This is a genomic window from Amycolatopsis alba DSM 44262 (genome assembly GCF_000384215.1).
GTDB classification, from domain to species: Bacteria; Actinomycetota; Actinomycetes; order Mycobacteriales; family Pseudonocardiaceae; genus Amycolatopsis; species Amycolatopsis alba.
Genome location: NZ_KB913032.1, coordinates 1,364,669 through 1,420,237, shown reverse-complemented (window position 1 = coordinate 1,420,237; position 55,569 = coordinate 1,364,669). Strand labels below are relative to the sequence as shown.

At 68.8% G+C, this 55,569-nt stretch carries 56 protein-coding genes and 1 tRNA gene (3 of these 57 cut by a window edge); 24 read left to right on the top strand and 33 right to left on the bottom strand.

From position 1 onward, the window contains the following. Positions 1 to 28, top strand: the 3' end of a protein-coding gene (locus AMYAL_RS0106510; protein ID WP_020630502.1) for a DUF8017 domain-containing protein. It extends 890 nt beyond the left edge of the window; the window shows 28 of its 918 coding nt (coding positions 891–918); its start codon lies beyond the left edge, outside the window; it ends in the stop codon at positions 26 to 28. Here AMYAL_RS0106510 and AMYAL_RS0106505 read toward each other — a convergent pair. The 7 genes from AMYAL_RS0106505 to AMYAL_RS0106475 form a co-directional block, all read right to left on the bottom strand. Continuing rightward, positions 1 to 2,142: the 5' portion of a bifunctional lysylphosphatidylglycerol flippase/synthetase MprF gene (locus AMYAL_RS0106505; protein WP_093976687.1), read on the bottom strand. 36 nt of this gene lie to the left of the window's left edge; only the first 2,142 of its 2,178 coding nucleotides appear in the window; its start codon is at positions 2,140 to 2,142; its stop codon lies off the left edge, out of view. The genes AMYAL_RS0106510 and AMYAL_RS0106505 overlap by 64 nt on opposite strands. Positions 2,143 to 2,212: 70 nt before the next feature. Then, positions 2,213 to 3,073: a DUF8017 domain-containing protein gene (locus tag AMYAL_RS0106500; RefSeq protein WP_020630500.1), complete on the bottom strand. Its 861-nt coding sequence runs from the start codon at positions 3,071 to 3,073 to the stop codon at positions 2,213 to 2,215. Beyond that, positions 3,070 to 3,990, bottom strand: coding sequence for a DUF8017 domain-containing protein (locus tag AMYAL_RS0106495; protein WP_020630499.1), 921 nt, complete (start codon positions 3,988 to 3,990; stop codon positions 3,070 to 3,072). Before AMYAL_RS0106495 ends, AMYAL_RS0106500 begins: the two co-directional genes overlap by 4 nt. 9 nt (positions 3,991 to 3,999) lie before the next feature. Then, positions 4,000 to 4,686 carry an HAD hydrolase-like protein gene (locus tag AMYAL_RS0106490; RefSeq protein ID WP_020630498.1) on the bottom strand — a complete coding sequence of 229 codons (687 nt, stop codon included), beginning with the start codon at positions 4,684 to 4,686 and terminating at the stop codon, positions 4,000 to 4,002. A gap of 160 nt (positions 4,687 to 4,846) precedes the next feature. After that, entirely contained in the window at positions 4,847 to 5,257 is a 411-nt protein-coding gene (locus AMYAL_RS0106485; protein WP_020630497.1) for a secondary thiamine-phosphate synthase enzyme YjbQ, read from the bottom strand. Between the two features lie 5 nt (positions 5,258 to 5,262). Then, the gene (locus AMYAL_RS0106480) at positions 5,263 to 6,072 is read right to left on the bottom strand and encodes a DUF3626 domain-containing protein (protein WP_020630496.1); all 810 of its coding nucleotides are present in this window, start codon (positions 6,070 to 6,072) and stop codon (positions 5,263 to 5,265) included. A 10-nt stretch (positions 6,073 to 6,082) separates the two neighbouring features. Further along, positions 6,083 to 6,646 (bottom strand): helix-turn-helix domain-containing protein, encoded by a 564-nt coding sequence (locus tag AMYAL_RS0106475; protein WP_020630495.1) that lies wholly within the window; start codon positions 6,644 to 6,646, stop codon positions 6,083 to 6,085. 31 nt (positions 6,647 to 6,677) lie between these two features. Here AMYAL_RS0106475 and AMYAL_RS0106470 point away from each other — a divergent pair, with 31 nt between their 5' ends. After that, positions 6,678 to 7,208: a GNAT family N-acetyltransferase gene (locus AMYAL_RS0106470; protein ID WP_020630494.1), complete on the top strand. Its 531-nt coding sequence runs from the start codon at positions 6,678 to 6,680 to the stop codon at positions 7,206 to 7,208. A 196-nt stretch (positions 7,209 to 7,404) separates the two neighbouring features. Here the strand turns inward: AMYAL_RS0106470 and AMYAL_RS0106460 are convergent, their stop codons facing one another. The 5 genes from AMYAL_RS0106460 to AMYAL_RS0106440 are packed head-to-tail and all read right to left on the bottom strand — an operon-like array spanning position 7,405 to position 11,802. After that, positions 7,405 to 8,049: a response regulator transcription factor gene (locus tag AMYAL_RS0106460; protein WP_020630492.1), complete on the bottom strand. Its 645-nt coding sequence runs from the start codon at positions 8,047 to 8,049 to the stop codon at positions 7,405 to 7,407. Positions 8,050 to 8,064: 15 nt separating this feature from the next. Then, on the bottom strand, positions 8,065 to 9,321 hold the full coding sequence (locus AMYAL_RS0106455) for a sensor histidine kinase (protein WP_020630491.1): 1,257 nt from the start codon (positions 9,319 to 9,321) through the stop codon (positions 8,065 to 8,067). Positions 9,322 to 9,368: 47 nt separating this feature from the next. Further along, the gene (locus AMYAL_RS0106450) at positions 9,369 to 9,572 is read right to left on the bottom strand and encodes a hypothetical protein (RefSeq protein ID WP_020630490.1); all 204 of its coding nucleotides are present in this window, start codon (positions 9,570 to 9,572) and stop codon (positions 9,369 to 9,371) included. A 10-nt stretch (positions 9,573 to 9,582) separates the two neighbouring features. Next, positions 9,583 to 10,698, bottom strand: a complete 1,116-nt coding sequence (locus AMYAL_RS0106445; RefSeq protein WP_020630489.1) for a fatty acid desaturase family protein — start codon at positions 10,696 to 10,698, stop codon at positions 9,583 to 9,585. 12 nt (positions 10,699 to 10,710) lie between these two features. Continuing rightward, on the bottom strand, positions 10,711 to 11,802 hold the full coding sequence (locus tag AMYAL_RS0106440; protein WP_020630488.1) for a ferredoxin reductase: 1,092 nt from the start codon (positions 11,800 to 11,802) through the stop codon (positions 10,711 to 10,713). 90 nt (positions 11,803 to 11,892) lie between these two features. Between AMYAL_RS0106440 and AMYAL_RS0106435 the strand changes: the two genes are divergently transcribed. The 5 genes from AMYAL_RS0106435 to AMYAL_RS0106415 all read left to right on the top strand — a co-directional run bounded on the left by AMYAL_RS0106435 (position 11,893) and on the right by AMYAL_RS0106415 (position 16,458). Beyond that, entirely contained in the window at positions 11,893 to 12,549 is a 657-nt protein-coding gene (locus AMYAL_RS0106435) for a TetR family transcriptional regulator (protein WP_020630487.1), read from the top strand. A gap of 369 nt (positions 12,550 to 12,918) precedes the next feature. Next, positions 12,919 to 14,037 carry a Re/Si-specific NAD(P)(+) transhydrogenase subunit alpha gene (locus AMYAL_RS0106430; protein ID WP_020630486.1) on the top strand — a complete coding sequence of 373 codons (1,119 nt, stop codon included), beginning with the start codon at positions 12,919 to 12,921 and terminating at the stop codon, positions 14,035 to 14,037. Then, a complete protein-coding gene (locus AMYAL_RS0106425) occupies positions 14,037 to 14,336 on the top strand; it encodes an NAD(P) transhydrogenase subunit alpha part 2 (RefSeq protein WP_007032801.1) in 300 nt (99 codons plus the stop codon). The genes AMYAL_RS0106430 and AMYAL_RS0106425 overlap by 1 nt, the downstream gene beginning before the upstream one ends. Next, positions 14,333 to 15,718, top strand: a complete 1,386-nt coding sequence (locus AMYAL_RS0106420; RefSeq protein WP_020630485.1) for an NAD(P)(+) transhydrogenase (Re/Si-specific) subunit beta — start codon at positions 14,333 to 14,335, stop codon at positions 15,716 to 15,718. The genes AMYAL_RS0106425 and AMYAL_RS0106420 overlap by 4 nt, the downstream gene beginning before the upstream one ends. After that, positions 15,715 to 16,458 carry a lipoate--protein ligase family protein gene (locus AMYAL_RS0106415; RefSeq protein WP_020630484.1) on the top strand — a complete coding sequence of 248 codons (744 nt, stop codon included), beginning with the start codon at positions 15,715 to 15,717 and terminating at the stop codon, positions 16,456 to 16,458. The genes AMYAL_RS0106420 and AMYAL_RS0106415 overlap by 4 nt, the downstream gene beginning before the upstream one ends. A gap of 55 nt (positions 16,459 to 16,513) precedes the next feature. Here the strand turns inward: AMYAL_RS0106415 and AMYAL_RS0106410 are convergent, their stop codons facing one another. After that, positions 16,514 to 17,218, bottom strand: coding sequence for an Lsr2 dimerization domain-containing protein (locus AMYAL_RS0106410; RefSeq protein WP_084702096.1), 705 nt, complete (start codon positions 17,216 to 17,218; stop codon positions 16,514 to 16,516). Between the two features lie 157 nt (positions 17,219 to 17,375). Between AMYAL_RS0106410 and AMYAL_RS0106405 the strand changes: the two genes are divergently transcribed. Next, positions 17,376 to 18,749: a dihydrolipoyl dehydrogenase family protein gene (locus AMYAL_RS0106405; protein WP_020630482.1), complete on the top strand. Its 1,374-nt coding sequence runs from the start codon at positions 17,376 to 17,378 to the stop codon at positions 18,747 to 18,749. Here the strand turns inward: AMYAL_RS0106405 and AMYAL_RS0106400 are convergent. Further along, the gene (locus tag AMYAL_RS0106400; RefSeq protein ID WP_026466796.1) at positions 18,746 to 20,236 is read right to left on the bottom strand and encodes a hypothetical protein; all 1,491 of its coding nucleotides are present in this window, start codon (positions 20,234 to 20,236) and stop codon (positions 18,746 to 18,748) included. The genes AMYAL_RS0106405 and AMYAL_RS0106400 overlap by 4 nt on opposite strands. Positions 20,237 to 20,430: 194 nt before the next feature. On the opposite strand from AMYAL_RS0106400, the gene AMYAL_RS0106395 reads away from it, so the two are divergent. The 4 genes from AMYAL_RS0106395 (at position 20,431) to AMYAL_RS0106380 (ending at position 25,895) form a co-directional block, all read left to right on the top strand. Then, entirely contained in the window at positions 20,431 to 21,903 is a 1,473-nt protein-coding gene (locus AMYAL_RS0106395; protein WP_020630480.1) for a S8 family serine peptidase, read from the top strand. Positions 21,904 to 22,328: 425 nt separating this feature from the next. Continuing rightward, positions 22,329 to 22,832, top strand: a complete 504-nt coding sequence (locus AMYAL_RS0106390; RefSeq protein WP_005154552.1) for a DUF3145 domain-containing protein — start codon at positions 22,329 to 22,331, stop codon at positions 22,830 to 22,832. Between the two features lie 42 nt (positions 22,833 to 22,874). Then, complete coding sequence (locus AMYAL_RS0106385) at positions 22,875 to 23,468, top strand: hypothetical protein (RefSeq protein ID WP_020630479.1); 594 nt, start codon at positions 22,875 to 22,877, stop codon at positions 23,466 to 23,468. A 66-nt stretch (positions 23,469 to 23,534) separates the two neighbouring features. Beyond that, complete coding sequence (locus AMYAL_RS0106380) at positions 23,535 to 25,895, top strand: cation-translocating P-type ATPase (RefSeq protein WP_026466795.1); 2,361 nt, start codon at positions 23,535 to 23,537, stop codon at positions 25,893 to 25,895. 204 nt (positions 25,896 to 26,099) lie between these two features. Here the strand turns inward: AMYAL_RS0106380 and AMYAL_RS0106375 are convergent, their stop codons facing one another. The 5 genes from AMYAL_RS0106375 to AMYAL_RS0106355 form a co-directional block, all read right to left on the bottom strand. Then, positions 26,100 to 27,350 (bottom strand): beta-ketoacyl-[acyl-carrier-protein] synthase family protein, encoded by a 1,251-nt coding sequence (locus AMYAL_RS0106375; protein ID WP_020630477.1) that lies wholly within the window; start codon positions 27,348 to 27,350, stop codon positions 26,100 to 26,102. Between the two features lie 40 nt (positions 27,351 to 27,390). Next, complete coding sequence (locus tag AMYAL_RS0106370; protein WP_004559006.1) at positions 27,391 to 27,636, bottom strand: acyl carrier protein; 246 nt, start codon at positions 27,634 to 27,636, stop codon at positions 27,391 to 27,393. 68 nt (positions 27,637 to 27,704) lie between these two features. Further along, on the bottom strand, positions 27,705 to 28,688 hold the full coding sequence (locus AMYAL_RS0106365; RefSeq protein ID WP_020630476.1) for a beta-ketoacyl-ACP synthase III: 984 nt from the start codon (positions 28,686 to 28,688) through the stop codon (positions 27,705 to 27,707). Then, positions 28,685 to 29,611: an ACP S-malonyltransferase gene (locus AMYAL_RS0106360; RefSeq protein WP_280632800.1), complete on the bottom strand. Its 927-nt coding sequence runs from the start codon at positions 29,609 to 29,611 to the stop codon at positions 28,685 to 28,687. Before AMYAL_RS0106360 ends, AMYAL_RS0106365 begins: the two co-directional genes overlap by 4 nt. 599 nt (positions 29,612 to 30,210) lie before the next feature. Beyond that, the gene (locus AMYAL_RS0106355) at positions 30,211 to 31,425 is read right to left on the bottom strand and encodes a PucR family transcriptional regulator (RefSeq protein ID WP_026466794.1); all 1,215 of its coding nucleotides are present in this window, start codon (positions 31,423 to 31,425) and stop codon (positions 30,211 to 30,213) included. A gap of 328 nt (positions 31,426 to 31,753) precedes the next feature. Here AMYAL_RS0106355 and AMYAL_RS0106350 point away from each other — a divergent pair, with 328 nt between their 5' ends. Beyond that, a complete protein-coding gene (locus AMYAL_RS0106350; protein ID WP_020630473.1) occupies positions 31,754 to 32,491 on the top strand; it encodes a mechanosensitive ion channel family protein in 738 nt (245 codons plus the stop codon). 201 nt (positions 32,492 to 32,692) lie between these two features. Continuing rightward, positions 32,693 to 33,331: a nicotinamide mononucleotide transporter family protein gene (locus tag AMYAL_RS0106345; protein WP_020630472.1), complete on the top strand. Its 639-nt coding sequence runs from the start codon at positions 32,693 to 32,695 to the stop codon at positions 33,329 to 33,331. Here the strand turns inward: AMYAL_RS0106345 and AMYAL_RS0106340 are convergent. Further along, positions 33,328 to 34,539 (bottom strand): alpha-hydroxy acid oxidase, encoded by a 1,212-nt coding sequence (locus tag AMYAL_RS0106340; RefSeq protein WP_020630471.1) that lies wholly within the window; start codon positions 34,537 to 34,539, stop codon positions 33,328 to 33,330. The two genes, AMYAL_RS0106345 and AMYAL_RS0106340, sit on opposite strands and share 4 nt — an antisense overlap. A 124-nt stretch (positions 34,540 to 34,663) precedes the next feature. After that, positions 34,664 to 37,459 carry a pyruvate dehydrogenase (acetyl-transferring), homodimeric type gene (gene aceE / locus AMYAL_RS0106335; protein WP_020630470.1) on the bottom strand — a complete coding sequence of 932 codons (2,796 nt, stop codon included), beginning with the start codon at positions 37,457 to 37,459 and terminating at the stop codon, positions 34,664 to 34,666. A 402-nt stretch (positions 37,460 to 37,861) separates the two neighbouring features. Between aceE and AMYAL_RS0106330 the strand changes: the two genes are divergently transcribed. From AMYAL_RS0106330 to AMYAL_RS0106315, 4 genes are all read left to right on the top strand, one after another. Beyond that, positions 37,862 to 38,290 carry a DUF3052 domain-containing protein gene (locus AMYAL_RS0106330; RefSeq protein ID WP_005164955.1) on the top strand — a complete coding sequence of 143 codons (429 nt, stop codon included), beginning with the start codon at positions 37,862 to 37,864 and terminating at the stop codon, positions 38,288 to 38,290. Between the two features lie 76 nt (positions 38,291 to 38,366). Next, entirely contained in the window at positions 38,367 to 38,828 is a 462-nt protein-coding gene (locus AMYAL_RS0106325; RefSeq protein ID WP_020630469.1) for a peroxiredoxin, read from the top strand. A gap of 39 nt (positions 38,829 to 38,867) precedes the next feature. Then, positions 38,868 to 38,939, top strand: a tRNA-Val gene (locus AMYAL_RS0106320). Between the two features lie 47 nt (positions 38,940 to 38,986). After that, positions 38,987 to 39,943 (top strand): GNAT family N-acetyltransferase, encoded by a 957-nt coding sequence (locus tag AMYAL_RS0106315; RefSeq protein ID WP_020630468.1) that lies wholly within the window; start codon positions 38,987 to 38,989, stop codon positions 39,941 to 39,943. 376 nt (positions 39,944 to 40,319) lie between these two features. On the opposite strand, the gene AMYAL_RS0106310 is transcribed toward AMYAL_RS0106315, so the two are convergent. After that, a complete protein-coding gene (locus tag AMYAL_RS0106310) occupies positions 40,320 to 40,823 on the bottom strand; it encodes a carboxymuconolactone decarboxylase family protein (protein WP_020630467.1) in 504 nt (167 codons plus the stop codon). Positions 40,824 to 40,837: 14 nt separating this feature from the next. Between AMYAL_RS0106310 and AMYAL_RS0106305 the strand changes: the two genes are divergently transcribed. Next, positions 40,838 to 41,356 (top strand): MarR family winged helix-turn-helix transcriptional regulator, encoded by a 519-nt coding sequence (locus AMYAL_RS0106305; protein WP_020630466.1) that lies wholly within the window; start codon positions 40,838 to 40,840, stop codon positions 41,354 to 41,356. Here AMYAL_RS0106305 and AMYAL_RS0106300 read toward each other — a convergent pair. The 3 genes from AMYAL_RS0106300 to AMYAL_RS0106290 are packed head-to-tail and all read right to left on the bottom strand — an operon-like array spanning position 41,353 to position 43,902. Next, a complete protein-coding gene (locus AMYAL_RS0106300) occupies positions 41,353 to 41,769 on the bottom strand; it encodes a cupin domain-containing protein (protein ID WP_020630465.1) in 417 nt (138 codons plus the stop codon). The two genes, AMYAL_RS0106305 and AMYAL_RS0106300, sit on opposite strands and share 4 nt — an antisense overlap. A gap of 19 nt (positions 41,770 to 41,788) precedes the next feature. Next, positions 41,789 to 43,285 (bottom strand): AMP-binding protein, encoded by a 1,497-nt coding sequence (locus AMYAL_RS0106295; RefSeq protein WP_020630464.1) that lies wholly within the window; start codon positions 43,283 to 43,285, stop codon positions 41,789 to 41,791. Then, positions 43,282 to 43,902: a TetR/AcrR family transcriptional regulator gene (locus AMYAL_RS0106290; RefSeq protein WP_020630463.1), complete on the bottom strand. Its 621-nt coding sequence runs from the start codon at positions 43,900 to 43,902 to the stop codon at positions 43,282 to 43,284. Before AMYAL_RS0106290 ends, AMYAL_RS0106295 begins: the two co-directional genes overlap by 4 nt. A 63-nt stretch (positions 43,903 to 43,965) precedes the next feature. Here AMYAL_RS0106290 and AMYAL_RS0106285 point away from each other — a divergent pair, with 63 nt between their 5' ends. Then, entirely contained in the window at positions 43,966 to 44,457 is a 492-nt protein-coding gene (locus tag AMYAL_RS0106285) for a hypothetical protein (protein WP_020630462.1), read from the top strand. Here AMYAL_RS0106285 and AMYAL_RS0106280 read toward each other — a convergent pair. Then, positions 44,454 to 45,632, bottom strand: a complete 1,179-nt coding sequence (locus tag AMYAL_RS0106280; protein ID WP_026466793.1) for an aminotransferase class V-fold PLP-dependent enzyme — start codon at positions 45,630 to 45,632, stop codon at positions 44,454 to 44,456. The two genes, AMYAL_RS0106285 and AMYAL_RS0106280, sit on opposite strands and share 4 nt — an antisense overlap. A 46-nt stretch (positions 45,633 to 45,678) precedes the next feature. Between AMYAL_RS0106280 and AMYAL_RS0106275 the strand changes: the two genes are divergently transcribed. Together AMYAL_RS0106275 and AMYAL_RS0106270 are read left to right on the top strand one after the other, a co-directional pair. Then, a complete protein-coding gene (locus AMYAL_RS0106275; RefSeq protein ID WP_020630460.1) occupies positions 45,679 to 46,308 on the top strand; it encodes a GntR family transcriptional regulator in 630 nt (209 codons plus the stop codon). A gap of 4 nt (positions 46,309 to 46,312) precedes the next feature. Further along, positions 46,313 to 47,074 carry a metallophosphoesterase gene (locus tag AMYAL_RS0106270; RefSeq protein ID WP_020630459.1) on the top strand — a complete coding sequence of 254 codons (762 nt, stop codon included), beginning with the start codon at positions 46,313 to 46,315 and terminating at the stop codon, positions 47,072 to 47,074. Here AMYAL_RS0106270 and AMYAL_RS0106265 read toward each other — a convergent pair. The 7 genes from AMYAL_RS0106265 to AMYAL_RS0106235 form a co-directional block, all read right to left on the bottom strand. Then, positions 47,071 to 48,693, bottom strand: a complete 1,623-nt coding sequence (locus tag AMYAL_RS0106265; RefSeq protein ID WP_026466792.1) for a CocE/NonD family hydrolase — start codon at positions 48,691 to 48,693, stop codon at positions 47,071 to 47,073. The genes AMYAL_RS0106270 and AMYAL_RS0106265 overlap by 4 nt on opposite strands. A gap of 158 nt (positions 48,694 to 48,851) precedes the next feature. After that, on the bottom strand, positions 48,852 to 50,240 hold the full coding sequence (gene aspA, locus AMYAL_RS0106260) for an aspartate ammonia-lyase (protein ID WP_020630457.1): 1,389 nt from the start codon (positions 50,238 to 50,240) through the stop codon (positions 48,852 to 48,854). Positions 50,241 to 50,250: 10 nt separating this feature from the next. Further along, entirely contained in the window at positions 50,251 to 51,204 is a 954-nt protein-coding gene (locus AMYAL_RS0106255) for an asparaginase (protein WP_020630456.1), read from the bottom strand. After that, on the bottom strand, positions 51,201 to 52,640 hold the full coding sequence (locus AMYAL_RS0106250; RefSeq protein WP_020630455.1) for an amino acid permease: 1,440 nt from the start codon (positions 52,638 to 52,640) through the stop codon (positions 51,201 to 51,203). The genes AMYAL_RS0106255 and AMYAL_RS0106250 overlap by 4 nt, the downstream gene beginning before the upstream one ends. A gap of 4 nt (positions 52,641 to 52,644) precedes the next feature. After that, positions 52,645 to 53,316 (bottom strand): FadR/GntR family transcriptional regulator, encoded by a 672-nt coding sequence (locus AMYAL_RS0106245; RefSeq protein ID WP_020630454.1) that lies wholly within the window; start codon positions 53,314 to 53,316, stop codon positions 52,645 to 52,647. Positions 53,317 to 53,414: 98 nt separating this feature from the next. Beyond that, on the bottom strand, positions 53,415 to 53,555 hold the full coding sequence (locus AMYAL_RS49840) for a hypothetical protein (RefSeq protein WP_020630453.1): 141 nt from the start codon (positions 53,553 to 53,555) through the stop codon (positions 53,415 to 53,417). Positions 53,556 to 53,649: 94 nt separating this feature from the next. Then, on the bottom strand, positions 53,650 to 54,051 hold the full coding sequence (locus tag AMYAL_RS0106235; RefSeq protein ID WP_020630452.1) for a nitroreductase/quinone reductase family protein: 402 nt from the start codon (positions 54,049 to 54,051) through the stop codon (positions 53,650 to 53,652). Between the two features lie 131 nt (positions 54,052 to 54,182). On the opposite strand from AMYAL_RS0106235, the gene AMYAL_RS0106230 reads away from it, so the two are divergent. Both AMYAL_RS0106230 and dnaE read left to right on the top strand, forming a co-directional pair. Continuing rightward, a complete protein-coding gene (locus tag AMYAL_RS0106230; RefSeq protein ID WP_245192810.1) occupies positions 54,183 to 55,268 on the top strand; it encodes a plasmid pRiA4b ORF-3 family protein in 1,086 nt (361 codons plus the stop codon). 184 nt (positions 55,269 to 55,452) lie between these two features. Continuing rightward, positions 55,453 to 55,569, top strand: partial view of a DNA polymerase III subunit alpha gene (gene dnaE, locus AMYAL_RS0106225; RefSeq protein WP_020630450.1) — the beginning only. Its footprint extends 3,468 nt past the window's final position; only the first 117 of its 3,585 coding nucleotides appear in the window; its start codon is at positions 55,453 to 55,455; the stop codon falls past the right edge of the window.

Sequence of the window (55,569 nt, the reverse complement as noted above, 5' to 3'; positions counted from 1 at the left end):
CACGCCGCCGCCTTCGACGTTGCGCTGAGGCTTCTTGCTGCCGGAGCGCGCGAGCTTCGCCAGCCGCAGCAGCCCGGTGTTCGGCAGGTAGGCCCGGCCGAGCGCGATCCCGATCCGCGGCAGATCCGCTTCGTCGCGGAACGCGAGGTACAGCGGGACGTGCCGCGGCTGGAACTTCGCCTTGAACGCGTGCAGCGACCGGAATCCGTAGAACGGCTCCATCATCGTGCCGAGCGCGTCCAGCACCCGCTCGACGGCGTGCGCGGGTTCGCCGGAGCTCGCCAGCGGGGCACCTGAAAGCGAAACGAACTTCGCGCCTTCCTCGCGGAATGCCAGGCACGACGACGCGATCAGGAACTCCATCGACGGGCGGAATCCGTCGGCACGCTTGCGCATGACGTCGAGGGTCCAGCCGCCGACGGCGCCCGCGCCGGTGTAGACCGGCATCCACGACGTCACGCCGTGGACCACGCCGTCGGCGTCCACCGCGAGGCCCACGCGGGTCTCGGGGTCCATCGCCTCGTCGACCCCGCCGAGGGTGAAGCCCATTTCCGGCATGCCCTTGTCGCTGATCCACTCTTCGGAGATCGCGCGCACCTGGTTGATCACCGCGCGCGGCTGGTCGGCGAGCCGGACGAGCCGGAACTCGATGCCGTCCTTCTTGGCGCGGTTGAGCGCGGTCCGCACGTCCTGCCAGCGCTTGCCGCGGAACTCCAGCGTCTCCAGCTCGATCAGGGTGTCCTCGGCGACCTGGACCTGCTTCCAGCCGAGTTCGTCGGTTTTGGCGGTGGTGTCGCCGGTGGCGGAGAACAGGCACGGCACGAGACCGGTGTTCTCGCACATCGTGATGAACTCCGAGATCGTGCGGTCGGCGGCGCCGTCCGGGGCGATCGGGTCGCCGAGGGCGATCGCGACCCCGGCGTGGCGCCGGTAGGCGAGGTAGGACTTGCCGTCCGCGGCCACGAAGTACGAGTTCTGCGGCCACGTCGTCATCCACGAAAGCGTGCTTCCGCCGTGACGGCTGAGCAGGGTGCGGGCCAGCGCGGGGTTGCCCATCCGGCCGAGACGGCGGCGCTTGCGGCGTGACGGCACCCGGAAGGCGCCCCGCGACGAGATCAGCAACGCGAACTCGACCGTCCACAGGAGGTTGTCCACGAAGAACAGCGGCGGATCCATCAGCCCGCCGTCGTCACCGAAGACCTCGGCCAGCGCGAGCACCCCGCCGTAGGCCATCACCTGCAGGATGACGAACGAGGTCAGGATCATCGCGCTCCACCAGGCGACCTGGCTGCCCTTGCGCAGGCCGTTCATGATCGGCACCACGATCAGGCACAGGATGACGACTTCCCAGGTGGAGAGCGAGAGCTCCTCGGACGAACCGAAGGGGCCGTTGCCCGGTACGAAGGCCATCACCAGCTCGGCGACCGTCAGCACCAGCAGGCCCGCCACGACGTAGAACCGCCACTCGCGCAGGCTCGGCCGCCGTTCACGGCCCGGATCCTTCGAACCGAGGAACTTGCGCCCGAACGGCAGGGCGAGGACGAGGGCGAAGAAGTGCACGAGGTCGGCGAGCGTGCCGACGAAGATGATCGCGATCCCGGCGTAGACGCACAGCCCGGCGCGCAACCGCAGGCGCCACGGCGGGCGCAGGGTGGCGCTGGCGACCGCGACCGCGGCGAGCGCGCCCCCGGAGAACCCGACGTCGAGGGTGCCGGCGATCCGTTCGGCCCACTCCCAGCCGGAGTTGCGGCTCAGCGCCAGGAACTGGACGGCCACCAGCACGCTGACGAACTGACCGCCGATGGCGATCGCCATCGCCCGGCGCGTGCCGAGCCGCCATTCCGCGAATCCGGCGAACAACGCGAAGCTGAGCACCATCGGCAGGTAGTACAGCGGGACGACCGCGAACAGCGGTCCGGTGAGCACGGTCCACCACCGGCCTGATTCGAGCGACGGCAGCCCATACGCGATGTACGGGTACACCGCGCGATCCTCGGCGGCCGACCAGAGCGCGCCCGTGGCCAAGGCGAGCGCGAGCATGGTCATCGTGACGAGGGTCGTGAAAGGCAGCCGGTGCCTCAGCACCGCGGTGATCTTGTGCGTCCGGCCCGGCGCGGCCGTCCCGCTTCCCCCTGTTGGCATGGAATCAAAGTAGGCGCGGGAGCCGGTCGGACACATCCGGCACGGGACCCATATTTCCCTTAGGGGAGTGCTACTCGCGACGGATGCTCTCACCCATCTTGAGGACGATGTCCCTGGCTACCGCGTCGGGGATCTCCTGGTCCGCCTGCACCAGAAGGACGTGGTACCGGCCGGATCCGGGCACCGCCCGCAACGGGAGGGCGATCGCGGTGATCGCGACCGAGGGGGCCGGGCACGGCGCGTCCGGGGCGGGGACGACGGTGGTGGTCACGGCGGTGGCGGTCGTGCCGCCCTCGAGGACCCGCACCGGTCCGGCCTTGCCGATTTCGGTCTTCGGCGACTGTCCGCCGAGTGCGCCATACGCGGCCTCGGCCCAGCGCAGGGTCGTTTCCTCCGCAGCCTGGGCGACGCCGCCGACCTCGCCCTCGTCGATGGTGGTGAACCCCGCCGTCGCCCGCGCCGAGAGATCGGAGCCGGGGCAGAAGTCGCGGTGGTACCGGGCGACCCCCTGGAGGGTGACGAGGTCCCCGGCCGGCGTCTCGTACCCGATGGCGACGTCGGGATCTTCGATCTTCCAGTCCGGCGGGACGTCGAAAACGAGCGGGTGATCGTCGGACTGCACGGGTTGCCAGCCCTCGATCACGGGCTCGATCCGGCTGGGCGGCGTCGGGTCGGGCAGGACGAGGTCCTGCGCGGACGGCGGTGGCGCGGTCTTGGCCTGGTAGGTGGCCGTGGTGCCGACCGCGAGGACGAGGATCAGCCCGAAGATGCCCAGCGCCGGCCCGAGGCGGAAGCGACGGCGCGGCGGGACGGCGTCCCGGACGACCGGGAGCGGGCTCGTCTGTTCGGATTCGGGTTCGAGCGGCTGCCCGGTGAGCGGATCGACGAACCACGTTCGCGGTTCGTCGGAGTGCCCACCGGGGCCGGTCATTGCTGTGGCCTCAAGCTCGCGAGGATCTTTTGGGCGTCCGCCTCGGCCAGCGCGTCGGGGGTTCCCTGGTCGATGGCCATCACGAAGCAGATGGTCTGGTCGCCGGATTTGAACGCGGCCGAGGTGATCTTCACGCTCGGTGCCCGGCAGTCCTCGGTCTCGGCCGGGGTGAACGTCCCGGTGGAGCTGACCGCCTGGATCGCCCCGCTCGCGATCGGGACCTGCTTGATGTCGGGCAGCGGGACGTCGGCCTTGCCGGTGGCGGACTGGATCCAGAGCCGGACCGCGCCCCTGGCGGCGTTTTCGACCGGGATCTGGTCCGCGGTGGCGAAGCCGACGACACCGCGGTTCGAGCCTCGGGCATCCGGGCAGGCACCGAGTTTGTACGTCGACGCCTCGTGGATGACCATCTTGAACTCGCCCTCGTTGTAGCCGACGATCTGGCCCGGTTTGGTCTCCCAGCCGGAGGCCGGAAGGTCGTAGGCCACCTTGTCCTTGGCTGACAGGATCCCCTGCCAGCCGGGCGTCGTCGAGGGCACTTTGTTGTCTTTCTGGGCACCGCTGCTCGTGGGCGGCGGTTTCGACGCCGAAGGCGCCGAAGACGACGGCGCGGGCGAAGGCGGCGGGGCGGCCTGTGGCTGCGGGTCTTCGCCATCACGCAGGACGAAGAAGAGCGTCGCGCCGACGGCGATGACCAGGACGAGCGCGCCGAGGCCGATCCAGAGGCCCTTCTTGCTCTTCTTCGGCGGCTCCGGCGCGAATCCCTGGTACGTCTGCTGCGGGAACTGCTGGTAACCCTGGTACGGCTCCTGGGGGTACTGGCCGTACTGCGGCGGATAACCCTGTTGCGGGGGTTGCTGCTGGTAGGGCTGCTGCGGTTGCTGCTCCGGCCAGCCGTTGCCGCCTGGGTATGCCATGGAGGGAGTTTAGTCGGCGCCCCCGAGCACGGCCGCATGTACCGCTGCCAGGTCGGACAGGTCGTCGAGCACGGTGTGCGCGCCCGTGTCGGCCAGTTCCTCCGCGCTGAACTGCCCGGTCGCCACGGCCACCGCGACGGCGCCGTTGTCGAGCGCCGCCCGCACGTCGTCCGGGGTGTCGCCGATGACGACGACCGACGTGGGCGCGAAGTCGGTGCCGTGCTTCGCTGAAGCGTGGCCGACGGCGGCGGGCACCAGATCCGGCCGGTGCGCCGAGAGCGAGCCGTAGCCGCCGATCTCGAAGTCCACGTGTTCGTGCAGGTCGAACGCGGTCAGCTTGTGCACGGAGATCTCCGGCAGGTTCCCGGTGACCAGTGTCTGGACGACGCCGCCATGCGCGGCGAAGGCGTTCAGCGCGTCTTTGGCGCCAGGGAGCGCCCGGCCGTTCGAGGACAGCGTCGGGGCATGGTCCTCCGAGACCGCGATCAGCGCGAGCCAGAGTTTGCGCACGTTGTCGTCGGTCGGCTCGACGCCGTGCGAGGCCAGGATGTCCGCGCTGATGGCGCGTTCGGTGCGGCCGCCGAACTTCGGCAGCTCCCGCAGTTCGACGCCCGCGACCTCGGCGAGCGCGGTCGCGTACCAGGCGGCGCCGATGCCGCGCAGGTCCACGAGGGTCTGGTCGATGTCCCACAGCACTAGCCGATGCGGAGTAGTCACGCTGCCGACGTTACCGAGGACCGAATTCAACGTCTGTTGACTTACTGGGAGGGTACCTGCCGCGGAGTTCCGGAGTTGGCCGCGCCCGTCGTCACGGGTCAGGTGCCGGAACTGCTGAACCCCGCCGGGGCCCGGCCGGTCAGCCCTCCAGCAGGCTGAAGCGGACACGCCGGACCGGGTTGTCCAGGTTGGTGTCCACGAGGCAGACCGACTGCCAGGTGCCCAGCGTCATCACCCCGCCGAGCACCGGGATCGTCGCGTACGGCGGCAGCAGCGCGGGCAGGACGTGGTCACGGCCGTGACCGGGGCTGCCGTGCTGGTGCCGCCAGCGGCCGTCGCGGGGGAGCAGCTCGTCGAGCGCGGTGAGCAGGTCTTCGTCACTGCCCGCGCCGGTTTCGAGGATCGCCAGCCCGGACGTCGCGTGCGGGACGAAGACGTGCAGGATCCCGTCCTCGGCGTCCGCGTCGCGCAGGAAGGTCTCGGCGTCCTTGGTCAGGTCGTGCACCACGGCCACGCTGCCGGTGCGCACCTCGATCTCCGTGGAGTACATGCTCGTCACGGTAATGCCCCGAAGCGCGCGACGTGGTGCCAGACGCGTTTGAGGGCTTGCGGATCGAGGTGGCCCGCTTCGCCGAGGACGCGCGGGTCGAGGTGACCGTCTTCGGCCAGCGCCAGGCCGAGTTCGACGAATTCGGGACCGCGGTACGCGGGGTGCCGTTCGAGTTCCTCGGTCGACAGGCGGAAACCCGGATGCCATTCGACCGGGCAGTCCAGCCGGAGCGCGGCCTTTTCGACGTCGGTTCCGCGGTGACTCGGGTCGAGAACGACGGCTTCGACGTCTCTCGCGAGGTCGACAGGGCCGTGGACGTGCGCCTCGACGTAGTCGTCGAGAAGGTCCATGTCATCGCGGCCCGCCAGTGCGATCAGTGCGGAAACCCTGGTGCCGTAACCGAAATCCGTCGGATTCAGCACACTGTCCGGATAGCAGAACGTCGTCCGCGCGACGGTGTGCGCGGCCATCCGAAAATGGGCCGAGCCGAATCTCGGCGCGCCGCCGGTGGGACGGCGGCGGAAGTTCAAGGCGCCGTACTTCGGCCGTTCGGCGGGCGGGGCGTCGTCGTAGACACCGCCGAACATCCGGCTCTCCCAGTGCCACCGGGCGCCGCCGGGGTGCGCGGTCAGCCCGCCGTTGCTCGTGCCGGTTTCGAACTGGCCGCGATAGAAGCCGTCCTCGGCCATCGCCGTCAGGACGGATCGTCCGTCCACTGTGGACCTGTCGGGGTGGAAGTGCAGTGTCACCGGCAGCCCGGCCTCGTGCCCGCCGCGTGCTTGCGCGGCGACGTGTGCGAGGGCGGAGGAATACATGACCCGAGTATCAGACGTGCCGCCGGGCGAGGGCGACCAAATATCGGACCGGCTCGCCGGTCGGGTTGACGTAGGCGCACTGCTGCGGAGTGCCGAGTTGCAGGCAGTCGCCCGCATCGAGTTCGTGGTCGACGTCGCCCTCGCGGAAGCGCAGATGCCCTTCGAGCACCCAGATCTGGTGGTGGGTCAGCGCGTAGGTGTGGGCGGGGAAGGCGACCTCGGCGCCCGCGGGCAGCACGACCTCGACCAGTTCCAGCGGCCCGCCGAGCGACGGCGACACCGCACGGCGCACGTACCCGGTGTCGGGATCGGTCCAAGTCGGCTGATCGGCCGCGCGCACTAGCCGCCGGTCGCCGCGTTCGGCGCGCGCGATCAGCTCGGACAACGTCATCCCGAGCGCGGCGGACAGCCTGCTGAGCAGGACCGCCGTCGGCTGAGCCTCGCCGCGTTCGATCTTGCCGATCATCGCCCTGGAGACGCCAGAGGACTCGGCGAGGGCGTTGGCCGAGAGGTTCTGGTCGACTCTCGCGGACTGGAGCGTCGCGGCGAGCGACACGGACAAGGGATCCGACATGCTGCTCACTATAGTGGCAGTCTCGGTTACTATGGTCGCCATGGTGATCAGGAAAGCGACGGAAGCCGACGCGACGGCGTGCGCGGAGATCTACGCGCCGTACGTCACCGACACGGTGATCTCGTTCGAAACCGAGGCCCCGAAGCCGGACGAGATGGCCGAACGCATCGCCAAGGCGCAGCGATCGCACGCTTGGCTCGTGCTCGAAGACGCCGAAGGCCGCGTCGCTGGCTACGCCTACGGAGGACCTTTCAGCGGCCGTCCGTCCTATCGCTGGTCCTGCGAGGTCAGCGTCTATCTGGAGCTCGGCCGCCGGAGGACCGGCGGCGGCCGCGCGCTCTACCAGGCGCTGCTGGACGAACTCGCGTCGCGCGGTTTCCGGAACTTCTGCGCGGGGATGGTGCTGCCGAACGACGCGAGCGCCGGGTTGCATCGCGCGATGGGATTCGAGCCCGTGGGGACTTACCGGCGGATCGGGTACAAGCACGGGGCTTGGCGGGACGTCGCTTGGGTGCAGCTGTGCCTGCCGGAGCTCACCGGGGTGCCCGCCGAACCCCGCTGAGGCGTGCGATCGCCCGCGTTCGCAAGTCCGTGAAGGCCTCCTTGAGGGACTCTGAGTCCCTCAAGGAGGCCTTCACGGACTTCGAGTGGTGGAGGAGTGACCGGGCTCGGCGGGTGGCGGACTGACGTTGCGAAAGCCACTTTCGCAACGTTGAAGGTTGCGAAAGTGGCTTTCGCAACACCCACCCCGGCCCGCCCTAGGACTCCAGGTACCGCAGCACGGCCAGAACCCGCCGGTTGTCCCCTTCGGACTGGGGCAGCGCCAGCTTCCCGAAGATGCTCGAAACGTACTTCTCCACCGAGCCCGCCGAAAGGAACAGCGCCGCCGCGATGGCCGAGTTCGACCGTCCCTCGGCCATCAGGCCCAGCACCTCCCGCTCCCGCGGCGTGAGTCCCGCGAGCGCGTCTGTCTTCCGGGTGGCGGTGAAGAGCTGGCTGACCACTTCCGGGTCGAGCACGGTCTCGCCGTCGGCGACCCGGCGAAGCGCGTCGAGGAAGTCCGACACCTCGGCGACGCGGTCCTTGAGCAGATAGCCGACGCCGCCCGCGCGGTCGGCCAGCAGTTCCGTCGCGTATTGCGTCTCGACGTACTGCGAGAACAGCAGGATCGCGCAGCCCGGCAGTTCCGCGCGCAGTGCGATCGACGCCCGCAGTCCTTCGTCGGTGTGCGTCGGCGGCATCCGGATATCCACAATGGACACGTCCGGCCGGTGTTCGCGAACCGCCGCGCACAGGCTTTCGCCGTCGGCGACGGCCGCGACGACCTCGTGCCCCCGAAGGTTCAGCAATTCGACGAGCCCCGCCCGGAGGATGGCCGAATCCTCCGCGATCACGACGCGCACGCCGCCCCCTATGTCCTATGTCCGTACTGGTATTTCCGCGCTGATCACCGTAGGCCCTCCCAGAGGACTGTCGATGTCGAGCCTGCCGTCCACCGTCGCGAGCCGCTCGGCGATCCCGGCGAGCCCGCCGCCGCGTTCCGGCCGGGCCCCGCCTTCGCCGCCGTCGCGCACCACGAGCCGCAAGGCGTCACCGACGATACCCACGTCGACCTCGATCGCGGCGGAAGTGTGTTTCGCGGCATTGGTCAGCAGCTCCGCGACGGTGAAGTAGGCGATGGTCTCGATCGACGGCGACGGCCTGCTCGGCAGCCCGACGGTGATCCGCGCGTCGATGCCGGAACCCGCGGCCAAAGTGGACAGTGCGACGTCGAGACCGGCGTCGAGCGCGGCGGGGTGGATGCCGCGGGCGAGGTCGCGCAGTTCGACCAGCGCCTGCTTAGCGTTGGCGTGCGCGGCGGTGACCAGGGTGGTGACCTGGTCGATGTCTCCGCCGCCGGACAGTTCGTCCTTCGCGATACCGAGCTTCATCGCCAGCGCGACCAGCTGCGCCTGCGCGCCGTCGTGCAGGTCGCGTTCGATCCGGCGCAGCCGCCGCGTCGCGTCGTCGACGGCGGTCGCGCGGCTACGTTCGAGGTCGCGCACGCGTTGGGAGAGATCCTCGCTGCCGAGGATCCCGCGCACCAGCAGGCGGTCGAACTCGGTCAGGCCGTGCACCACCCACGGCATCGCCAGCAGCACGGCCAGCCCGGTGAGGGCGAGAGGAAGGGTGAGGGGCCAGGCGCCGACGTGGAGGTCGAACGTCGGCATGGCCTCCCCGTTCAGGGTGAACCAGAAGAACGGGTACGTCAGCGCGCTCACGGCGTACATGAACAGGGTCGTGACCAGGAAGAACTCGATGAACGACAGCGGCAGCCGGATCAGCAGCCAGGCGATCGACCGCCACCCGATCGGATCCCCGATCTTGCTCTTGATCCCGTTCCACAACCCCGGCCGCAGCTCGGGCCGGGCGGGCGGGGTGACCGTCGTCCCGAGCAGGACGCGCGCCAGGCCGATGTGCGCGGCCCCGATCAGCCGCGCGCCCGCCACGACACCGATGAGCACCGGCAGCCCGACGGTGAGCACGCTCAGGGCTGTCCCGAACAGAAGCCCGAAGACGACGAGAATGGTGAGCACCAGCGTCAGCGGCGCGCCGATGAGCACCCACGTCAGCTCGCCCCAGTACGCGCGGTTCAGCTGTGCGCCGAGGACGCGCGAAGCGAGGCGGGTGATCACGGTTTCAGCTTGCCGTGGCCACCCGCCTCGCGCCCATCCAGGTTTCCCTAGTCTTCGCCGCGGGTTTCGTCCGCTTGCGCGCGCTGCGACGCCTCGCGCATCTCGATGACGTCCGTCAGCCAGTCGCCGGTCTCGCGGGCGATGTCCCGGATCGCGCCGGTGATGATCGTCGCGATGTTGCCGATGTGGGTGGCCGCGGACTCGGTGACCTCTTGGACCACGTCCTTGGTGCTTTCGAACTGACCGACCATGTCAGACACCTTAAGCCGCTCGGAGGGTCTTGTCGCTCTCCACGGTAGCGGGAGTGCGGGGTTCACCGTTCCAGGGCAGTGCCAGCTTCACGATCTTCTTGGCCACCGAGAACAGCTGCTTGTGCAGGGGACCGGTGTTGTACGGCAGGCCGTACTTCTCGCAGATCGCCCGCACCTCGCCCGCGATCTCCGGGTAGCGGCGCGCCGGGATGTCGGGGAACAGGTGGTGCTCGATCTGGTGCGAGAGGTTCCCGGTCATGAGGTGGAAGAGCTTGCCGCCGGTGATGTTCGCCGAGCCGAGGATCTGCCTCAGGTACCACTGGCCCCGCGACTCGTTCTCGGTCTCCTCCTCGGTGAAGCTCTCGACGTCGGCAGGGAAGTGCCCGCAGAAGATGATCGAGAACGCCCACAGGTTGCGGGTCAGGTTCGCGGTGGCGTTGCCGAGGAAGGTCAGCGGCGCGAGCGGACCGGTCAGCAGCGGGAAGAGCACGTAGTCCTTGCCGACCTGGCGGCCCGCCTTCTTGAGCATCTTCAGGCCGACCTCCTTGTTGTCCGACCACTTGCGCTCGCCCTTGACGACGCGGTCGAACTCGAGGTCGTGCAGCATGACGCCCCACTGGAAGAACAGCGCGAGCAGCGTCGCGTACACCGGGTTGCCCAGGTAGTACGGATTCCACTTCTGCGCCGGGTCAATCCGCAGGACGCCGTAACCGATGTCGCGGTCCTTGTCGAGGATGTTCGTGTACGTGTGGTGGATGTAGTTGTGGGAGTGGCGCCAGTTCTCCGACGGCGCGACGGTGTCCCATTCGAATTTCTGCGAGCTCAGCGCCGGGTCACGCGTCCAGTCGTACTGGCCGTGCATGACGTTGTGCCCGATCTCCATGTTGTCGAGGATCTTCGCCACCGAAAGCGCGGCGACGCCGGCGACCCAGGCGGGCGGGAAGAATCCGGCGAACAGCAGTCCGCGGCCTGCGACCTCAAGGGCACGCTGTGTCTTGATGACGTTGTGGATGTAGTCGACGTCGACCTGCCCGAGGTCGGCGACGATCCGCTGCCGGATCTCGTCCAGTTCACGGCCGAAGTCCTCGACCTGTTGCGGGGTCAGTTTGTCCTGCAAGCCCGTCATGACCGGTCCTTTCTAAGCGTTGATCTCGACGTCCCCGACCGGGACGGAGATACAGAGCTGGATCTCTTCGTTCTCTTCGCTGGAGGTCTCACCGGTCTTGGCGTTGCGCACGCAGCCGGAGGTCTTGATCTGGGTGCAGGAGAAGCAGATGCCCATCCGGCAGCCGTGTTCCGGGCTCAGCCCGGCGTCTTCGGCCTGCTCCAGCAGTGGTTTCCCGGAGTTCTCGAACTCGCGGCCGCTGCGCGCGAAGCGGACCTGCCCTTCGGCGTTCTCGGTGTCGAAGGTTAGGGCCGGCGGTGTGAACTCCTCGGTGTGCAGGTGTGCGCCGAGTCCGTCGGCGTCGAACGCCTCGCGGACGGAATCCATCAGCGGCTTCGGGCCGCACAGGAATGTCTCGGCGTCGGGGTACCACGGCGCGGCCTCCGCGAGATGCTCCTTCGAGAAGAACCCGTGCAGGTCACCGCCGCTCTTCGCGTGGGTGAACGCGTGTACCACCCGCAGGCCGGGCAGGCGGCGGGCGAGGTCGGCGAGCTCGGCGCGGTAGAGCGCGTCTTCGGCGCCGTTGGAGTAGTGCAGGAAGGCGACGTCGCCCTCGAATTTCTCGTCCGCCAGCGTGCGCAGCATCGACAGGACGGGGGTGATCCCGCTCCCGCCGCTCACCAGCAGGATCCGCCGGGGCCTCGGCGACGGCAAGGTGAACTCACCGTCCGCAGTGGACAGTCCGAGGACGGAACCCGTGGTGATCGTGCGGTTCAGATGGCGCGAGACGAGCCCCTGGGGGTCGGCCTTGATGGTCAGTTCCAGCGCGCCTTCGTGCTCCGAACCGGCAGGCGAGTAGCAGCGGGTCCGGCGGACGCCGTCGATCTCGACGGTCACCCGCACGTACTGGCCCGCGACGTGGCCCCGCCAGGCGCGGCTCGGCTTGACGGTCAGCGTGACCGTGTCGGGTGTCTGCCGCCGGACGCCGGTGACCAGGCCGCGGATCTCGCGGCGGACCAGCATCGGATCGACGAGTTCGAGGTAGCGGTCCATTCCGTGGGGCGTGAGCAGGGCCTCGGCCAGCGAGGCCAGCCGCCTGGCCCTGCGCGGTACCAGTGCCGTCATCACTTTCTCCCAATTTCAGTGAACGCTTGTACACTGAACAGTGAAGTGGTGATGGTCGCGCTTGTCAACGCGAGAGGAGGGCGATGTGACGTGGGTGATACCGCGGCGGCGATTACGCTGTCGGGCGTGACAACTGAGCCCGTATCCAGGCAGGAGCGCAAACAGCGCACGCGGCAGGCGCTGCTGGACGCGGCGCTGGACCTGGTGGCGGAACGCGGGTTCTCCGGGCTGAGCCTGCGCGAGGTGGCGAAACAGGCCGGGATCGTCCCGACGGCGTTCTATCGTCATTTCGCATCGATGGACGAACTGGGCGTCGCGCTCGTGGAAGAGTCGATGCGCACTTTGCGCACGATGATCCGTTCCGCGCGTACCAGGCCCGCGGCGTACAACCAGATGATCCGGACTTCCGTGCGCATCCTGCGCGAGCACGTGCGGGCGCACGAGGACCACTTCCGCTTCCTGACCAGGGAGCGCTACGGCGGCACCGGCCCGGTCCGGCAGGCGATCGCCTTCGAACTCAAGCTCTTCGTCAGCGAACTCGCCGTCGATCTCGCGCGGTTCGACTTCCTCCGCGAATGGAGCACCGAGGATCTCCATCTGCTCGCGGACCTGATCGTGACGACCATGCTCACGACGGTGCTGGAGTTGCTGGAAACACCTTCGCGTGACGACGAGATCGTCCGCACGGCCGAACGGCGGCTGCGGTTGATCTTTCTGGGCGTGCCGGACTGGCGCAGCGTTCCGTGACGGGCGAAACCGTTGCTCCATAAGGAGGGCTGAAAGCGTCCTTCGCCGCATGTCACGCGGTGAAGGACGCTTTCGTCACGTCAGACGCGGGGAAAGTCACGCCGAGGTCCTTGGTCGACACCCAGAGGCGAGCATGTCGCGAAAGCCACTTTCGGGACACCAGACGTCCCGAAAGTGGCTTTCGCGACATGCTCGCCGGCCGCTCCGCACCCCCTTATGACGTCGCCCACCTGGATCGATGGCTGGATCGATCGTGATGAGCGATGTCACGGAAAGATGCCGTCCGGATACGTTCAGCCAGGAAAGTTGTCGGTCGGACGTGGTAAACAGTGCGGGTTCGTGTGGTCCTCTCCAGCGAGGAGGTCGCCTGTGGCGGCAGAAAACGAGCAGCTCACGGTCGGTGTTGTCCGGGAAACCGGACAAGGCGAACGCCGCATCGCGCTGGTACCGAAACTCATCGAGCGCGTCCGCGGACGCGGACTGCGGGTGGTGGTCGAGCCCGGCGCGGGCGCCGGCGCGCTGCTCGCCGACGAGACCTTCGAGCAAGCGGGCGCGGTGCTCGGCGATCCGTGGGATGCCGACATCGTGGTGAAGGTGGCGCCTCCGAGCGCGGCCGAGGTCGCGAAGCTCAAACAGGGCACCATTCTCATCGGCTTCCTGAATCCACGGGGTGACCCCGAGGGGATCGCGGCCCTCGAATCGGCGGGCGTCCGCGCCTTCGCCGTCGAGGCGATCCCGCGGATCTCCCGCGCGCAGGCGATGGACGCGTTGTCGTCACAGAGCAGCGTCGCGGGTTATCGCGCGGTACTGCTGGCCGCGGAGAAACTCACCCGCTTCTTCCCGATGCTCACCACCGCCGCCGGAACAGTGCCACCGGCGAAGGTGCTCGTGCTCGGCGCGGGTGTCGCCGGCCTGCAGGCGTTGGCGACGGCGAAACGGCTCGGCGCGCAGACCACCGGGTACGACGTCCGGCCCGAGGTCGGCGAGCAGGTCAAATCGCTCGGCGCGAAATTCCTCGAACTCGGCATCGAGGCGGTCGGCGAGGGCGGGTACGCCCGAGAGCTGACAGCGGAGGAAAAAGCGGAGCAGCAACGCAGGCTCACCGAGGCGATCACGAGGTTCGACGTCGTGATCACCACCGCGCTCGTCCCCGGCCGCAAGGCGCCGACCCTCGTCACCGCCGACGCGGTGAAGGGGATGCCCGCCGGTGGTGTCGTGGTCGACCTCGCCGGTGAGTCCGGCGGCAACTGCGAACTCACGAAACCGGGCGAGGAGGTCGTCGAGTACGACGTCACCATCTGCTCGCCGCTCAACCTCGCCGCGGAGATGCCCGCGCATTCCAGCGAGCTGTACGCGCGCAACGTCACCGAATTGCTGGAGCTGCTCGTCGACAAGGAAGGCAAGCTCGCGCTCGACTTCTCCGACGAGATCGTCGCCGGGGCCTGCGTGGCCGGCGCCGACGTTTCCGAAAAGCAAGGAGGCGAGTGATGCTCGTAGGCAGCCTGGCGATCCTCGTACTCGCCGGATTCGTGGGATTCACCGTCATCTCCAAGGTGCCCAACACCCTGCACACCCCGCTCATGTCGGGTACCAACGCCATCCACGGCATCGTCCTGCTCGGCGGGCTGATCGTGCTCGGCCTCGGGGTGGACGGCGTACTGAACAAGATCCTGCTGGTGATCGCGATCGCCTTCGGCACGATCAACGTGGTCGGCGGCTTCCTCGTCACCGACAGGATGCTTTCGATGTTCAAGGCGAAGAAGCCGGAAGACGGTGGTGACAAGTGACGACCTTCATCGCCGTCCTCTACATCATTTCCTTCGCACTGTTCATCTACGGCCTGATGGGCCTGACCGGTCCGCGCACCGCGGTCCGCGGCAACTGGATCGCCGCGGTCGGCATGGGCATCGCGGTGATCGCGACGCTGCTGACACCGGGTATGGGCAACGGGCTGCTGATCGCCCTCGGCGTCGGTATCGGTGTCGCCGTCGGCGTGCCGTCCGCGCGCAAGGTGAAGATGACCGCGATGCCGCAGATGGTGGCGCTGTTCAACGGCGTCGGTGGCGGGGCGGTGGCCTTGATCGCCTGGGTCGAGTTCCGCACCACCGAGGGCTACGCGCACGAGCCGGCGTACGTCGCGATCGCGTCACTGTTCGCCGCGATCGTCGGTTCGGTGTCCTTCTGGGGCTCGAACATCGCGTTCGGGAAACTGCAGGAACTCATCTCCGGCCGCCCGATCACCCTCGGCAAACTGCAGCAGCCGGTGAACGCGCTGGTGCTGATCGCCGCGATCGTCTTCGCGGTCGTCATCGCCACCGGCGGAGACGCCGAGCTGCTGATGATCGGCCTGCTGGTCGCGGCAGGCGTGCTCGGCGTGGTGGTCGTGCTGCCGATCGGCGGGGCGGACATGCCGGTCGTCATCTCGTTGCTGAACGCGCTCACCGGATTGTCGGCCGCGGCCATGGGGCTCGCGCTCGACAACACCGCGCTGATCGTGGCGGGCATGATCGTCGGCGCGTCGGGTTCGATCCTGACGAACCTGATGGCGAAGGCGATGAACCGGTCGATCCCGGCCATCGTCGCCGGCGGGTTCGGCGGCGGCACGGCGGTCGCGAGCAGCGGGTCCGGCGAGGTCCGGCCGGTCCGCAGCACCAGCGCGTCCGACACCGCGATCCAGATGGCGTACGCGAACAAGGTCGTGGTCGTCCCCGGTTACGGCATGGCCGTCGCACAGGCGCAGCACGTGGTCCGCGAGATGGCGAAGCTGCTGGAGGCCAAGGGGATCACGGTCGCGTACGCGATCCACCCGGTCGCAGGCCGGATGCCGGGACATATGAACGTGCTCCTCGCCGAGGCGGACGTCCCGTACGAGCAGCTCAAGGAAATGGACGAGATCAACTCCGAGTTCGCCCAGACCGACGTCGCGCTGGTGATCGGCGCGAACGACGTCACGAACCCGGCCGCGGAGACCGATCCGGGCTCGCCCATCTACGGGATGCCGATCCTCAAGGTGAACCACAGCCGGTCGGTGATCGTGCTCAAACGCTCGATGAGCTCGGGCTTCGCCGGCATCGACAACGAGCTCTTCTACGATGCGAAGACAAGCATGCTCTTCGGCGACGCCAAATCGTCGGTGGGCGAGATCGTGGAGGAACTCAAAGCACTGTGACAGGCCCCTCGGAAGTCGTCGCCGCGTTCGACGACCCGGCCGACAACCTCGCGTTCGACGAAGCCCTCCTGCGTGCCGCACCGGAGGCGCCGGTCCTGTGGATCTGGCGCAACACCGACAGTGTGGTCGTGGGGCGGGGGCAGAAGATCGAACGCGAGGTCAAGGCCGACGTCTGCGAGAGCGACGGCGTCCCCGTGCTGCGCCGGGCCAGTGGCGGCGGCACGGTGTTCCACGATCCCGGCAATCTCAACATCACCCTCGTCCTGCCGGGACTCGGCCTGTCCGGGGAACCTGTCAAACCGCTCGAAGCGCTCGGGGAACTGATGACCGCGACGGTGGCCGAACTCGGGCTGCCGTCGCGGCTCGGTGATCGAGGACTGTTCGTCGGTGATTCGAAGCTGTGCGGTTTCGCCGTGTTCCGGACGAGAACGGGCTTGCTCGCGCATTCCACCCTGCTCGTTTCGACCGCGGCTGAACGCGTCGGCCGGTATCTCACTTCGGCGCCTGCCGATCCCCGTCCGCTCGACTCCCACCGGAGCCAGGTCGCGTCGCTCGCCGAGCATGGCCTGCGCAAAGGTGTTGCCGAAGTCACGGCCGCGGTCCGTGTGGCGGCGGCCGGGCAACTGGGTGAACTCACCACCCGGAAGCCCTCGGCGGCGGAGCGGGAGTGGCATCGCTCGCTCCAGCACACGAGGTACCACTACCCGGAATGGCATTCCGGGGGTGCCCAGCGCAAATGACCGAAAACGAAAAAGGCCCTTTCGCGAAGATCGCGAAAGGGCCTTTTTCGGTGAATTACTTTTCGGTGGCCGAGAAAGTGACAGCGGGCACCTTGCGGGAGCCACGCGTGGTCTTCTTCGGCTCAGCCGCCTTCTTCACCGGCGCCTTGGCGGCGGCCTTCGGCGCTGCCTTGGTGGCGGTGGTCTTCGCGGCCGCGGCCTTCGGAGCGGCCTTCGCGGACGTCGTCTTGGCGGCGGTCTTCGGTGCCGCCTTCGCCGGGGTCTTCGCCGCGGCGGCGGCCTTGGAACGGCCGGCCGGAGCCTTGGCCGTGGTCGTCTTCGCCGCCGCGCCGCGGGTCGACTTCGCCTTGGCCGCGGTGGCTTTCGCCGTGGTCTTGGCGGGAGCCTTGGCTTCGGCCTTGGGGGCGGCGGCCGTCTTGGCGGCGGCGGGCTTGCGGCCGGCGACACCCTTCGCGGCGGGCTTGCGGCCCGGCTTCGCGGCCGTCTTCGCCTCGGCCTTCGCGGCGGTGGCCGCGGTCTTCGGGGTCGACTTCGACACCCGCGCGCCCTTGGGCCGCTGCACGACCCGCGGCCGCAGTTTCCGTCCACCGATCCGGCGGCCGTTCTCCACATAGGCACTCAGGATCTCCCGGAGTGCGGTGGCGTTGTCGGCCGAAAGGTCGATGTCGTAAGCGATTCCGTCCAAACCGAAAGCGACCGTTTCTTCGGCCGCCTCGCCGGTCAGATCGTCCAGCAAATGCACAGCAGTGTTCCTGGCCATGAAAAAACCTCCCGCGCTCGATCGTTCTACTGCGTAACCGGCACGGTGAACCCTGAACCCGCGGCTGATGACTCACGCAGCGACACGAGGATAGCGGCAGGTTGCGCGAAGCTGCGCGGTGGTGTGCGCTGAATGCATGTCAGCACAGACTTTTGACGTGATCGTGATCGGAGGCGGCCCGGTCGGCGAGGTCGCCGCCGAACGGGCAGCGCGTGGCGGACTGCGGGTCGCCCTCGTCGAACACGAGCGCTTCGGCGGCGAATGTTCTTACTGGGCCTGCATTCCGAGCAAGGCGCTGCTGCGGCCGGGGAACCTCCTCGCCGCCGCCAAGCGGGTCCCCGGTGTCCCGGTGGGCGACGCGGTGGACCCGGCCAAGGTGTTCGCGCGCCGGGACTGGTTCACCGGCAAGGGAGACGACACCGGACAGGTCAAGTGGGCCGAAGGCGTCGGGATCGCCCCGATCCGCGGCCACGGCCGGATCACCGGTGAGCGGGAGGTCACGGTCGACGGCGGTGACGTGCTGACCGCGCGGCACGCCGTGATCGTCGCCACCGGCAGCGTCCCGCGGACACCGTCGATCCCCGGACTGGACACCATTTCCCCGTGGGGCTCGCGGGAGGCGACTTCGGCGGAAGCGGTCCCGCGCCGGCTCGGCGTACTCGGCGGCGGTGTCGTCGGCGTCGAAATGGCACAGGCCTTCGCGACACTCGGCGCCGAAGTCCACTTGATCATCTCGGGGGCGCGTCCCTTGCCGAGGCTGCCGGACTTCGCGGGCGACGCCGTCGTCGCGGGACTCCGCGAAGCCGGAGTGATCGTGCACACGGGCTCGGGTCTCGACTCCGTGTCCGCTGTGGACGGTGGTAAGGAATTGGCCCTGAAGGGTGGCGACCGGTTGATCGTCGACGAGCTGCTCGTCGCCACCGGTCGCGGCCCGGCGACCGGCGGGCTCGGCGTGGAGACGCTCGGGCTCGAAGCGGGCGCGCCGCTCAAGACGGACGACAACGGCCGCGTGTCCGCTGTGGACGGTGACTGGCTGTTCGCCGTCGGGGACGTCACCGGCCGGGCGCCGCTGACCCATCAGGGCAAGTACGCCGCCAGGACCACCGGTGACGCGGTGGCGGCGCAGGCGGCGGGCAAGTCCGTCGACTCCGCCGCGTGGAGCGCGCACAGCGCCACGGCCGACCACCACGCCATCCCGCAGGTCGTCTTCACCGATCCGGAAGTCGCCTCGGTCGGGCTCGCCGGACCCGAGGAAGGCAAGCCGCACCGCGTCGTCGACATCGACATCGCTGTCGCCGGTTCGTCACTGCACGCGGACGGTTACGCGGGCAAGGCCCGGATCGTCGTCGACACCGAACGCGGTGTCCTCGTCGGCGCGACTTTCGTCGGGCAGGACGTGTCCGAACTGCTGCACTCGGCGACCATCGCGATCGTGGGGGAGGTCCCGCTGTCGCGGCTGTGGCACGCGGTCCCGTCGTTCCCCACGATCAGTGAGGTGTGGCTGCGGCTGCTGGAGGCGTACGGCCTTTAGCCGTTGACGGGGAGTTCGAGGGCGGCCTTCGCGCCACGAACCAGGCCGGGATCGTCCGGAGTGGACGGTCCCGGCACCCACACCACCTGGATCAGCCGGACCGAGTTCCCGTCCAGGTGGCTTTGGTAGGCGGCGCTCTCGAACACCGGGACCTCGCCCTGCCACTGGCTGGTCTCGGTGGCGACGTCGAGGATGCCGCCACCGCCGGGGGTGTCGGCCGCCGCTTTGAACGCGGCCGCCTGTTCGGCGTCCGCGAATTCCACGACGGCGATCGTCACCGCGGCGGCCCGGCCGTCGATGGAACTGGCGAAGCTCGCCCGTTTCACCCCTGCGCAACTGGTCCGCTGAAGGCTCGACTGGACATCGCCGTACGCGTGCGACGCGCATTTCTGATCCGAGGCCGAAGCCCGCGAAGTGAATTGGATGTTCTCCACCGCGCTGCTGCTCGGTGGCGGAGGACTGGTCGCCGGGGTCGGCGGCGGAGGAGACTGCGTGGACGCGGTGTCGTCACCGCCGGAAGCGACACTGATGGCCGCGACCAGCAGCACGATCAGCAGGCCGATGGCGGCGAGCGGAAGCCACTTCACCGTCTTGGACTGATGCGGGCCCTTGGGCGCGGGCTCGGCGGGAGCGGGAGCGGGGGCGGCCGCCGGTGGCGGGGCCTGCCGGACCGGGGGAACGGGTTTCGCGGCGACGGCCTGCCGGGCGGGCTGGACCGGCGGGGCCTGCCGGACGGGCGGGGCGGCCTGCGCGGGCTTGACCGTCGGGGCGGGAGGAACGGCCGGTTTCGCCGGTCTCTTCAGCTTCCCCGGATGCTGCACCGGAACCGTCGGGGCGATCGCGACGAGCGGGTTCTCGCGGACCACGGTGGGCTCGTCGTCGGAGTAGGCGCTGAACCCTTCCCCGAGCAACATCTCCTCGGGCATCGGCGGCGCGTCCGGGGCGAGCGCGGCGATCAGCTCCCGCGCCTGCTGGACCGAGCGGGGGCGGGCGGCGGTGGCCAGCGAGACCGTCGCGGCGAGCATCGTCGTCGCCGTCGGGTAGAGGACGCGGACCGAGCCCGCGAGGTCCGCGGCGGGCTGATCGACCGTCTCGACATAGGGGCCGACGGCGATGATCGTGCCGATCGGCCCGGCGCCGGGGGCGACGTCCGCGATCTTGTGCGTGCACGCGGCGGACAGCGAGAGCGCGTCGGTGGCCGGGTTGATCGAGGTGTCGCCGTGGACGAGTGGCCAGCCATCGGCCTTCCACGGCCCGCCGAGCGGGGCTTCGAGTTTCAGCGCCGGGTCCGGCAGGTCGACACCGATGACGATCAGGACGCCCTTCGGCATGACGACGACGGCTTCCACCGGCCGTCCCGCGACCGGGCTGGCGCCGACCAGGGCGACCCCGCCCACGACGTTGCTGCCCCGGCCGAGTGAAGCCAGCGCGGCGCGGACGTCCTCGGCCACGCGGGACGGCTGCTGAGCGAGGCGAACGAGTCGCACCGAACCCCTCCCCATCTCGTCGGTCTCGGTGCACAAAGTAGCGCCTCCAACCGGACTAACGGAGAGACACGTCGCAGGTAGGCGCGGTGATGTTGGTCCGAGAAGTTGTCATGGACGTGAGCGCCGTCACTCGAACGGGTATTACTCGTTGGTAGGTCACTGCTCCTTTGTCCCCTGTCACCAGGAGAAACGTCATGGCCGTATCTCGCCCCTGGCGTCGACGCGCCGCGCTCGTCGTCGCCCTGCTCGCCGTCCCGGCCGCGGGGATGGTCCCCGCGCAGGCCGCGGGACCGCTCGCACCCGTCGCCCCCGGACTCGCCCGGCTGCTCTCGGCCGTCACCGGCGCCACGGGGGTGACGGCGCTCGTGCACGCCGACGACGTCGCCACCGCCGAACGAGCCGCCCGCGGGGCCGGGCTCGCGAAGATCACCTCGTTCGGGAAGATCGGCGTCGTCGCCGTGCGGGGAACCGCGGACCAGGTGCGCGCAGTCCGGGGCGCGGCCGGGGTCACCTACGTCGAAGGCAACGAGAAGCTCAAGGCACACGGCAGCGCCGGCACCACGGCGACCCGCAGCCTGCAGACGCAGGCGCAGCTCAAGGACGCCGGTGGCGCCCCGGTGGACGGCAGGGGTGTCTCCGTCGCGATCATCGACACCGGCGTCGACCCGACGCATCCCGCGTTCAAAGGCGCCGACGGCAAGACACGGGTGGTGCGCAGCCTCAAGAGCCTCTGTCTCGACGGGACCGCGACGAACTGCATCGTGGACGTGCCGACCGCCGTCGACACCGACACCCTTTCCCTCGGCGGTCACGGCACGCACGTCACCGGCATCGCCGCCGGGAACCAGCTGACGCTGCCCGACGGCACCAAGGTCGGCGGCTCGGCGCCGGGCTCGAAGATCGTCTCGGTCTCGACCGGCGCGGCGCTGCTCGTGCTCGGGACGGACGCGGCGCTGAACTGGGTGCTGGAGAACCACAAGGCGCCTTGCGGCGCGGGCGTCGCGGCGTCGGTGTGCCCGCCGATCAAGGTGACCAACAACTCCTACGGTCCCAGCGGTGGCGGCGGCTTCGACCCGAACTCGGCGACGGTGAAGCTGCAACGCGCGCTCGCCGCGGAAGGCGTCGTCACGGTGTGGGCGAACGGGAACGACGGCGGCGACGGCTCGGCGAACCTCTCCAACCCGCCGGGGCAGGACCAGACGCCGGGCGTGCTCTCAGTGGCGTCGTCCAACGACCAGGGGACCGGCACCCGCGACGGCACGGTCTCCGACTTCTCCTCGCGCGGCCTCAAGACCGACCAGGCCAGCTGGCCGGACGTTTCCGCGCCGGGGGAGAACATCCTCTCGTCCTGCCGTCCCACGCAGCCGATCTGCACGCAGGGCCTCCAGTCCAAGAACGGCCCTGGGCCGCTGGATCTCGCGACCTACAACGTGATCAGCGGGACCTCGATGGCGGCGCCGCAGATCACCGGGATCGTCGCGCAGCTGTTCCAGGTCGCGCCGAACGCGAGCCCCGGTGACATCGAGGCGGCGATCAAGGGCACGGCGTACAAGTTCACGAACGGCTCGCCGTACGTGGCGGCCGGGCCGTACACGTCGAGCTTCGACAAGGGCACCGGCCTGGTGGACACCTTCGCCGCGGCGACGTCCCTCGGCGCCCAGGGCTGAGGTCGGCAAGGGTCCGGGACGGAAAGCGGGACTCGCGTGATCAGGCGGCGAACTCGCGTGATCAGACACGTGACTCGTCTGATCACGTGAGTCCCGCTTCCGATCACGTGAGTTCCGGGTCTGATCACGCGAGTGCGGTGTCTTGTCACCCAGGTCACCGCGCTCGCTCGGCAGGGCGGCACAATTGCCGTCCCTGGGGTAACCCCCGTGACGGGATCTTTTCCCCGGCCCTGCCGAAAGAAGGGGGCCAGTGCAGGAGTCCCGCGTCCCAATCAGGTGCGACTTGTGGTGTTCATGTGGCCAAACAGCACAGTTGGGGTGCACAATGTGCTCACGCGTACCGGGAGGCGGCACGAGCCACCTGACCAGCACAACTCGCGAGGTCGTAGGGGAAGACGCCCCTCGTCGAGTAGCGGAGGTCAGCAGTGAGCACCCGTGGCAACACCCGTGGCGTGGTGTACGTCCACTCGTCGCCGTCTGCGGTCTGTCCGCACGTCGAGTGGGCTATTTCGGGCACCCTCGGGGCCCGAGTCGAGTTGAAGTGGACGGCGCAGCCCGCCAGTCCAGGACAGCTCCGCGCCGAATGTGGTTGGCGTGCGCCTTCGGGCACCGGCGGAAAGCTGGCGTCCGCGCTCAAGGCGTGGCCGATGATCCGGTTCGAAGTCACCGAAGAGCCCAGTGCGGGGGTCGACGGTGAGAGGTTCTGTTTCGCTCCGGGCCTCGGCCTGTGGCACGGCAGGACCAGTGCCAACGGCGACATCGTCGTGGGCGAGGACCAGTTGCGAGCCCTCGTGAGCAAGGTCCGCGCCGGTGAATCCCTGGCGCACAAGCTCGACGAGCTCCTCGCCGCCAACTGGGACGAAGCGCTCGAACCGTACCGGCACGCCGGTGACGGCGCCCCGGTCACCTGGCTGCACCAAGTCGGGTAGACGCCGGTGAGGACGGAAGAGGCGGGCGGCTAACCTTTCAGGGTGACCGCCCAGCCTCGCCCCCTCTCTCGCCAGCGGTGGCTGATCCCCGTCCTCGTGGTCGTGATCTCCTTGACCGTCGGCGTCGGGCTGCTGGCACGTGACCTCTACCTCCGCCCGGAGGCAGCGCCCACCGAGCCGCTCGTCAGCGACTTGCCGACGTCCGTCGCGCCGGGGGAACAGCCGGGCTCGCCCGCCGTCGAGGTGACCCCCGACGTCTTCGCGCATCCGCAGTACCAGAGTGTCCGGCAGGTACTGCAGGGATATTTCGACTCCATCAACGGTCGCGACTATCCGAAGTGGACTTCGGTGGTCAGCCGCGAACGGGCGAAGACCAAGACCCCGGCGGAGTGGAAAAAGGACTATCAGTCCACTCGGGACGGCACCATCCTCGTCTACCGCATCGAGCCGGGCGCGCCGAACACGCTCCGGGTACTGGTGGCCTTCACCAGCACACAGGACGTCGAGGACGCGCCCGTGTACCTGCCGGAGGGGTGCATCCGCTGGCGGCTGGTGCTGCCGCTGCGGCTGGAGAACGGGTCTTGGCGCGTCGACACCACCGATGGCGGTACGAACCCCGAACACGAAAGATGCTGAAGTAAGGGTCGACATGGTCCCCCAGGCTGACGCGGGCGTGAGCCGGGGCCGAATAGAGTCGCGGGCATGGCAATTGACCAGCCGTCCGTGCTGACCGACGCCTCGAGGGGGCTCAGCAGCGAAGAGGTCGCCCAACGGGTGGCCGCGGGCCAGACGAACACGGTCTCGACGAAGACCAGCCGGACCACCGGCGAGATCATCCGCGCGAATGTCTTCACCCGGATCAACGCGATCTACGGCGTGCTGTTCGTCCTCATCCTGTCGACGGGGTACTTCATCGACGGGTTGTTCGGCGGACTGATCATCGTCAACAGCGCGGTCGGCATCATCCAGGAACTCCGGGCGAAGCGGACTTTGGAACGGCTCGCCATCGTCGGGCAGGCGAAGCCGACGGTCCGCCGGGACGGGCAGAGCGCCGAGATCGCCCCGGAAGACGTCGTCCTCGGGGACCTCGTCGAACTGGGACCCGGCGACAAGATCGTCGTCGACGGCCCGGCGCTGACGGCCGACGCGCTGGAGGTCGACGAGTCGCTGCTGACCGGGGAATCCGACCCGGTGGTCAAGCAGCCCGGCGACAAGGTGCTGTCCGGCAGCTTCGTCGTCGCGGGCAGCGGCACCTACCGCGCGGACGTCATCGGCGACGAGTCCTACGCGGCGAAACTGGCCGCGGAGGCCAGCAAGTTCACGCTGGTGAAGTCGGAACTGCGGCAGGGCATCGACAAGATTCTCAAGTTCATCACCTACCTGCTCGTCCCGGCGGGCGCGCTGACCATCTACAACCAGCTCGCGGGCGACCAGGCGTGGCCGGACGCGCTGCGCGGCATGGTCGCGGCGCTCGTGCCGATGGTGCCCGAAGGCCTGGTGCTGATGACCAGTGTCGCGCTGGCGGTCGGCGTCATCCGGCTCGGCAAGCGCCAGTGCCTGGTGCAGGAACTCCCGGCGATCGAGGGACTCGCCAGGGTCGACGTGGTGTGCGCGGACAAGACCGGCACGCTCACCGAGAACGCGATGCGGCTTTCCGAGGTCCGGGAGATCACGCCGGGCCATCCGGTGGACGACGTGCTGGCCGCGCTCGCCGCCGCCGATCCCCGTCCCAACGCGAGCCTGCAGGCGATCGCCGAGGCGCACGGGACCGATCCGGGCTGGCGGGTCACCACGACCATGCCGTTCTCTTCGGCGCGCAAGTGGAGCGGTGCGTCGTTCGGCGCCGACGGCGACTGGGTCCTCGGCGCGGCCGACGTCCTGCTGCCGGAGGGGGAGCACCGGGCAGAGGCCGAGAAGATCGGCTCGCGCGGTCTGCGCGTCCTGCTGCTGGGCCGTGCCGAGCGGGCCGTCGACGCGGCCGAGGGCCCCGGAAACATCGAACCGGTCGCGCTCGTGGTGCTGGAGCAGAAGGTCCGCCCCGACGCGAAGGACACTTTGGACTTCTTCGCGCATCAGAACGTCGCGGTCAAGGTCATCTCCGGAGACAACGCCATCTCGGTGGGCGCGGTCGCGGGCACCCTCGACCTGCCGGGCGCGGACAAGCCCGTCGACGCGCGGAAACTGCCGGAGGACGCCGAAAAGCTGGCCGACACCGTGGAGGAGCGCGCCGTCTTCGGCCGCGTGACGCCGCTGCAGAAACGCGCGATGGTCGGTGCGCTGCAGTCCAAGGGGCACACCGTCGCGATGACCGGCGACGGCGTGAACGACGTCCTCGCGCTGAAGGACGCGGACATCGGTGTCGCCATGGGCGCCGGCAGCCCGGCCACCCGCGCGGTCGCGCAGATCGTGCTGCTGGACGACAAGTTCGCCACCCTGCCGCACGTCGTCGCCGAGGGCCGGCGGGTGATCGGCAACATCGAGCGCGTCTCGAACCTGTTCCTCACCAAGACGGTCTACTCGGTGCTGCTGGCGCTGATGGTCGGCATCGCGCAGGTGCCGTTCCCGTTCCTGCCGCGGCACATCACGATCACCGCGTGGTTCACGATCGGCCTGCCCGCCTTCGTGCTTTCGCTGGCGCCGAACAACGAACGCGCCCGCAGCGGCTTCGTCGGCCGGGTGATGCGGATGGCCGTGCCCGCGGGCCTGGTCATCGCCGCGGCGACGTTCGTCAGTTACCTGCTGGTCTACAAGGGATCCGGACAGTCCGAACTGGACAAGATCCAGGCTGGGACCACGGCGCTGATCACGCTCATCACGATCGCCCTGTGGGTGCTCGGGATCGTCGCACGGCCGTACCGGTGGTGGAAGATCCTGCTGATCGGCGGGATGGTCGTGCTGACGCTCGCGCTGTTCCTGATCCCGTTCACGCAGAAGTTCTTCGCGCTGGACCCGAGCGTGAGCGCGTACACGCTTTCGGCGTTCGCGTGCGCCGGGGTGGGGATCGTGCTGGTGGAGGCCGCCTGGTGGATCGGGCGGCATCTGGTGAAGCGCTCCGAGGCCTGACCCGGAAGTACGTGAAGCCCCCCTTCACGTACTGGCTGTCGCGCTTTGACCTTGGGTGTCGCGAAAGCCACTCTCGGGACACCAGACGTCTCGAAAGTGGCTTTCGCGACACCTCTCGGCTCAGCGCCAGACCGCGAAAGCGATGTCCGTGAAGGCCTCCTTGCCTACCCTCAAGGTAGCGAAGGAGGCCTTCACGTACTGAAATCAGGCCGCCGGAGTGAACAGCAGAGCCGTGTTGTGCCCGCCGAAACCGAACGAGTTGCTGATCGCCGCGCCCAGTTCGACCTTGCGCGCCTCACCGGAGACGACGTCGAGCTGCACCTTCGGGTCCAGGTCCTCGAGGTTCAGCGTCGCCGGGATCAGGCCGTGGTAGATCGCCAGGATCGTGGCGATGCCCTCGACCGCGCCCGCACCGCCGACCAGGTGGCCGAGCGCGCCCTTGGGGGCGGTCACCACGGCGTGCTCGCCGACGGCGTTACGGATCGCCGCGGCCTCGCCGACGTCACCGACGACCGTCGAGGTCGCGTGCGCGTTGACGTGGCCGACGTCGGCAGGGGAGACCCCGGCCATCGTCATCGCCTGCCGCATGGCGGTGATCTGGCCGATGCCCTCCGGGTGGTTGCCCGTGATGTGATAGGCGTCCGAAGTGATCCCGTACCCGCTCAGCTGCGCGTAGATCCGCGCGTTGCGGGCCTTGGCGCGGTCCGCCCGCTCCAGGATCACGACACCGGAGCCCTCGCCGAGGACGAAACCGTCACGGTTCACGTCGAACGGCCTGGACGCCTTCGTCGGGTCGTCGTTGCGGGTGGAGACCGTCCGCGCCTGGGCGAAGCCCGCCAGGGTGATCGGGTGGATGCACGATTCGGCCCCACCGGCGACCACGACGTCGGCGCGGCCCGAGCGGATCATCTCGTAGCCGGCGGCGATGCCTTCCGCGCCCGACGCGCAGGCCGACGCGGGCGAGTGCACACCGGCACGCGCCTTCAGGTCGATCCCGACGTGCGCGGCGGGGCCGTTCGGCATCAGCATCGGCACGGTCAGCGGGGAGACCTTGCGGAGTCCCTGCTTGTGCAGAAGGTCGTTCTGGGAGATCAGGGTGACCGGACCGCCGACACCGGTACCGATGGTCACCCCGAGGCGCTCGGGTTCCACATCCTGATGCTCATCGGTCGGCTGCTCGAAACCCGCGTCCGCCCAAGCCTGGCGGGCGGCGATGATCGCCACCTGCTCACAGCGGTCCAGCCGCCGGGCCTGGACCCGAGGCAGGACTTCGGACGGGTCGACGGCGAGCATGGCGCCGATCTTCACCGGCAGCTCGAGTTCGTCGACCCAGTCGGCTTCGATGCGGCGGATCCCGCTCGCCCCGGCGAGCAGTCCGTCCCACGTGGACGCGACGTCCCCGCCGAGCGGCGTGGTCGCGCCCATCCCGGTGATCACGACGTCGATGTTGCTCATTGGAGTCTCCCCAAGGTCGGCGCCATTCAAGAAGTCGGACTTACTTGGAGTTGGCCGACACGTAGTTCACCGCGTCGCCAACGGTCTTCAGGTTCGCCAGCTCGTCGTCCGGGATCTTGACGCCGAACTTGTCCTCGGCCTGAACAGCGATCTCCACCATGGACAGCGAGTCGATGTCGAGGTCGTCCACGAAGGACTTCTCGGCGGTCACGTCGTCCTGCGCCACACCGGCGACCTCTTCGACGATCTCGGCGAGGCCGGCGAGGATCTCTGCGTTGTCTGCCACTGGTTGTTCCCTTCTCGGTGATGCTTTCGGCTGCCCTGCGGACACGGTGCCCGCGGGGGAAGTATTCATCACGGGCAGATGAAGGCCTGGCCCGCGTAGGAGAGTCCGGCCCCGAAGCCGACGGCGAGTACGACGTCGCCCTGCTTCGCGGTGCCCGCCTTGCGCATGTGGTCCAGCGCGAGGGGGATGGACGCGGACGAGGTGTTGCCCGAGTACCTGATGTCGTCGGCCACGACCATGTCCTCGCGGGCGCCCTTGGCCCGCAGCTTCTTGGCGATGGCTTCGACGATCCGCAGGTTGGCCTGGTGCGGGATCAGGACGTCCACATCGGACGGTTCGAGCCCGGCCAGTTCCAGCGCCCGCAAGGCGATCGGCGCGATCTGCGTGGTCGCCCACCGGAAGACCGACTGGCCCTCCTGGTAGATCCACCGGTCGTCGCGCATGTAGATCAGGTCGACGTGCTCGCCGGCGCTGCCCCAGGAGACCGGGCCGATCTGCGCCGTGTCGGCCGCGCCGACCACCGCCGCGCCCGCTCCGTCGGCGAAGATGATCGCGTTCCCGCGGTCGACCGGGTCGACGTGGTCGGTGAGCTTCTCGGCACCGATGACGAGCGCCTTCTTCGCGCTGCCCGCCCGGATGAGGTCGGACGCGACACCGAGGCCGTAGCAGAAACCGGCACAAGCGGCGTTGAGGTCGAAAGCGGCCGGATGCGTGATGCCGATCCGGTCCGCGACCTGGGCGGCGGCGTTCGGGATCTGGGTGGGCATCGTGCAGTTCGGCAGGATGACCGTGTCCACTTCGGACGGATCCACGCCGGCGTCGGCCAGTGCGGCGGTGCCCGCTTTGACCGCCATGTCGACCAGCGACTCGTCCTTTTCGGCGAACCGGCGCTCGACGATGCCGACCCGCTCGCGGATCCACTGGTCGTTGGTGTCCATGATCTTCGAGAGATCGTCGTTGGTCACGATCTTCTCGGGCTGGAAGCTTCCGACACCGAGGATGCGGGTCCCGGCGGCGCCCTGCGCCTGCAGCAAGGTGGATCGGTCGGTCACGAAGCGTCCTCCTGCCCCTGAAGTTTCGCCAGCTCGGCGGGTGTCTTCAGTGCGATGGTGGTGGTCACGGTTCCCTTGAGCTGCCGCTTGACCAGCCCGGTCAGCGTGCCCGCCGGCGGCAGTTCGAGCGTCGAGGTGACGCCCGCGGAGACCAGACCGTCCATGGTCAGATCCCAGCGCACCGGGCTTGTGACCTGCTTGACCAGCCGGTCGAGGTATTCGGCCCCGCTGGTGACGACCTGGCCGTCGGCGTTCGACAGCAGCGGACGCGTCGGGTCCGCCGGGGTGATCTTCGCAGCGTGGGCGGCCAGCGCTTCACGCGCGGGTGCCATGTAGGAGGTGTGGAAGGCGCCCGCGACCTTGAGCGCGCGGACCTTGGTGCCCTCCAGCGGCTCGGCCACGATCCTCTCGATCGCGTCGGCGGCACCGGAGGCGACGATCTGGCCTGCGCCGTTGCGGTTCGCCGCGGCGAGGCCGTGGCCGTCGAGCCAGGCGACGACCTGCTCCGGGTCGCCGAGCATGACCGCGGCCATGCTCGTGGGCTCCAGTGCGCACGCCTTCGCCATCTCCGCGCCGCGGACGGCGGCCAGCGCGACGGCGTCTTCGGGGCTCAGCACCCCGGCGATGGCGGCGGCGGCCAGCTCGCCGACGGAGTGCCCGGCGACCGGCGCGTCCGCGGCGACCGGGGCCGCACGCTGAAGGTGCTCGAAGGCCAGCAGTGACAGCGCCACGATCAGCGGCTGCGTGATCGCGGTGTCCTGGATCTCTTCGGCGTCCGCTTCGGTGCCGAGGCGGACGAGATCGAGACCGGCCCGCTCGGACCAGGCTTCGACGCGCGCGCGGGCGCCGTCGAGCTCGAGCCAAGGGGAGAGCATGCCTGGGGCTTGGGAACCCTGACCGGGGGCGAGGACTGCTGCTGTCACCCCACTAGGGAACACTCTCGGCCACCATGGTCGTGATGCCGACGCTCACCAAGTCCGGCCTACGTAATTGTCGGAACCCTCCAAAAGTGCCAAGCTGATCTCCGCGCTTAACCCAAAAGCCTTGTCGGGTTCAACCAGCTTTCCCTATGAGGTCCATCACTGCGCAGAGTTACCATCGGGTTTACCGGAGACCGCGAAGGCCGACTAAGTCCGCCGTGTCGCTTCATGTGCCCGAGTGCGCTTTTTGCCTGTTTCAGGTTTGGGCGGTCGTGAGTGGTAAGTGTCGTTAGAACGACCCAAAGCACTCACGACAGCCGCTGACCCCACCCCTGCCCGCGGCCTTCAGTGACCCGGATCGCGTGTCCGTGAAGGCCTCCTTGCCTACCCTGAAGGTAGTGAAGGAGGCCTTCACGGACTTCGGGACCGCCACGTGCGCCCCAGACGCACCAGCAGTCACAGGGGCGTCGCATGAAGGCCCTCTTCACGCGGCTCAGCCGAGGGAACTCGACCTTCGCAACTCGGCAGGCGGGCAAGCGCTGGTACCGGGTGGTCGTGAGTGGTAAGTCGCGTTCTAACGACCCAAATCACTCACGAGTCCGTCACCAGAGGCCGCGGGCTCGGGCCAGCCGCCCCACGGTCAGCGCCACCTTCAGCACCCAGGCGTCGCGCGATTCGGCGGCGTGGCGGCCGGTGAGTTCGGCCGCCTTCCGCAGGCGGTACCGGACGGTGTTCGGATGCACGAACAGCGTCCGCGCGCAGGTTTCCAGGACACCGCCGCTGTCGAGATAGGTCTCCACCGTCCGCAGCAGCGCCGGGCCCGCCTCCTCCAGCGGCCGGGCGATCTGTTCCACGAGCAGGCGTTCCGCTTCGGGGTCGCCGGACAACGCGCGTTCCGGCAGCAGGTCGATCGATCTCGCCGGCCGCGGCGCGCCGGGCCAGCCGACGACGGCACGCAGTCCGGAGAGCGCTTCGGTCGCGCTGTGGTGTGCTTCGGCGAGCGTCGGCACTGTCGGCCCGGCGACGACCGGGCCCTCGGCGAAGGCGACGGACAGCTTGGTGAGGATCTCGCGGTCCTTGACGCTCCCGTCGGTGGGCCCGGCGACGACCACGACCAGCCGGGATCCCTGCACCGAAAGCAGCACGGGACGGCCCACCCTGGCGGCGCGGCTGCGCACCTCGAACACGACGGCGGGCGGGTCGTCCGACGTCGGGGTGCCGACCAGCGCGGTGGCGGGCGCGGCCGGATCCCAGCCGAGCGCGGCGGCACGGGAGAGCACCGCTTCCTCGGCGTCACCGCGGACGATGCCGTCGACGACCAGCGCCTCCAGCCGCGCGTCCCAGGCGCCGCGCGCCTCGGCGGCGGCGGCGTAGGAGTTGGCGGCGGCGAACGCGATCTCCCTGCCGTAGCGCAGGATCCCCTCGATCAGCGCGGCGCGTTCCGCCTCGTTGGCGGCGAACTCGGGCAGCTGCTCCTCGAACACCTCGATCGCCAGCCGCACCATGCCGACCGCCTGACGCAGGCTCACCCAGCGGGAGAGTTCGGCGGGAGCCTCGCGGAACGCCTCGGTGGTGAGGGAGAGCGCCTCCTTCGCGTCGCGGAGCCAGTCGACGAAACCGGCGGCACCCGCTTGGGTGATCAACAGGACGCTCGCGCGCTGGTCGGCGGGAAGGCGGGCGAACCAGCTCAGCCGCTCCTCCATCACCGCCACGCTCGCGCTCGCGAGCCGGCCGGAGGCGTGCTCGAGCCTCCGGAGGGTCTTGGCGGACAGCCCGTGGTGCTTGGGCACATGCCGTCCGGAAGTCGCATCAGCCATGGTCAGCCGATCCTAGTCCGGTGGGCAAAGGAGGCCCTCGTCCTGCGGCCCTACGCTGCCCGCGTCCGAAGTGGACAGTCGGAGCGTGAATTGTGAAAAGTATTTGCATAATACTCGAGGCCGCCCGGCGCTCGCGTTTTTCGCTGCGCCGGACGGCCTCGTCTCCCCGGTCCCCACCGGTAGAACAAGTATGCGACTTGTGGATCTTTTCCCGCTAGCTCACTCACTCGATCGTGGGTCGCCGAGTTGCCGGTGCGGTGCCCGTGATCAACGATCCCTCGCAAGCCGCACCGGGTAGGTCGCGGATGCGCAGAGGAGGGAGTTCGCCGTGGGCGAGCAGCTGAAAGACGGTCTGGGACAAGCATGGAACCTTGTCGCCACCTTCGTGCCGAAACTGGTCGGATTCCTGATCATCCTGCTCATCGGCTGGTTGATCGCGAAGGCCGTGTCAAAGGCATTGGGGCTGGTTCTGTCGAAGATCGGTTTCGGCAAGCTCATCGAGAAGACCGGACTCACCGGAACGCTCAAACAAGCGAATGTCGACGCGGGCGGGATCCTCGTCAAACTCGTGTACTACTTCATTCTCCTGATCGCGCTGCAACTCGCGTTCGGCGTATTCGGGGAGAGCAATCCGGTCAGTGCCCTGCTCAACGACATCATCGCGTTCCTGCCGCGGATCCTGGTGGCGCTGGTACTGGTGATCGTCGCGGCCGCCGTCGCGAAGGTCGTCCGGGACCTGGTGACCGGTGCGCTGTCCGCGCGGCCCGCCGGACGGCTTCTGGGGACCATCGCCTACTGGCTGATCATGGCGTTCGGCATCATCGCCGCGCTCGGCCAGGTGAACATCGCGACGGCGGTGACGGGACCGGTCCTGATCACCGTGCTCGCCACCATCGGCGGCGTGATCGTCGTCGGCTTCGGCGGTGGCCTGATCAAGCCGGCGCAGGACCGCTGGCAGGGCTGGCTGGCCAACCTGCAGGGCCAGCTTGAGCCGGGTGGCGGAAAGCAAGAGGTCCGTTCGGAGCCGCCGACTTCGCCTGTGGGCATCGGTCGCGTAGATTCCTGAGCATCCCGCGGGCCCGGTGATCGAGGAAGGCACCGGGCCCGCGTGGAGTCGAAGGGCCCATCGCCGCGGTGCACGCGGTGGAGGGCCCTTTTCGCGTCCTTAGCGACTCTTGAGCCGTCTCCCTGTTCCGCACCTCACACTCTCTAGGGAATGGCCTCGGAACGGAGCATGTTGGAGCGGTAGACGGAGAGGGGTGCGGACGTGGACTTCCTGCTGCACAACGGTGTCACGGTGCTCGGACAGTGGATCTCCTTCGCCGAGCTGGCGGGGCAGGTCTTCGCGCTCGCCGTGGTCTTCCTGGCGCAACGCCGCACGCTGTGGACCTGGCCGGTCCAGGTCGGCGCCACCGTGCTGCTGTTCTCGGTGTACATCTCCGCGCACCTCGGCGGACTCGCGACCAGGCAGGTAGCGATCCTCGCCATCTCGATCTACGGCTGGTGGGCGTGGTCCCGCCGCAGCGACCCGGTCTACGGCGTCGTCGTCCGCAAGGGCCGTCTCGGGGAGCGTCTGGCGATGCTCGGCGCCTTCGCGATCGGCACCACCGCGATGGCGCTGGTCCTCGACGCGCTAGGCGCCTCGTGGGCGCCATGGCCGGACGCCGCGATCTTCGTCGGCACCCTGGTCGCCTTCGCCGCTCAGGGTGCGGGTCTCGTCGAGTTCTGGCTGGTGTGGCTGGTCGTCGACGCGATCGGCGTACCGCTGCAGCTCTCCTCGGGCCTGTACTTCTCCGCCGCGGTCTACATCGTGTTCGCCGGGCTGGTCGTCCACGGCTGGTGGAGCTGGAACCGCACCGCGAAGCAGGTGCGGACCGCTCCATCCGAGGTCTCCGCCGCGGCCTAGCGCATGGTGGCGTGCGACGGCTTGAGGTCGGCGAGCGTGCGGACGCCCAGCAGCTGCATCGTCCGGGTCATCTCGGCGCGCAGGATGTCCACGCACCGCTGAACGCCGCGCTCGCCCCCGGCCATCAGGCCGTAGAGGAACGCGCGCCCGATGAGCACCGCGTCGGCGCCGCGCGCGATCGCGGCCACGATGTCGCCGCCGGAGAGGATGCCGGTGTCGACCCAGACCTCCGCGTCGCCCTGGATCTCGTCGAGCACCGCGGGCAGCAGCTCGATCGGGGTCGGCGCGCGGTCGAGCTGACGCCCGCCGTGGTTGGACAGCAGCACCGCGTCGGCGCCGTGCTTGACCACGTCACGCGCGTCGTCGACGTTCTGGATCCCCTTGACCACGAGCTTGCCCGGCCAGGTCTGGCGGACCCAGTCGAGGTCGTCGAAGTTCAGGGTCGGGTCGAAGAGCTGGTTGAGCAGTTCGGCGACCGTGCCGTCGAACTGGCTCAGCGACGCGAAGGTCAGCGGCTCGGTGGTCAGCAGGTTGAACCACCACGACGGATGCATCGCGCCGTCGACGAAGGTCTTGAGGGTGAGCGCGGGCGGGATGGTCAGCCCGTTGCGGACGTCACGCAGCCGCGCGCCCGCGACCGGGGTGTCCACCGTCAGCATGAGGGTGTCGAATCCAGCGGCCCACGCGCGATTCATCAGATCTTCGCCCGCTTTGTGGTCGCGCCAGACGTAGAGCTGGAACCACTTGCGGGCTTCCGGGGCGGCCGCGGCGAGGTCTTCGATCGACGTCGTCGCCATGGTCGAGAGCCCCATCGGGATGCCGTTGCGCTGCGCGACGCGGGCCACCGCGGACTCGCCCTCGTGGTTCATCATCCGGGTGAACCCGGTCGGCGCGAACGCGAACGGCAGTGCCGAACGCTTGCCGAGGATCTCTTTGCTCGTGTCCACATCGGACACGCCGCGCAGGACGTTCGGGTGGAATTCCACGCTGCGGAAGGCCTGCCGGGCGCGCCGTAGGCTGTCTTCCAGCTCGGCGGCGCCGTCGGTGTAGTCGAACGCCGCCCGCGGCGTCCGTTTGCGGGCGAGCATGCGCAGGTCGGCGATGGTGTGCGCGCCCGCCAGCCGCCGTTCGGTCGGGTTGAGCACGATCGGCTTCGGCCGCAGGATCTGCTTCAGCTCACTCGGCTTCGGCAGTCGACGCTTGGTCACACTCGCTCACCCTTCCCGCTCATCCGGAAACATCCGATGTCTTACCCTAGCTCGTCCGGTCCCGGACGCAATGAACGGTCCGTTCCTTGCGAAATTCGCGAGGAACGGACCGTTCATGGCCTTGCTACGCGCTACCGGAGTCCGACAACTGCGGACCCGCGGCGGCGACGTCGTCGAGGCGGTACTTCCGCGCCGCCTCCGCCGCCTTCGAGCGGTCGATCTCGCCGCGCTTGGCGAGCGCGCTCAGCGTGCCGACCACGATCGACTGCGCGTCGACCAGGAACTTCCGCCGGGCGGCGGGGCGGGTGTCGGAGAACCCGAACCCGTCGGTGCCCAGCGTCAGCATGTCCGTCGGCACCCACGGGCGGATGAGGTCCGGCACGGCCCGCATCCAGTCCGAAACCGCGACGACCGGTCCGTTCACGCCGGACAGCTTCTGCGTGATGTACGGCACACGCGGGGAGTCGCCGGGGTGGAGGAGGTTGTCGTGGTCGATCTCGACGGCCTCGCGCCGCAGCTCGGTCCACGACGTCGCCGACCAGACGGCCGCGCGCACACCCCACTCCTCGGCGAGCATCTTCTGCGCCCGCAGCGCGTCCGGCATGGTGACGCCGGACACCAGGATCTGGGCCTCCGGACCGTCGCCCGACGGGGCGTCCGCGTACTTGTAGAGACCCTTGAGCAGGCCGTCGACGTCGAGGTTCTCCGGCTCGGCGGGATGCTGGTAGGGCTCGTTGTAGATCGTCATGTAGTAGAAGATGTTTTCGCCGTTGCCGTCCGGCCCGGTGTCGCCGTACATCCGGCGAAGACCGTCCCGCACGATGTGGGCGATCTCGAACGACCACGCCGCGTCGTAGGCCACGACGGCCGGGTTGGTCGCCGCCAGCAGCAGCGAGTGCCCGTCCGCGTGCTGCAGGCCCTCACCGGTCAGCGTGGTGCGGCCGGCGGTGGCGCCGAGCACGAACCCGCGGGCCATCTGGTCCGCCGCCGCGTAGAGGCCGTCACCGGTCCGCTGGAACCCGAACATCGAGTAGAAGATGTAGATCGGGATCATCGGCTCGCCGTGCGTGGCGTACGAGGTGCCGACGGCGGTGAACGACGCGGTGGACCCCGCCTCGTTGATGCCCTCGTGCAGGATGACGCCCTTTTCGGACTCCTTGTAGGCCAGCATCAGGCTCGCGTCGACCGACGTGTACGTCTGGCCGTGCGGGTTGTAGATCTTGGCCGTCGGGAACATCGAGTCGAGGCCGAAGGTGCGCGCCTCGTCCGGGATGATCGGGACGATCCGCTTGCCGATCTCGGAGTCCTTCGCCAGCTCGCGGACGAGCCGGACGAACGCCATCGTGGTGGCGACCTCCTGCTTGCCCGAGCCCTTGCGGATGCCTTCGTAGACCTTGTCACCCGGCAGCACGAGCGCCTTCGAGGCCTTCGGTCGGCGCTCCGGCAGGAAACCGCCCAGCGCCTTGCGGCGGCCGAGCATGTACTCGATCTCCGCCGAGTCCTTGCCAGGGTGGTAGTACGGCGGCAGCTTCGGATCGCGCTCGAGTTCCTCGTCGCTGATCGGGATGCGCTGAGCGTCCCGGAACAGCTTCAGGTCGTCGAGGGTGAGCTTCTTCATCTGGTGCGTGGCGTTGCGGCCCTCGAAGGACGGGCCGAGGCCGTACCCCTTGATGGTGTGCGCCAGGATCACCGTCGGCTGGCCGTGGTGCTCCAGCGACGACTTGTAGGCCGCGTAGACCTTGCGGTAGTCGTGCCCGCCGCGCTTGAGGTTCCAGACGTCGGCGTCGGTCAGGTCCTTGACCAGTTCCTTGGTCCGCGGGTCGCGGCCGAAGAAGTGCTCGCGGACGAAGGCGCCGTCGTTGGCCTTGTACGTCTGGAAGTCGCCGTCCGGCGTGGTGTTCATGAGGTTGACCAGGGCGCCGTCACGGTCCGCGTGCAGCAGCGAGTCCCACTCGCGGCCCCAGATGACCTTGATGACGTTCCAGCCGGCGCCGCGGAAGTACGACTCCAGCTCCTGGATGATCTTGCCGTTGCCGCGCACCGGGCCGTCGAGCCGCTGCAGGTTGCAGTTGATCACGAAGGTCAGGTTGTCGAGGCCCTCGCCCGCGGCGACGTGGATGAGGCCGCGCGATTCCGCCTCGTCCATCTCGCCGTCGCCGAGGAACGCCCAGACGTGCTGGTCGCTGGTGTCCTTGATGCCGCGATCGCGCAGGTACCGGTTGAACCGGGCCTGGTAGATCGCGTTCATCGGGCCGAGGCCCATGGACACGGTCGGGTTCTCCCAGAACTCCGGCATCAGCCGCGGGTGCGGGTACGACGGCAGGCCGCCGCCCTCGCCCGCGTGCGAGAACTCCTGGCGGAACCCGTCCATCTGGCTCTCGCTCAGCCTGCCCTCGAGGAAGGCACGGGCGTAGATGCCGGGGGAGGCGTGCCCCTGGATGAAGATCTGGTCGCCGCCGCCGGAGTGGTCCTTGCCGCGGAAGAAGTGGTTGAAGCCCACTTCGTACAGCGCCGCGGACGAGCCGTAGGTCGAGATGTGCCCGCCGACGCCGACGCCGGGCCGCTGGGCGCGGTGCACCATGATCGCGGCGTTCCACCGGATGTAGGCGCGGTAGCGCCGCTCGATCTCCTCGTCACCGGGGAACCAGGGTTCGTTCTCGGTGGGGATGGTGTTGACGTAATCCGTCGACGTCAGCGCCGGAACGCCGACGTGGCGTTCCCTGGCCCGCTCGAGGATGCGCAGCATCAGGTAGCGGGCGCGCTGCTGACCACCCCTGGCCAGCGCCTCGTCGAAGGAGTCCAGCCATTCGGCGGTCTCCTCCGGGTCGATGTCGGGCAGGTGCGCCGCCAATCCGTCACGGATGACGCGGACGCGTGCCGGGGTCTCCTTGCCGGAGGCGCCGTCGTTCTGCGGGGCCAAGGGGTCTCCTTGCGAAAGGTGGTAGCTGGTTGTGCTCGTACTCGGGCGTGTTCGCGATCCATCGTCGTCCTCCGGTTCCGTTCGCGTCACCGCTACTGATCGGTAACGTCCATGGACCCGATTGCGACACACCTCGCACGCGCCTGTACTCGCGCGCGCGTTTTCTCTCCCACCCTAAAGCAGGGCGTTCGGGGGTGCCCAAGCGCGCCCGGATTGACCCTTCGAGAGTGGGCTGAATGTCCGTACGCCGCGACACGAGTTGTTCAAGATCCGGTGTGGACGGTTGCGCGGATCGCTTCACCAGTGTTCGCTAACGGGCATCGTGTACCCGAGTGTGGTGCCCGCCCGGTCGAATCCGGCCGAGCGACACCACGCTCCGTCGTAGTTGGAGGAGTGACAGCAGTGGTCGCCGCGGGAGACGCTGATCAGAGCAGCGTCGCCGAAAGGCTCGGGATCAAGCCGGACATGGTGGTCCAGGAGATCGGCTGGGACGAGGACGTCGACGACGACCTTCGTGCGGCGATCGAGGAACAGATCGGCGGCGACATCCTCGACGAGGACGCCGACGAGGTCATCGACGTGGTGCTGCTGTGGTGGCGCGAGGACGACGGTGATCTCGGTGACACGCTGATCGAGGTCCGGACCCCCTTGAACGAAAACGGCGTGATCTGGGTGCTGACCCCGAAGACGGGGCAGCCAGGGCACGTCGAACCGAGCGAGATCGCCGAAGCGGTACCGCAGGTCGGACTGGCCCAGACGGCCAATATCAGTGCCGGCCCCAAGTGGGCGGGCACCCGGCTGGTGTCGCCGAAGTCGAAGACCAAGCGGTGACCTGGGGAGTCGCGAGATCGACACGATAGGGTTGTCCTCGCAGGCCCCTGTTCGCTCTTGAGAGGAAACCGCCGGTATGACCGTCGAGGTCGGATCGCAAGCCCCGGACTTCACGCTCAACGACTACAACAAGCAGGCCGTGAAGCTGTCGTCCTTCCAGGGCGAGAAGCCGGTCTTGCTGGTGTTCTACCCGTTCGCGTTCAGCGGTATCTGCACCGGCGAGCTGTGCCAGCTCCGCGACGAGTTCGCGGACTACGACGGCAACGGCGTCCAGGTCATCGGTGTGTCCGTGGACACCCCGTTCTCGCTCAAGGCGTGGGCCGAGCAGGAGGGCTACCAGTTCCCGCTGCTTTCGGACTTCTGGCCGCACGGTGAGGTCGCGAAGGCCTACGGCGTCTTCAACGAGACGGCAGGCCTGGCCACTCGTGGCACCTTCCTGATCGACAAGGACGGCGTCGTGCGGTTCGCCGAGATCAACCAGCCCGGCGAGGCGCGTGACCAGCAGGCGTGGAAGAAGGCCGTGGCCGCCCTGGCCTGAGTCTTCACCGGTGGCACCCGTGCGCGGGTGCCACCTCACGGGCGCATAGCTCAGCGGGAGAGCACTCGGTTTACACCCGAGCGGTCGTAGGTTCGATCCCTACTGCGCCCACCGAAAACCCGGCGACAGCCCGCCCGCGCGGCGCTACCTTCAGCCGCATGCACGACCTGACGTGGCGGCCGCTCACCCGCGAGGACGCCGAGGCGTCAGCGGACCTCCTCAACGCCATGGAGACCGTTGACGGGATCGGCGAGAACTACACGGCGGAGGACACCCTCCAGGAGCTGATCGACCCGTACGCGGACCTGGAGCGGGCCAGCCTCGCCGCGTTCGACGGTGACGTGATGGCCGGTTACATGAAGATCCGCTTCAAGCCGTCCGCCGAAGAGGTGCATCGGGTCTTCCTCGACGGCGGGGTCCATCCCGACTATCGCCGCCGGGGCGTCGGCGGCGCGCTCGTCGACGCGGGGGTGGCGGCGGCCAAGGTGGTGCACGCGCTGCACCACCCGGCCTCGAAACTCGTGGTGGACGTCAACCGGCCCGAGCGCATCGCGGGCCTGGCCGAACTCGTGCGGTCCCGTGGCTTCACTCCGGTGCGCTACTTCCAGCGGATGGAGCACGCGCTCGGTGTCGTCGGGGCTCCGGCGATTCCCGAGGGCTTCTCGGTCGAGCCGTGGTCGGAGCGCAACGACGAGGACTTCCGGTCGGTCCGGAACGAGGCGTACCGGGACTACTGGGGCGCGGTGCCGATGCCCGCCGATCTCTGGCGGAACAAGATCACCAACCAGACCTTCCGGCCCGAAGTGAGTTTCCTGCTCCGGGAAGCGGCGGGCGCCCCGGTCGGAATGCTGGTGACGATGTTCTGGGAGGCCGACACGGAGGCCACCGGCGTCCGCGACGCGCACTTCATGCTCATCGGAACGCTTCGGGAGTACCGGCGGCGAGGTGTCGCCAGTGCGCTGATGCGGCAGGCGCTGCGGACCGCCGCCGAGCAGGGTTACGACCGTGCCAGCTTGAACGTGGACTCGGCGGACCCGTCGGGGGCGTTCGGGGTCTTCGAGAAGGCGGGCTTCGCGCCGACGATGCGCTACGTGCGGTGGGCTCTGGAGGTCTGACCCCTCCCGCAAGCAGACGCCGGTCCGTGAAGGCCTCCTTGAGGGACTCTGAGTCCCTCAAGGAGTCCTTCACGGACTTCAAGCAAGGCGTAGGCCCCCGCAACTGCGCTCAAGACACGTGAAGGCCCCCTTCACTCGGCTGAACCGAGGGAAGGAGGCCTTCGCGTACCCCCACACCTGTGGAACGTTCTGCTTTTGGCGGTCTGGTCTGCCCCCTCGGCAGGCCAGACCGCCGGTGCGCCGCGCCGCGGGTGGCGAACTTTCGGCTGCACAAGACAGGAGACGGCCGGGACTGCCCAGATACATCAAGATCGGCGGCCATTGGAGTGACTTCAGGCCGCGAGGGGCGATCACGCAAAGCGACTGGGATACGGCGCTACGCGCGGGTGAGCCTGTTCGCCAGGGTCGACATCGTGTAGGTCCCGATGCCCATGACGACTTCGAGGGCGTTCCGCTCGGTGAATCCGTGCCCGAAGAAGGTCCGCAGGGTCTCGTCATCGACGCCGCCGGCGGTCTCGAGCACCGCAAGGGTGAACTGCCGGACGGCTTCCAAGCGTGAATCGGGCACGGGCTCCTGCGAGCGAAGCGCCGCGATGACGTCGTCGTCCGCGTGAAGGGCCTTCAGCTTGCCGGTGTGCATCTCGACACAGACCTCGCAGCCGTTGCGCGTGGCCACGGTCATCACGATCGTTTCCCTGGCGAGCGGTTCGAGCGTGGTCTTCTCAAAGCTCGCGCTGAGCTTCAGGAACCCGTCGAGCAGTTCCGGCGACGACGCCAGCCGGGCGACGGCGGTGGGGAGGTGGCCCAGATGCCGGATCGTCGCTTCCATGGAGCGGCGTGCGGCTTCGGGCGCGGTTTCGAGGGTGTGATCGGTGAACAAGACAGCCCCTTAAGATGGTCAACGTGGTTGACGAAAAGGTAAACCAGGTTGTCGAACAAGGCAAGCGAGTTCCCGACGCGCCAGGGTTCGAGTTGCCGCTCCTGCTGTTCGCGGGCTTCCGTTCGATCATCGACCGGCTGCACGCCGAGCTGGCCGAGCAGGGGCATCCCGACGTCCGCCCGGCGTACGGCTTCGCGCTGCAGGCGATCGGCCTCGGCGGCGCGACGGCGAGCGAGATCGGGCGGCGGCTCGGGGTCAGCAAGCAGGCGGCGGGCAAGACCGTCGACAGGCTGGAGCAGCTCGGCTACGTCGAGCGCGCCGACGACCCGGCCGACGCGCGACGCAAGGTCGTGCGGCTCACCGGCCGCGGGATCGACTCACTCCGCCGGTCCGCGGCGATCTTCGACGAGCTGCGCAAGGACTGGGTCGGCGCGCTGGGCGCGGACAGGGTCCGCGCGCTCGAAAACGACCTTCGCGTGATGGCGCCATCGGACGGCTTCCGTCTCGACGTCGTGGGCTGGTTCGGAGCCTAGGCGCAACCAGGGTTCGGCGCGTCCTCGGACAGCGGGCTTCCGTGTGGCAGCACGTAAAGCACCTCCAGCACCACCGGCGTCGTCCCGAGGTTCCGTCCGATGTGGACGGTGTCGCTCGGCTCGGTGAAGACATCGCCCTTCCGGTACAGGCCATCGAGCCCGCAGTCGGCCGAGTTGTGCGTCAGCGTGCCGTTCTTGACGTACGCGTACAGCTTCCCGTCGTGGTAGTGCCAGCCGGTGTACCCGCCGGGCTGGATGACGACCTCGCGCAGCACGTAGTCGGTGTCCCCGACCGTCTTCTGCTTGAAGATCGTCCCGGTCACCCCGGAACCAGGGGTCGCCTCGGCCGTCGCGGGGACGGCGAGCGCGAGAGCGAGCGTGGCGAGCAGTGTGGTCACGGACCGCGGGCGCATCCGGAAACCGTACCGCGATTCAGGGTTCCCGAAGCGTCCGTCGCAGCATCTTCCCGCTCTCCGTGCGCGGCAGCCGCTCCCGGAAATCGAACCGGCGCGGTGTCTTGAACCCGGCGAGCTCCGCCCGGCAATGCTCTTCGAGCCGCTTCGCCAGCTCGGAGTCCCAGGCGATCCCTTCGACCGGTTGCACGACGGCGACGACCCGTTGTCCCCACTCGGGATCCGGCTCCCCGATCACCGCGACATCGGCGACGTCGGGATGGCTCAGCAGCCGCGCTTCGACCTCGGCCGGGTAGATGTTCACGCCGCCGGAAAGGATGAGATCCGTCCGGCGGTCGCACAGGAAGACCCGGCTCGCGGTGTCGAGGTAGCCGACGTCCCCGACGGTGACGAACTCGCCGGAGCGCGCCGCGGCCGTCTTGTCCGGATCGTCGTGGTAGTCGAATTTCGTGTGCGCGGAACTGAAGTAGAGCGTCCCGGTCTCGTCGGCAGGGAGTTCCCGGCCGTCGTCGTCGAGGACCTTGACCCGCACGCCGTCCAGCGGCTCGCCGACGGTGCCCGGCTCGGCGAGCCAGTCACGCGCGTGCACCGCCGTGATCAGGCCCTCGGAGGCGCCGTAGTACTCGTGGACCACCGGCCCGAGCCAGGCGAGCATCCGGTCCTTGACCTCCCGCGGGCACGGCGCGGCGCCGTGGATCACCGAGACCAGGCTCGACAGGTCGTGGCGCGCGCGGACGTCCTCGGGCAGCCGCAGCATGCGGTGGAACATCGTCGGCACCAGATGCGTGCTCGTCACACGGTGCTTTTCGGTGAGCCGCAACGTTTCCTCGGCGTCGAACCGGTCCATCAGCACGAGCGTGTAACCGAGATGCAGGATCGCGGTCGAGAACATGCCGGGCGCCGCGTGGTAGAGCGGGCAGGCGACGAGGTGCACGCCGTGCCCCGGCAGGACGTCCAGCCGTTCGAGGACGTGCGCGTGGATCGGGTGCAGCGCCGGCGGACGTCCGGACAGTGCGCGCCGGACGCCTTTGGGTCGTCCCGTGGTCCCGGAGGTGTAGAGCATCGTCTGCCCGGCGGTCCGGTGCGCCGGCGTGGTGGTGGGCAGGTCCGTGCCCCAGGACGGGTAGTCCGCCCAACCCGGCGTCTCGCCGCGCGAAAACCGGTGCAGGCCTTGCAGTTCCGCGGTGCAAGTGGCCGCGATGTCCGCGTCCGCGACGGCCACCTTGGCGCCGCTGTTGGCCGCGATGTAGGCGATCTCGCCCGGTGAGGACCGGTGGTTGACCGGGGTGAAGTACATCCCCGCCTGCAGGGTCGCCAGCAGCAGTTCGTAGTAGGTGAGTCCATTGTGGATGATCGCGACGACGCCGTCGCCTTCGTCGAGGCCGAGCGCCCGCAAGGCGTGGGTCAGCTGATTCGCGCGCGCCGACAGCTCGCCGAAGGTGGTCGCTCGCCCGTCGACGTCGATCACCGCGACGCGGCCGGGGTCCTGGGCGGCGATCTCGTAGAACGTACTCATTCCATCACCTGTTCGGGGCGTCGCAGGGTTTCCAGATGCCGCCGGAGCACCGCTCGCATCAGCTCCGGCGAGGTTCGGCCCGTCGCCCACGCGAGGCCGTCCAGTAGCGCGGCCAGCCGCTCGGTCTCGACGGCCAGGTCGAGGTCGTCGAGCAGGCCGCCCGCCTCGTTCGCGCCGTCGAGCACCCGCCGGACCAGGGCGCGGACCCCCTCGTACATGCGGGCGGCCTCCTCGGCGAGGTCCGTGCGGTTCTTCGCCGCGGACGAGAACGCCAGCCAGACGTCGGTTTCGGCGCGGGTCTGCTCGGTGAGCGGGAGCAGTTCGCTGAGCAGCGCTTCGGTGATCTTCTGCCGCCGCGAGCGCGGTGTCGCGGGGTCGAGCAGGTCGGGGAGGTGACTCAGCAGTCTCGCTTCGAGCCGGTCGCCGAGCGCGCGCATGGCGAACACGATCAGCTCGTCGTGGCCATTGAAGTAGTGCCGCACCGAACCGATCGCGAGACCGGCCTCCTCGGCAACGCTCCTGAGCGACGCCTGCGCGAGACCGTCTCGCTGGATCACGCGGAAGACGGCCTCGGCTATCTCCAGGCGGCGGGCGCCGGGGTCGACGATCTTGGGCATGTTGCCTTTATAGCACGCTCTTGCTAACTTATTTGGCATAGTCATGCTACAAAGGGGGAGTTCATGAGGACCTGGTTGCTGATCGCGCTGGTGGTCGCCGTGGTGATCGCGATCGTCGTGCGCAGGCTGCGCGGCGAACCGCTGGTCGCCCGCGAGGTGTTCGGCGCGCCGGTGATCCTGCTCGGGATCGGCGTCTACGGCCTGACCAAGCTGGAGACCTTCACCTTCACGGACGGCCTCTGGCTCGTGCTGGGCTCCGCGGTCGGCTGCGGGCTGGGAGCGGTACGCGCCATCACCACGAAGCTGTTCGAGCGCGACGGCGTGCTTTGGCTGCGCTACACCGGCTGGACGTTCGGCGTCTGGGTGCTGTCACTGGCGGTGAACTTCGGGATCGGTTTCCTGGCCACGACGGCCGGGGCGCATTCCGACGCGAGGCCGGTGACGCTGTCGATCGGCGTCAGCCTGCTGGGCGAGGCGTTGGTGATCGGCAAGCGCGCGAAGACGACGGGGCTGCCGTACGCCCCGCCGTCCGATTCGCTGCTTTCCCGCCGTTAAGCCAGCTTCCCGACCTCGCTGGCGAGGAGGGCGATGTCGTCTTCGGTGTTGAAGTAGTGCACCGAAGAACGGACCATCGAAGGCAGCCCGCGCGCGGCGAAGTCGAACTGGGCGGACGTCGCTTCCACGACACTGACGTTGATCTTCGCCGCCGCCAGGCGCTGCTTCACTTCCGGCGAGGGCGTTTTCGCCACGCTGAACGTGACGATCCCGCACTGCCGCGCCCCCTGGTCGTGCACCTGGACGCCGGAGACCTCGCGGAGCGCGTCGCGCAGTTTCGCCGCGAGCGAGGTGACGCGGGCTTCGATGGCGGGCATGCCCCATTCGAGGGCGTAGTCGATCGCCGCGCCGAGGCCGTGCACGGCGGCGTGATCGCGTTCCCAGACCTCGAACATCTTCGCCGTCGAATCGACTTCGTAGCTCTCCGGTGCTGTCCACGACGCCGAATGGAGGTCGAGCATCGCGGGCTCCACGCGCTCGCGCAGCCGCGGGTGCGCGTAGAGGAATCCGGTGCCACGCGGCCCGCGCAGGTACTTGCGGCCGGTCACGCTGAGCGCGTCGCAGTTCAGGCGCGCGACGTCGAGGTCGATCTGGCCGGCGCTCTGGCACGCGTCCAGCAGGAACGGGATCCCGGCCTCCCTCGCGACCGCGCCGATCTCCTCGGCGGGGTTCACCAGTCCGCCCTGGGTCGGCACGTGGGAGACGGCGATCAGCTTGACGTCGCCGTCGACGCGGCGTTTCAGGTCCTCGACGTTCAGTTGCCCGGACTCGTCGTTCTCGACCACTTCGACGACGGCGCCGGTGCGTTTCGCGATCTGCAAGAAGGAGATGACGTTGCTCGCGTACTCGGACTTCGCGGTCAGGATCCGGTCTCCCGCCGCGAACGGCAGCGCGTAGAAGATCGCCTGCCAGGACCGGGTCGCGTTGTCGGTCAGTGCGATGTCGCCGGGTTCGGCGCCGACGAGCCGCGCGGCCGAGGCGTAGACGCCGTCCATCCGCTCCGCGGTCGCCGCGGCTTGCTCGTATCCGCCGATCAGGGCTTCTTCGCGCAGGTAGCCGACGACGGTGTCGGTCACCCTCGAAGGCGGCAGCGACGATCCGGCGTTGTTGAGGTGGACCACTTCCGCGCAGCCCGGCGTCTCGGCACGAGCGCGGTTTACATCGAAGTCCGTCATGCCTAACTGAATACAGTATGGCTGAAGTGCATGCAATACTGTCCGGATGACGAGGAACCTGCTGCGGCGTGACCTCGCGGAGGAGATCACCGCCCGCGTGCTCGACGGCCGGATCGCCGCGGACAGCCGGATCAACGAGGTGCACCTCGCCCGCGAGCTGGGCGTCAGCCGGACACCGTTGCGCGAGGCGCTGATCGGGCTGGCCGATCGCGGCCTGCTCGTCTCGGCGCCCGGTCGCGGTTTCCTCGTGCCGCCGTTCGATCCCGATGAGGCCCGGCAGCTGTACCCGCTCGTCGCGGAGCTGGAGTCGCTCGCGTTGCGCTGGAGCTCGCCGCAGGACCTCGCCGGGCTCACCGGCGGCCTGGACCGGATCACCGCCGAGATGGCCGCGGAGCTCGATCGACAGGGCGATCTGTCCACTTTGGACGACCGCTGGCACGCGCTGCTGGTCTCGCGCTGCACGAATCCGCATCTGCTGCGCCTGATCGAGCAGACGAAGCCGCTGTTGAAGCGCTATGACGCCCGGTATTTCGGTGGCATCGAACGCTCTCGGGAGAGTATCGATGAACACCTCCGGATCGCCGAGGCGATCCGCGTCTCCGATCTCGCGACGGCCGTGGAGCTGCTCGTGCGGAACTGGGTGAAAACGTTGGCATATCTGGACGACATGGGGTGACACGATGTTCGTGACGGCACATCTGAGCGACAACCATCTCGACGGCGGGGAACGCGCCGACGAACGCACCGAGCGGGTCATGCGGTATCTAGCGGGCTTGGTGACGCCGGTCGACGCGATCCTGGTGACCGGCGACATCGCCGACCACGGCACGATCGAGGAGTACCGGCGCGCGGCCGAGCTGTTCAAGACCGACGTCCCGCTCTTCACCTGCCCCGGCAACCACGACAAGCGCGGCCCGTTCCGCGAAGGGCTGCTCGGCCAGTCGCCGAACGACGGCCCGGTCAACGTGGCGCACGCCGTCGGCGACGTCACGTTCGTGATGGCCGATTCGAGCATCCCCGGCAAGCCGGACGGGCACTTCGACGACGAGACCATGGCCTGGCTGGACGGTGTTCTCGCCGACGGCGACGGCCCCGCCTTCATCGCCTTCCACCACCCGCCGGTCGCGCTCGGCCTGCCGTTGGTGGACGCGATGCGCCAGTACGGCGAAGACAGGCTGGCCGAGGTCCTCGCCCGCCACCCGCGAGTGGTGGCCCTGCTCTGCGGGCACGTCCACGCCGCGGCGTCGACGACGTTCGCCGGCGTGCCGCTGCGGTCGGCTCCCTCGGTCGGGTCGAGCATCCTGCTCCCGTGGGAGGAGAACGGTCTCCGGCCGTGGGGAGAAGGCGGGCCGATCGACTACGACCTGCCGCCGTCGCTGCTGTTCCACGTGCTGCACGACGACGGCAGGCTGACCACCCACCAGCGGGTGGTCCCGGACTAAGCCGAGAACACCGGCAGCGTGATCCGGGACGGGTGCGCGGGGTCGTGGAAGATCTCGAACCGCGCGGGTTTCCCGTCCACCGCGCTGTGAACCGGTTCCCCGGTGCCGTGGTTGCGGGCGAAGCGCGGGAACGCGCCGCCCGCGACCTGCAGCCGCAGCCGGTGCCCGCGCCGGAACCGGTACGCGGTCGGGTCGAGCCGGATCTCGGCCGCGACCACACCGTCCACATCGGATCCTGGGTTGCCGGGGCGCAGCCGGAGGACGCCGTCGGTGACGTTGCGGGACACTCCGCGACCGTCCACATCGCACAGCCGGACGAAGACGTCGCCGTGCCCGAGGTCGGTCCGCACGTGCACCAGCGCGGAGATCTCGCCGATCACGTCGAGGTCCCGCTTCAGCACGTCACCGGTGAAGAGCAGCACGTCCCGGCGCTCCTCGACGTCCTTGTTGTCCTGTTGTTTCTGCACACCCGACAGCAGGGGACCGCCGACGGTCGGCGTCGGATCCGCCGGGTCGAAGGTGAACGTGCCGGGTTTCGACTCGACGGGCTCGTCGGCGGAAAGCCCGCCCGGACGCAGGAAATACGGGGTGGCGGCGGACTCCGGCGGCCAGCTTTCGAAGTCCAGCCACCGCCCCGTTCCTTGGAGGTACAGGCGTACGGGTGCCTGCCGCAGCGGCGCGCGATCGCCGAGCAGATGAGCGGAAAGGAAGCCGATCTGGTCGGTGATCAGCGTTTTCAGGCTGGCGGGCTCGCCATGCGCCCACGGTCCGATGGTGATCCGCGGTTCGCGTCCGGCCGCCGCGAGTTCCTTGAAGTCGCGCAGCTGGGCGGCGATGAACAGGTCGTACCAGCCGGTCACCATGGACACCGGCGTGGTCAGCCCGGCGACTTCGGCGCTGTGATCCGACGGCGCCCAGAAGTCGTCGCCCGGTTCGGCGTGCCCGGAGACGTCCTGCAGGAACCGCACCTGCTTGCCGATGGCCGCGACGTCCGCGCCGGAAACCGGCAGATGCGCCATGGCCTGGCGGGTCTTCTTCGTCTGCCAGGGGTTCGGCAGCCCGGCGAACCGGCCTTCCTGACGGCCGATCAGCGCCGACCACGAGACCATGTTGTCGACCGCGAGGATCCCGCCGGGATAGAAGGTCGAGACGAACTCCGAAGCGGTGACGCCGAGGCAGATCGCTTCGAGCGGCTCGTCGAGGTACGGCGCGACGGCCCATTGCGTGTGGCCGAGGTAGCTCGCGCCCGCCATCGCGACCCGGCCGTCGCACCACGGCTGCTCGCGCAGCCAGGCGACGGTGGCGAGGCCGTCCTCCTTCTCCAGGTGGAACGGCCGGAACTCGCCGCCGGAGCCGAAGGTCCCGCGAGTGCTCTGGAGGACCACCTGCAGTCCGTGCCGCGCGAAAGTCTCACCGAAGATCTTGCCCATCACGCCCTTGCGGCCGTACGGCGTGCGGATCAGCACCACCGGCCGCGGCTCGTCGCCGGGGACGGCGTAGCGGTCCGCCAGCAGCCGGACGCCGTCGGGCATCGGGACGGGGATCGCCTTGGTCACCGAGGGAGCGGGCCCCTCGGCCGGTGGCAGGCCGAGGTATCGGTCGAGAAGTCGGTCGAGCACGCCTTGGCCGCCTTTCGTGCGGATGATCACCTTCCACTTACGACGGTACTCGCGTGGGACCCCGCCCGCCTGAAATGAAAGCGTCCTTCATCGCGAGTTTCGCGATGAAGGACGCCTTCGTGGCGCGGGGCGGACCGCCCGGTACCGCCCCGCGGGTCTCAGGAAAGCCGCGCGAGTGTCTCCGGCTTCAGCAGCTTCGCCAGCTCCTCGGCGGGAAGAAGGCCCTTCTCGACGACGAGTTCCGCCACGCCACGCCCGGTTTCGAGCGCTTCCTTGGCGATCTCGGTCGCCGCCGCGTAGCCGATGCTCGGGTTCAGCGCGGTCACCAGCCCGATCGAGTTCTCGACGTAACCCCGCATCACGTCGGCGTTCGCGGTGATCCCGGAGACGCACCGCTCCGCCAGCACCACACAGGCCGACCGCAGATGCGTGATGCTCTCCGAAAGCGAGTGCAGGATCAGCGGTTCGAACGCGTTGAGCTGCAGCTGGCCCGCCTCGGCCGCCATCGTGACGGCGACGTCGTTGCCGATGACCTCGAACGCGACCTGGTTGACCACCTCGGGGATCACCGGGTTGATCTTGCCGGGCATGATCGACGACCCCGCTTGCACCGGCGGCAGGTTGATCTCGTTGAGTCCCGCGCGCGGACCGGACGAAAGCAGCCGCAGATCGTTGCAGCTCTTGGAGAGTTTCACCGCGATCCGCTTGAGCACACCGGAAAGGTGCACGAACGCGCCGCAGTCCTGCGTCGCCTCGACGAGGTCCGCGGCGGACACGACGGGCAGCCCGGTGATCTCGCGCAGGTGCGCGACGGCGGCTTCGGCGTATCCGGGCGCGGCGTTGAGGCCGGTGCCGATCGCGGTCGCGCCGAGGTTGATTTCGTGCAGCAGCGTCACCGCTTCGGTGAGCCGCAGCCGGTCTTCGCCGAGCATGACCGCGTAGGTGCCGAACTCCTGCCCCAGCGTCATCGGGACGGCGTCCTGCAACTGCGTGCGGCCCATCTTCAGCAGGGCGTGGAACTCGACGGCCTTGGCCGCGAAAGCCTGCTCCAGCACGACCATCGCCTCGGCCAGCTCCCGGACGGCGATGATCGTGGCGACGTTGACCGCGGTCGGGTACGCGTCGTTGGTCGACTGCCCGAGGTTCACGTGCTCGTTCGGGTGCACGCGGGCGTAGTCGCCCTTCTCGTGCCCGAGCAGTTCGAGCGCGCGGTTCGCGATCACCTCGTTGGCGTTCATGTTCGTCGACGTGCCCGCGCCGCCCTGGATGACGTCGACGACGAACTCCTCGTGCAGCGCGCCGTCCCGGATCTCGCCGCATGCCCGGCGGATCGCGTCGGCGACGTCCGGTTCCAGCAGGCCGAGGTCGGCGTTGGCGCGGGCGGCCGCCTCCTTGACCGAGGCGAGCGCCTCGATCAGATGCGGGTACGCGGAGATCGCGGTGCCGGTGATGGGGAAGTTCTCCCTGGCACGGGCGGTGTGCACACCCCAGTAGGCGTCGGCCGGGACTTCCTTGTCTCCCAGCAGATCGTGTTCCACGCGGTGCATCGAAGGCTCCTCAGGCGGCAAGGTGGTGTCCGGCGAGCGCGCCCGTCACGCGCAAACCGGGGAACGGCTCCAGTACGTCTTGCTCGACGCCGCACAGCGCGAGCGCGGCGGCGAGCACCGGCTTCCGCGCGCGGTCGCCGCCGTCGGCGATCTTGATCGCGATCGCCGTCCCGTCCGGCAGGGCGGCGACCTGGACGGCTTCGAAACCGTCCTTGGCGATCAGGCCGGGCACCGCGCGCATCAGCGCGGTGACGTCGCGACGCGTACCGGCGACCAGCTCCGGATGCTTCCGGATCCCTTCGGCCACAAGACCCTCCGGGGTTCCGGACGCCGCCGCGGCGATCTTCCCGACAGCCGTGGCGAGTCCGCGCAGCGAGACCGCGAACAGGGGAGCGCCACAGCCGTCGACGGCGACCTTCGGGATCCGCTGCCCGGTCAGGTCCTCGACGCAGTCCGCGATCGCGCGCTGCAACGGGTGTCCCGGATCCAGGTAGTCCTTTGTGGACCAGCCGTGCAGGCGGCAGGTCGCGAGCATCGCCGCGTGCTTGCCGGAACAGTTGTGCGCCAGCCTCGAAGCCTTCCGCCCCGACGCGATCCAGGCGTCGCGCTCGACAGGGTCGAACGGCAGGTCTTCCGGCGTCCGCAGGTCTTCCTCGGTGAGCCCGGCGCCGTCGAGGGTGTTGAGCACCTCGGCGAGATGGATCTCCTCGCCGGAGTGGCTGGCCGCGCCGACGGCGAATCCGGCAGGGCTCAGCTCGACGCCGAGCCGCGCCATCGCCGTGGCCTGCAAGGGTTTCGCCGCCGAACGCGGATAGAAGGCCGCCTCGATGTCACCGGCGGAGAACAGCACCCGGCCTTCCGGGGCGAGCACCACGGCCGAACCGTGGTGCACCCCCTCGACCATTCCGTCGCGGAGGAGGTGCACCAGCGGTTCGTGGGCGGGCACGCGGATCTCGGGGATCACAGCTTCGTCTTTTCGAAGACGTCCATGTTGATCCGCTTGCGGACCCCGAACCAGCCGCCGACCAGCGCGAGCGCGATGACGGGCAGGCAGTACAGGGTGATCCGGCCGACCTCGTCGAAGCCCATCAGCACCACGACGGCGACGAGGAAGACCAGCGTCGCGATCTCGGTGTAGGGGGAGAACGGCAGGCGGTACGACGGACGTTCCACCTCGCCGAGCTTGGCCTTGCGCACGAACAGCAGATGCGAAAGCACGATGATCGCCCAGGTGCCCAGGATGCCGACGGCGGCGAAGTTCAGCACGATCTCGAAGGCCTGGCTCGGCACGACGGCGTTCAGGCCGACACCGATCACGCAGACCGCGGAGGTGAGCAGGATCCCGCCGTAGGGCACGTGGTTCTTGTTCATCACGCCGGTGAACTTCGGCGCCGACCCGGCCAGCGACATCGACCGCAGGATGCGCCCGGTGGAGTAGAGCCCCGAGTTCAGGCTGGACAGCGCCGCGGTCAGCACCACCAGGTTCATCACGTTGCCCGCCTGCGGCACCCCGACGTGCGAGAGCACGGTGACGAACGGGCTCTCGCTCTTCGAGTAGGAGCTCCACGGCATCAGCATCGCCAGCAGGACCACCGAACCGACGTAGAAGATCCCGATCCGCCACATGATCGAGTTGATCGCCTTCGGCATGATCTTGCGCGGGTTCTCCGTCTCGCCGGCGGCGACGCCGACCAGCTCGACCGAGGCGTAGGCGAACACGACTCCCTGGACGATCAGCACCATCGGCAGCACCCCGGCCGGGAAGATCCCGCCGTGGTCGGACAGCAGCGAGAAGCCGGGGACCTGGCCGTCGATCGGCTGCTGCGTGACCAGCAGGAAGATCCCGATCCCCATGAAGGTCACCAGCGCGGCGACCTTGATGATGGCGAACCAGAACTCCATCTCGCCGAACAGCTTCACCGAGACCATGTTCAGCGCCAGCACCACCGCTAGCGCGATGAGCGCCAGCACCCACTGCGGGATCGGCGTGAAGAAGGACCAGAAATGCGCGTACAGCGCGATCGCGGTGATGTCCGCGATACCGGTCGTCGACCAGTTCAGGAAGTGCATCCAGCCCGCGACGAACGCGCCCTTCTCACCCATGAATTCGCGGGCGTAGGAGACGAAGGCGCCGGAGGAGGGGCGGTACAGGATGAGTTCGCCGAGCGAGCGCACCACGAAGAACGCGAAGAGGCCGCAGACCGCGTACACGATCGCCAGCGCCGGGCCCGCCTGCGCGAGCCGTCCGCCCGCGCCGAGAAACAGGCCGGTGCCGATGGCGCCGCCGATCGCGATCATGTTGACGTGGCGGGGCTTCAGCGCCTTGTCGTAGCCGGCGTCACCGGCGTCGGCCGGCACCGGTGCGGATTTGCCGTCCGCGCTGAGGGTCTGTTCGGTCACGGTGTCAGCCGTCCTTGTTCTGGTGCGTCGTGTGGCCGGGCCGCACGATGGTGGTCAGCGCGTTCTCGACGTGCTCGAGATGAGAGGTCATCGCCGCGATGGCGTCCGCCTCGGATCCGGAGGCGATGGCGGTGACGATCTCACGGTGCTCGGTGTTCGAGCGGGTCCGACGGTCCCCCAATTGGTTGAGAAAGGAGGACTGCCGGGCGAGTGCGTCCCGGATCTCTTCGATGACCTTGCCGAACACCGGGTTGCCCGAGGCCTGGGCGATGGTGATGTGGAACAGTGAGTCCAGCGCCACCCAGGCGGTGTTGTCGGTTTCGAGGTCCATGCGCTCGACGAGGTGGCCGAGCAGGTCGAGGTCGTCGGTGCTGCGGCGCACGGCCGCGTAGCCGGCGACGGGGATCTCGACGTGGCGCCGGACCTCGAACAGGTCACGGGCCGAGTAGGTCCCGAAGGTGGGGTTCTCGACCGGCCCGGTGGCGGTCACGAAGGTCCCTTTGCCCGTTTTGGACACGGTGAGCCCGAGCGCCTGCAGTCCCCGCAACGCTTCGCGGACGACCGAACGGCTGACCTCGAACTCCTTGCCGAGCGCGGATTCCGACGGCAGCTTGTGGCCGACGGGGTACTCGCCGCGCTCGATGGCACCGCGGAGGTGGGCCAGAACGGCCTCCATCGCGCTGATGCGTCGTGGACCACCGTGTCCGGCTGTCTGGCTGTCAGACAGGTTCATGAGACGAGATCGTGCGGTCGGTCCAACGCTTTGTCAAGCAATCAGCCGAGGGCCACGATCCACGCTGCGAGGTCCGCGTCGACGCGGTATCCACACGGGAATTCGAACCCGTGCTGGGCGTTTTCGCAGGCGCGGAGTTCCGTGCTGACACCGGATTTCCACGCCGAGGTGGCCAGGGTCACAACGCTGTCATGCTGCGTCCGTGAAGTCCGTGAAGGCCTCCTTGAGGGACTCTGAGTCCCTCAAGGAGGCCTTCACGGACCGGACCCGCGAACGTCACACGCGCTTGAGCGCGATCACCGGGAACGGCCTGCTGGTCTTCGACTGGTGTTCGGCCAGCCGCGGAAACGTCTTCGCTTGTTTCGCGAACAGGCGGTCCCTCGCTGCTCCGGTGACTTCGCTCGCGTGCGCGGGGAAGGCCTCTCCATCCGCTTCGACGTCGACGGACGGCTCCGCGACCAGGTTGCGATACCAGTCCGGATGGCCGGGAGCGCCCCCGTTCGCGGCGAACACGACATAGCGGTCGTCGTCGGCCAGGAACAGCATCGGCGTCACATGCCGCCGTCCGGTGCGGGCGCCGGTGGTGGTGAGCAGCAACGTCGGGAGACCGTCGCCGTGGCGGCCGTTCGCGCGGAACTCCGCGATCACGCGTTCGTTCATGGCCTGCAGGTCGATCATCAACTCTCCGGGCGGTTCGGTGATCTTGGCGGCTGGTCAGTCTGCCCATCCGCGCCCAGGTCGGCAAGCACTTTCGGATCATGGCTGCTCACGACGCCGAAACTGTCGGTGCCCCTGGCGATACTGATCCCGTGTCCCCCGTCAGCCGCGGCCGCAAGCCCGCCAAAAGACCCAAGCACCAGCGCTCCCACCGGACGCGTCCGCCCTTGGACGTGACCAGGGTGGAGCGCTGGCCGAAGCTGCTCCACGGACCGATCGAGCTGTCGGACTGTGTGGCCCAAGGACAGGTGGATCAGGACCTCGTGGTCCTGGCCGCCACGCTGACCGCCGGTAAACGCTCGGTCGGTGTCGAGGTGGTGCTCAACGATCGCGAGGTCGACGTGATCGAGCTCCACCCCGACCCCGCGGACGCCCTGGCTGTGCTTCGCCGCGGCTTCGAGGTGACAGAGGCACCGCTGACCCCCGAGGAGTTCCGGAGCCAGGTCGAAGCCGCGCTGATCGCCAGGGCGGATCGCGACGCCTGGCTTCGGGAGAAGGTCCCCAAGCTCCGGGAACTGGGCACCGATCCGAGGCCCGATCTGCCCGAGCGCGCGGCCCAGCTGCGCCGATGGCTCGGTCTTCCCGCCTACGAACCGGTGCCCCGCCTGCCGTCGGCCGATCAGCTGCCACTGGTCCTGCCCTCGCCCGTGCCGGTCACCGGACTCCGGGTGGCGGTCGCCCTGTCCGAGCCGGACGACGCGATCTGGCGACGGCTCGAAGTCCGCTCCGACGTCACCCTCGCCGGACTGCACCGGATCCTCGCGGCCGCGTTCGACCGCGACGAGCGGCAGTATCACCGGTTCGAGACCGCGTACGGCGGTTTCAGTGCCGATGCCCAGAGCTGTGAGGGTGACCGCCTGGACGACGAAGTGACACTCGGCCAGGTCGTCGCCTCGCCCGGCCACCGGCTCGTGTACGAGGCCGAGGGCTGGGCGCACTGGATCCGCGTCGAGCGCCTGGTCACCCTGCCCGGAGCGCCGAGCTGCCTCGACGGCGAACGCGCCGCGCCCCCGGCGGAATGCGAAGACCAGAGCAGCTACGAGATGTTGCTGTACGCACTGCGCGATCCGGACGGTGAAGAGAACGAGGCACTGCTCGAAGAGCTCGGCGGCCACGGGTTCGATCCGGAGTGGTTCGACAAGGAGGTGGTCGACGAGCGGCTGGCCCGGCTGAGCTGACCCCGTTCGGGCGTACCCGCGTCCGTGCCGCGCGCCTAGTTGTTCCGAACCGATCGCGAGAGCAGACTGCCCTCTGTCGGCGCGTCAGCCCCCTCGGGCGCCGAGATCACTCGGCGCATAAGGTGGGAGGACCGGCCCGCGTCAAGCAGCCAGGGATCCGTCTGCCTAGGGGAGGTTTTCGCTGGTGTCGAACGATTCCTTCGTCCACCTGCATGTGCACACCGAGTACTCGATGCTCGACGGTGCGGCGAAGATCGCCCCCTTGTTCAAGGAGGCGGCGCGCCTGGGCATGCCCGCGGTC

Excerpts from the sequence above, each read along its gene's own strand:
- AMYAL_RS0106480 (WP_020630496.1), bottom strand. The coding sequence starts at position 6,072 with ATGTATTCCTCCGCCCTCGCACACGTCGCCGCGCAAGCACGCGGCGGG.
- AMYAL_RS0106445 (WP_020630489.1), bottom strand. The coding sequence starts at position 10,698 with ATGACGGGCTTGCAGGACAAACTGACCCCGCAACAGGTCGAGGACTTC.
- AMYAL_RS0106395 (WP_020630480.1), top strand. The coding sequence starts at position 20,431 with ATGGCCGTATCTCGCCCCTGGCGTCGACGCGCCGCGCTCGTCGTCGCC.
- AMYAL_RS0106500 (WP_020630500.1), bottom strand. The coding sequence starts at position 3,073 with ATGACCGGCCCCGGTGGGCACTCCGACGAACCGCGAACGTGGTTCGTC.
- AMYAL_RS0106475 (WP_020630495.1), bottom strand. The coding sequence starts at position 6,646 with ATGTCGGATCCCTTGTCCGTGTCGCTCGCCGCGACGCTCCAGTCCGCG.
- AMYAL_RS0106295 (WP_020630464.1), bottom strand. The coding sequence starts at position 43,285 with ATGAGTACGTTCTACGAGATCGCCGCCCAGGACCCCGGCCGCGTCGCG.
- AMYAL_RS0106470 (WP_020630494.1), top strand. The coding sequence starts at position 6,678 with ATGGTCGCCATGGTGATCAGGAAAGCGACGGAAGCCGACGCGACGGCG.
- AMYAL_RS0106315 (WP_020630468.1), top strand. The coding sequence starts at position 38,987 with ATGCACGACCTGACGTGGCGGCCGCTCACCCGCGAGGACGCCGAGGCG.
- AMYAL_RS0106300 (WP_020630465.1), bottom strand. The coding sequence starts at position 41,769 with ATGCGCCCGCGGTCCGTGACCACACTGCTCGCCACGCTCGCTCTCGCG.
- AMYAL_RS0106280 (WP_026466793.1), bottom strand. The coding sequence starts at position 45,632 with ATGACGGACTTCGATGTAAACCGCGCTCGTGCCGAGACGCCGGGCTGC.
- AMYAL_RS0106450 (WP_020630490.1), bottom strand. The coding sequence starts at position 9,572 with ATGGTCGGTCAGTTCGAAAGCACCAAGGACGTGGTCCAAGAGGTCACC.
- AMYAL_RS0106325 (WP_020630469.1), top strand. The coding sequence starts at position 38,367 with ATGACCGTCGAGGTCGGATCGCAAGCCCCGGACTTCACGCTCAACGAC.
- AMYAL_RS0106380 (WP_026466795.1), top strand. The coding sequence starts at position 23,535 with ATGGCAATTGACCAGCCGTCCGTGCTGACCGACGCCTCGAGGGGGCTC.
- AMYAL_RS0106270 (WP_020630459.1), top strand. The coding sequence starts at position 46,313 with ATGTTCGTGACGGCACATCTGAGCGACAACCATCTCGACGGCGGGGAA.
- AMYAL_RS0106290 (WP_020630463.1), bottom strand. The coding sequence starts at position 43,902 with ATGCCCAAGATCGTCGACCCCGGCGCCCGCCGCCTGGAGATAGCCGAG.
- AMYAL_RS0106285 (WP_020630462.1), top strand. The coding sequence starts at position 43,966 with ATGAGGACCTGGTTGCTGATCGCGCTGGTGGTCGCCGTGGTGATCGCG.
- AMYAL_RS0106440 (WP_020630488.1), bottom strand. The coding sequence starts at position 11,802 with ATGACGGCACTGGTACCGCGCAGGGCCAGGCGGCTGGCCTCGCTGGCC.
- AMYAL_RS0106375 (WP_020630477.1), bottom strand. The coding sequence starts at position 27,350 with ATGAGCAACATCGACGTCGTGATCACCGGGATGGGCGCGACCACGCCG.
- AMYAL_RS0106275 (WP_020630460.1), top strand. The coding sequence starts at position 45,679 with ATGACGAGGAACCTGCTGCGGCGTGACCTCGCGGAGGAGATCACCGCC.
- AMYAL_RS0106410 (WP_084702096.1), bottom strand. The coding sequence starts at position 17,218 with ATGGCCAGGAACACTGCTGTGCATTTGCTGGACGATCTGACCGGCGAG.
- AMYAL_RS0106355 (WP_026466794.1), bottom strand. The coding sequence starts at position 31,425 with ATGGCTGATGCGACTTCCGGACGGCATGTGCCCAAGCACCACGGGCTG.
- aspA (WP_020630457.1), bottom strand. The coding sequence starts at position 50,240 with ATGCACCGCGTGGAACACGATCTGCTGGGAGACAAGGAAGTCCCGGCC.
- AMYAL_RS0106305 (WP_020630466.1), top strand. The coding sequence starts at position 40,838 with ATGGTCAACGTGGTTGACGAAAAGGTAAACCAGGTTGTCGAACAAGGC.
- AMYAL_RS0106245 (WP_020630454.1), bottom strand. The coding sequence starts at position 53,316 with ATGGAGGCCGTTCTGGCCCACCTCCGCGGTGCCATCGAGCGCGGCGAG.
- AMYAL_RS0106485 (WP_020630497.1), bottom strand. The coding sequence starts at position 5,257 with ATGTACTCCACGGAGATCGAGGTGCGCACCGGCAGCGTGGCCGTGGTG.
- AMYAL_RS0106425 (WP_007032801.1), top strand. The coding sequence starts at position 14,037 with ATGCTCGTAGGCAGCCTGGCGATCCTCGTACTCGCCGGATTCGTGGGA.
- AMYAL_RS0106495 (WP_020630499.1), bottom strand. The coding sequence starts at position 3,990 with ATGGCATACCCAGGCGGCAACGGCTGGCCGGAGCAGCAACCGCAGCAG.
- AMYAL_RS0106235 (WP_020630452.1), bottom strand. The coding sequence starts at position 54,051 with ATGATCGACCTGCAGGCCATGAACGAACGCGTGATCGCGGAGTTCCGC.